Genomic DNA, 42,923 nt, shown 5'->3' with positions numbered 1-42,923 from the left:
GCTGGATCAGCGGCGTGTTTGATCGGGTGGTGGTCGAGCGCGACTCTGTGCGACTGATTGATTTCAAGACAGATGAGGTGGCGAATGAGGAGGCATTGGCCGAAAAAGTGGCGGGTTATCGCCCGCAGATCCTGCTGTACCGCGAGGCTTTGGTGCGGCTGACGGGCTTGAAACTGGAGCAGATCGAATCTGCCCTGCTGTTCACCCGCAATTGCCGTCTGGTGGACCTAAAGTGACTTTTTTTGAATCCAGAGCGCCTTTGATAACGCAAAAACTTGTGTGACCGCATTAGCTCTGGCATGGAATCCGCGCATCGTAGCCTTTTCGGTGCGATCCGTGCCCAAACCCCTCATGAGCCAGCCAGAACTTAGCGAAGATGACCTGCTCCAGCGTGCTGGACGTGGGGATTCGCGCGCTTTTGACCAGCTCTATGACCGGATGGCGCCTCGCCTCTTTGGTCTTCTGCGCCAGATGCTGCATGACGAGCGCGAGGCCGAAGACATCCTGCAGGATGGTTTTGTGCTGTTGTGGGAGCGTGCCTCGACTTTTGATCCTGAGCGCAGTAAAGCATTCACCTGGGCGGTGATGCTGTTTCGTCACAAGGCCATTGACCGCATGCGCATGCTGGGCCGTCGCAACCGCTTGGTGGACAGCGCAGCTTTGGAGCAATCCACTTTGGGGGCGTCCTTCCAAGCCGGCGCGGATGAAGAAGTACAGGCCCACGAGCGGCACCTGGTGGTGGGCCAGGCGCTGAACGAACTGCCTAAAGAGCAGCGTCAGTTGATCGAATTCGCGTTTTTGAAGGGCCTCACACACCATGTGATCGCCGAATCTCTGGGCATTCCGCTCGGCACCGTGAAGACCAACATCCGCCGCGGGCTGCTGCGCCTGCGTGATCTTTTGAAAGGAGGCGCGTGATGGACGACGAACGATTCGAAGAACTGGCCGCCATGAATGCGCTCGGCATGCTGGAGAACGATGAAAAGCGTGCTCTGGATGGTGCCGTCGCTCGCGACAAAGAGGTGCGCTCGCTGACCTTGGAGCTTGAGCAGGTGACTGCGGAGCTGGCCTATCTTGTCCAGCCGGTGGAACCGCCTGCGAACATGAAAAAACGCATCCGTGCCAAGATGCGTGCCAAAGGTGTCAAGGGGGCCGGTGTTTCACGCGGCGTCATCATTGGCGGCACCGGCTGGGCGCTTGCCGCCAGCTTTGCCCTGGCGTCGGTCTGGCTCTGGCAGCAACGTGCCAGCATGACCCAGCAGCTTGCTGCCGCCTCACGCGCCATCGCTCCTGTGAACAATCCTGCCACTCCTGTGGTGGATGATGGCAAGGCCCGCACGCTGGAGGAAGAACTAAAAAAGCGGCGTGATGAATTCGAGGCGCAAAAGCAGGCGCTGGCGAAGGAGATCGAAACACTGAACAAGCGTGAGACGGAAGCCAAGGCACAAAATGCCAGGCTCACCGCCGAAGTGGCTGCGCTCAAAGAGCAGGAGCAGCAGTCCCAGCTTCAGATCGCCACCCTGGAAAGCAAGGTCTGGGAATACCGCCGGAGCGAGATGCTCGTGGTCTGGGACCAGAAACGCAGCCAGGGCGTGGTGATGCTTGATAAGATGCCGAAGGTGGATTCTGACAAAGACTACCAGCTCTGGGTCGTGGATCCAAGCAAGCCCAATCCGGTGAGCGCTGGCGTGGTGACCGTCGATGCCAAAGGTTCTGTGAAGACCATCTTTAAGCCTGTTGAAGCTGTCTCAGGTGAAGCCAAGTTCGCGCTGAGCATCGAGAAAAAAGGCGGCGTGCCGAAGAGCGAAGGCCAGCTCCTGATGGTCGGGCCGTAAGGCAAGATCTGCACTCCCGCTAATCACAAGCCAAAGCTCCACGACCTGCGCCGGCTCAGGCTTTTGCCAGCCTGAGCAAACCTCAGCTCTTCCAGCCTCCGCCCATGGCCTTGTAAATGCGCACCCAAGCGGTTGCGACTCGGGTGCGGCTGAGGGCGATGTCGTTTTGCGCGTTAAGTGCGACGCGTTCCGCGTCAAGCACGGTGAGGAAATCAGCTATGCCATCCTGGTAGCGTTTGCGTGCCAAAGTGGCGGCTTCGCGGGCAGACGCTGCGGAGGCTTCGAGGTGGTGCAGGCGAATGCGTTCACGGTCATAGGACGTGAGAGCGTTTTCGGCCTCCTCGAGGGCGAGAAGTACGGTCTGCTCATACCGGGCGAGCGCGGCATCGGCGCGGCGTCCGGCGGCGGCGATCTGCTGACGAACCCGGCCGAGATTGAAGGCGGCCCAGGTAATGCGCGGGCCCAAGGTGAAGCCATCCGAATTGCGGCCAGTCAGGGAGCCCAGCGTGGAGGCCTCAAGGTCGATGCGGCCGCTGAAGGTGACCCGTGGAAACAAATCGGCGACCGCCACGCCAATCCGGGCGGTTTCAGCCGCCAGAATGTCTTCGGCGACCCGGATGTCTGGGCGACGGCGCAGCAGCTCCTCAGGTTTGACGATGCCAATCCGTGCCGGCACAGCGGGCTGCTTTTTGATGCTTTGCAGGCGGGGGCGGAGTTCGGAGGGGTTTTGTCCGCACAAGACAGCGATGCGATGGATGGACCTGGCGATGTTTTCCTGATGTGTGGGGATTTGCGCCAGGGTGGCGTTCCAGAGCGCGTTGGCCCGGGCGACATCAAGCTGCGTGCCACGGCCTCCTTTGAGCGAGGCCTCGGCGATGTGCATGGCATCGGACTGATTGCCTGCGTTTTCATTCGCCACCGTGAGCTGGGCCTGGGCACCGCGCAGTTCCAGGTAGTTGATGGCAATCTCGGACTGCAGGGAAATCAGCAGGTCATGCAGGTTGGCATCCATGGCACTCGAGTTTGCCTTGGCAGCTTTGACGGAGTTGCGGATGCGCCCAAAAAAATCAAGCTCCCAGTCGGCGTCAAAGCCGGTGCGGTACAACTCGAAATCACGAGTGCGCAAACCCGAGAATGAGGTGGCCCCGTTCCGGACGCTGTCGTAAGCCGAGCCGAAGGTGACGGTGGGTGCATAGTTGAAGCTGGACTCACGCCACAGGGCGCGGGCTTCGAGCAGGCGCGAGCGTGCGGCCGCGATGTCTTTGTTCTGGGCGTCTGCCTGGGCCACCAGTTCGTTCAGCGTGCTGTCATTGAGCTTGCGCCACCAGGTGGCATCCACCTCGGCAGCATGCGCCGCATTCGCCGCATTCGCCCGTGAGGCGAAGTCGGCAGGCATCTTGGGCTGCGGCTTGACGAAGCGCGGCCCCACATTGCAGCTGGAAACCACGCACGTGATGAGCAGCAAAGATTTAATGGGCTTCATGAAGCGTAGATGTGGTTGCAGCTGAGCGGCGTTGTTCACGGCGTTCGACGAAGGCGCGGAGGATGACATAAAACACAGGCGTGAAGAGCAGGCCGAAGATGGTGACACCGATCATGCCAAAGAACACCGCCGTGCCAAGCGCCTGACGCATTTCCGCACCCGCCCCCGTGGCGAGCACGAGCGGCAGCACGCCGAGAATGAAGGCAAAGCTGGTCATTAAGATGGGGCGCAGGCGCAGGCGGCAGGCCTCGACTGCGGCATGGACCCTGTCCATGCCCTGGTCCTGCAGCTGCTTGGCGAATTCGACGATGAGGATGGCGTTCTTGGCCGCGAGGCCCACGAGCACGACGAGCCCGATCTGCGTGAAGATGTTGTTGTCCTGCGCCCGCAGCCATACGCCGCCGATGGCGGAGAGCAGACACATGGGCACGATCAGGATGATGGCCATCGGCATGCTCCAGCTCTCATACTGCGCGGAGAGCACCAGGAACACAAAGATAACGCAGAGCGGGAAGATGTAGATGAGCGTGTCTCCGGCGAGGATCTGCTGATAGGTGAGGTCCGTCCACTCAATGGCAAACCCCACGGGCAGGTTGTCCCTGGCCAGACGCTCGATCTTTTCGATCATTTGGCCGGAACTCACACCCGGCAGCGTGTTGCCGTTGATGTCGGCGGAGTAGTAGAGGTTGTAGCGCTGCACACGGTCCGCACCCCCGGTCTTGATGACTTTGACGAGCGCGGCGAGCGGCACCATCTCACCGGCCTGGTTGCGAATCTTGATGCGGCCAACGTCCGTCGGGTCTTTGCGGTAGGCCGGTTCAGCCTGTGCGGTGACCTGATAGGTGCGGCCAAAGAGATTGAAATCATTCACATAGACTGAGCCAAGGTAGACCTGCAGCGCCTCGTTCAGATCGGCCAGGGAGACCCCCATGGTTTTCGCCTGCGCACGGTTGATTTCGAGTTTGAACTGCGGGCTCTTGGCGCGGAAGCCGGTGATGAGAGAAATCAATCCCGGCTCCTGCTGGGCTGCGGCCAGCAGTTTCTGGGTGGCAGCTTCGAGCGCTGGCAGACCGGCGTTGTTGAGATCCTGCACCTGGATTTTGAAGCCGCCGGCATTGCCCAGACCTCGCAAGGGTGGCGGGGGCAGCACCAGCACCCGGCCTTCTTGAATGGTGGAGAATTTTTTGCGGATGACGGCCAGCAACCCGTCACCCTTGACTTCGGGATCGTGACGATTGTCGAAAGCATCGAAGACGAGGAAGGCGGCCCCGACGTTGGGCTGATTGGCCTGCAGCACGGAGGAATAACCGGAGATCGCAAAGGTGTGCGCGATCCCGGGGATCTCACGTGCCATGGCATCCATCCGGCGCACCACGGCGTCGGTGCGCTCAAAGGCTGCGCCGTCCGGCAGCTGCACCAGCACGATGGCATAGCCCATGTCCTGGGAGGGAATGAACCCGGCCGGCACATCCTGGAACAGCTTGCCAGCAAGGCCGATCAAGGCGGCATATCCGATGAGCACCAGCACGGCCAGACGGATGAGTTTGCCCACCAGTCCGGCATACAGATCGGAGCCGAATTGGAACACGCGGTTGAAGCCCCGGAAGAACCAGCCAAACAGGAAGTTCAAGACACGGCTGAACCAATCCGGCGGCGCACCATGCGGCTGCAGCAGGATGGCACAGAGCGCGGGACTGAGGGTGAGCGAATTAAAGGCCGAGATGACGGTGGAAACCGCGATGGTAAGCGCAAACTGCCGGTAGAACTGGCCGGTGATGCCGCTGATGAATCCTGTCGGCACAAACACGGCGCAGAGCACCAGCGCCACGGCGATGACGGCACCGCTGACCTCGTTCATCGCACGCACGGCCGCCTCATGAGGGGCGAGTCCTTTGGCAATGTTGCGCTCGACGTTTTCAACCACGACGATGGCGTCATCAACGACAATGCCGATGGCGAGCACCAGGCCGAACAGGGAGAGATTATTCAGCGAGAAGCCCAGCCACTGCATCACCGCCAACGTGCCGATGAGTGAAACGGGAACCGCAAGCAGCGGGATCAAGGAGGCACGCCAGTTTTGCAGGAAGATGATTACGACGAGCACAACGAGAAGGACGGCCTCCATCAGCGTGTGCAGCACCGACGTGATCGAGGCGCGGACAAACTTGGTGGTGTCGTAGTTGATTTTGTAATCCACGCCCGGAGGAAAGCGCTCCTTGAGCTGTGCGAGCCGTTTGTAAACAGCATCGGCAGTTTCGATGGCATTGCTGCCAGGAAGCTGGAACACGCGGAGTGACACGGCATTGTAGCCATCCATGTAAGTGCGGCTGGAGTAGTCGCGCGAGCCGAGTTCGATGCGGGCCACATTGGCCAGCCGCACCACATCTCCCTGCTTGCCAGTTTTGAGCACGATGTCGCCAAACTCCGCCGCCTTCTTCAGTCGTCCGGGCGCAGTCAGGGTGTATTGAAATTCCGAACCTGTGGCTGCAGGCGGCTGGCCGAGTGATCCGGCGGCGACCTGCACGTTTTGCTCACGAATCGCGCGCACAATGTCACCTGCAGTCAGACCCAGGCCTGCGATCTTTTCAGGATCGAGCCAGACCCGCATCGAGTAATCGAGCCCACCGAGAGAAGATGCCTCCGCCACCCCGGGAATTCGGGCGATTTCGTTTTGAATCTGCAGCGTGACATAGTTGCTGAGATACGCGACTTCACGTGAGCCGTCAGGACTGAAAAACTGCACGGCCAGCGTGAGGTCAGGTGAGCGCTTGTTGACCATGACCCCCAGACGGCGCACCTCTTCGGGCAGGCGCGAGATAGTGGCGTTCACACGGTTTTGCACGAGCACCTGCGCCTGGTCGAGATCTGTGCCGAGCCGGAAAGTGACGGTGATCTGCACCTTGCCGTCACTCGTGGAGGAGGATGACACGTACAGCATGTTCTCGACGCCGTTGATTTCCTGTTCCAGTGGCGTGGAAACGGTCTCGGCCAGCGTGCGGGCATCCGCACCGGGATAAGCCGCCGAAACCACCACGGTGGGCGGAATGACCTCGGGATATTGAGCGATGGGCAGCGACACGTAGGCGAGGCCACCCAGCATTGTGATGACAATGCTCAGGACGGCCGCGAAGATGGGCCGATCCACGAAAAAGCGGGCGAAATTCATGATGTGTTACTTGGTGGCCGCCACTGGCAGCATGTCCGTCGGTGTCGCCTTCACTTTGCCGCCATTGCGCACGCTCATGAGGCCGAGCACGACCACGCGATCATCTGCCTTCAGGCCGCTGCGCACCACTCGCAGTCCATCGAGCAGGGGTCCAAGAGTGATGGGGCGATAGACGGCTTTGTCTTCCGCATCGAGCACCCAGACGAAGCTGCTGCCCTGATCATCGCCCACGGCGGAATCACGAATGAGCACGCCGTCATATTCACCGCTGCCGGGAATGCGCACCTTGGCGAAGAAGCCGGGCGCCATCAGACGGTCGGCATTCGGAAACACGGCGCGGGCACGAATGGTGCCGGTGGCGGGGTTGAGCTGGTTGTCCACGAAATCGACCTGGCCTTTGTGGGGCCAGCCTTCTTCGTTGATGAGTGACATCTCGGCGGGGATCCGTTCGAACATCGCGCTCACACGCTCGCCCTGCTTGTGCATCTGGCGGTATTTCAGCACCGAACGCTCGTCGGCTTCGATCTCACAGTAAATGGGGTCCAGTTCGACAATGGTGGTCAGCAGCGTGGTGTTTTGGGTGCCGCCGCTGACAAGATTGCCTTCAGTCACTCTGGCATCACTGATGCGCCCGCTGATGGGGGCGCGAATCTGGGTGAACTCGAGATCAAGCTTGGCGGCGCGCAAGGCAGCCTCCGCAGCACGCACGCCGGCCAGTTCTCCCGTGGCGCTTTTCAGGCGGCGTTCCGATTCCTCCACGGAGATCGCCTGTCCTTGACGCAAGGCCGTGGCGTTTTTGGCTTCGACGCCGGCGAGTTCAGCCGTCGTTTTTGCTTGGGCGAGCATGGCCTCGGCACGTTCGACAATGGCCTCATAAGGGCGTGGATCGATGGTAAACAGCAGGTCTCCCGCCTTGACCTCCGTGCCTTCTTTGAAGCTGACCTGGGTTATGTAGCCGGAGACGCGCGAGTGAATCTCCACGCGTTCACGCGCAGTCAGCCTCCCGGTGAATTCGTCCCAGTCCATGAGCCGTTTTGCGATGGGTTTGGCTACGGTGACCTCGGGAGTGGGGGCCTGCTGCGGTCCGCCTGGACCCAGGGCACCGCGTTTGCAGGAGCTCAGGCAGCCCATGACGAGCAGGCCTGCCATGGCATTCCGCCAGGTGAGAATATGGGGAATCAGGTAAAACGAAGCGCGTTGCATGGACAGAGTTACGTACGATGAGGCCTCTAAAATAGTGCATAAGTAACATATAGCTTATACACTAAATGAATGACCAACCTCAATGACCTCCAGCATGTCCGTGAATTTGTGCAGATCGCCGACACAGGCAGCATCTCCCGGGCCGCCAAGGTTCTCGGCATGGCCCAGCCCACGCTCAGCAGGCATCTGGCGGCTTTGGAGGCACAGATGGGGGCGCCTCTCATCCGCCGTGACACCCACACGATGAGCCTCACTACTGCCGGAATGATAGTGCTGTCGGACGCTCGTGAGCTGCTCACTCTGGCGGATCGCATGGGCAGCCGCCTGCGTTCTGAGCGTCTTTCCCTGCGCGGCCATCTGCGCATGGTTTCCGTGGTCGATGTGGGCCAGTGGATCGTCTCCCGCGTTCTATCACGGTTTAAAAAGCTGCATCCGGACGTCACCACCGAGCTTCATCTGATCAATCGCCCGACCAAATTCATCAAAGAGGGCTTTGATTGCGGCATCATGGTGGGTGCGCCCACCGACCGCCGGGTGACAATCCGAAAGATCGCCCAGCTCAATCGGCGTCTCATTGCGGCGCCGTCGTTATTGAAAGACCACCCTCTGCCCGCCCGTCCGGATGACCTGAACCATCTGCCTTGGCTGGGGATTTTGCAGCCGCATTTTTATTCACGAGACCGGGTCGATCTGGAGCGGGCCAAGCAGGTCAAAAAGCTCAAGCTCCTGCCCGCCATGCTGCTGGACACCGTCACCGCTTTGCGTGAGGCCGCCATTGAAGGCGCTGGGTTCACGATTCTGCCGGAGTGGATGGCGGCGCGTGACATCAATGCCGGGAGGCTGGTGCAGCTGCTGCCTGACTGGCATCTGGCCCCCCTTGATCTGCAAATCGCCCATGCCGCGTACGAACACCTGCCGCAGCGGGTGAAAAGCCTCATTGAGTATCTGGAGCAGGAGCTTCCCCTCGAAATCCATCGGCTGGATTTGAATGAGCGGTAGGTTCTGCCCCTATTTTTGGAAAACGCCCCCGGCCCTTCAAAAAAATCCATGCGCAACGAGCACGCTCTGTGCTAGGAATCCGGCCCCATGCCGCCTTGCGGCCCCGTTTACCCCCATCAAAAAACACCATGCCCAAGCAGACCATTCGTGACCTCGACCTCGCCGGAAAACGCGTTTTTGTGCGCGTCGATTTCAACGTGCCTCTCGAAGAGAAAGACGGCCAGATGGTCATCACTGACGCCACCCGCATTCAGGAGACACTGCCTACCATCAATTACCTTATCGAAAAAGGTGCTAAAATCATCCTCGCCAGCCACTTGGGCCGTCCGAAAGGCCAGCGCGATCCCAAGCAGAGCCTCGCCCCCGTGGCTCCAGCTCTGAGCGCCCTCATCGGCAAGCCGGTCGCTTTCGCCAGTGACTGCGTCGGTGAAGAGGCAAAGGCCAAGGCGCTCGCACTCGGCAACGGCGACGTGCTCCTTCTGGAAAACACCCGCTTCCACGCCGGTGAAGAAAAGAATGACCCTGAGCTGGCCAAAGGCATGGCGGACCTCGCGGAAATCTTCGTGAACGACGCCTTCGGCTCCGCTCACCGTGCGCACAGCTCCACCGCCGGCATCGCTGATTATCTGCCTGCCGTCTCCGGTCTCCTGATGGAGAAGGAACTGACCTGGCTGCACGACGAACTCGAAAACCCTGAGCGCCCGTTCGTGGTGATCCTCGGCGGCGCCAAGGTGAACGACAAGATCGGCGTCATCAACCGCCTGCTTGAAAAGGCTGACACCATCATCATCGGCGGCGGCATGGCCTACACCTTCCGCAAGATCGTCCAGGGCATCACCATTGGCAAAAGCCTCTACAAGCCCGAGTGGGAGCCGATCGCACAGGCCGCCCTCGACAAGGCCAAGGAGCGTGGTGTGAAAATCCTCATCCCTGTGGATGCGATGATCACCGATTCCTTCGACTTCGACACGAAGAAGCTCGGCAACATCAAATTCACTGGTGCAGGCGAAAGCATCCCTGACGGCTGGGAAGGTGTCGACATCGGCCCTGAATCCGTGAAGCTCTTCTCCGACGAAATCGCCAAGGCCAAAACCGTCATCTGGAACGGCCCGATGGGCGTGTTTGAGATCAAGGAAAGCTCCAAAGGCACCTTTGACGTCGCTGAGGCAGTCGCGGCCAATTCCAGCGCCAAGACCATCATCGGCGGTGGCGACAGCGTGAAGGCCGTCAAGAAAGCCAAGCTCGGCGACAAAATGACCTTCATCTCCACCGGCGGCGGTGCCTCCCTCGAACTCCTCGAAGGCAAAGTCCTTCCCGGCGTCGCCTGCTTGAAAGAAAAATAATCGCCCCCTCAGCTACCAACCCCATTTAATAAACACCCCATGGCTTTCGTTCCCTTCCGCAAACCCATCATCGCCGCCAACTGGAAAATGCACATGACACCGCAGGAGACGGATGACTTCCTCCGTGCCTTCGCCCGTCTGGTACCTGACAAAGTTCCTGTTCAGATCGTCGTGGCTCCTCCCTTCGTCAGCCTGGCCAAGGCCCAGGACGTGCTCGTCAACGCACGTGAGCAGAGCGTTGAACTGGCCGCTCAAAACATGAGCGCCCAGCCTGCAGGTGCCTTCACCGGTGAGATCAGCGCCCGCATGATCAAGGAATGCGGCTGCAAGCACGTCATCCTCGGCCACAGCGAGCGTCGCAGCCTCTACGGAGAAACCAACGCCATCGTGAACGCCAAGGTGCTCGCGGCTCTCGAAGCCCGAATCCACCCCATTCTTTGCATCGGCGAAACACTCGCTGAGCGTGACAACGGGCAGATCGAACAAGTGCTTGGCAGCCAGCTGCGTGAATCCCTTGCGGACGTGGGGCCGCGCCGCATCACCGACTGCGTCATCGCTTACGAACCCGTCTGGGCCATCGGCACCGGCCGCACCGCCAGCCCTGAGCAGGCTCAGGAGGCACACGCTTACACGCGTCAGGTTCTCGGCGAACTTTTTGGTGACGACGTGGCAGCAAAAATCCGCATTCAGTACGGCGGCAGTGTGAAGCCTAGCAACATGGCCGAGCTGATCAGCCAGAAAGATGTGGACGGTGCACTCGTCGGCGGAGCCAGCATGGAGCCCGGCAGCTTCTGGGAAATTTGCCGCGCCGCCATCGATTATGCGAATGCCAACGCGTAGCATTTTTTGCTACATTTAGGATTAGTCTTGTAAGCATTCGTCGCATTTGTCCATAATCGAACAAATGCGACGAATCATCCTCCCGGTATTCTTGCTCCTTCAGGCGCCGTTGCTGGCGCAAATGGCACCGCCTTGGAAAGCGGGTGCAGTGGATGTCGACATCACGCCTGACTATCCGGTGCGTCTGAGCGGTTATGGCAGCCGCACGACAGAGACTGCCAAGGTGGCGCAGCGGCTTCATGCCAATGCTCTCGCTCTGCAGTGGAAGGATGATGCGCCTGCGATCATTGTCAGCGTCGATAACTGCGGTGTGCCTGCGTCTGTCCGTGCCGAGGTGCTCAAACGGCTTGCAGCCGGCGGCAAGACCATTGCAGACGAGCGCTTCGCCCTGCATTCAACTCACACGCATTGTGCGCCGATGCTCAAAGGTGTGCTGCCTTTTCTTTTCGGCGAGGACCTGGCTGCAGATCAGGCAAAGCACATCGAGCGCTATACCGAGGATCTGACCTCTCACATCGTCAGCATCATTAGTCAGGCATTGGACAAGATGGTGCCCGCCAAGCTCGAATGGAGTGTGGGCAGGGCCTATTTCGCTTTCAACCGTCGGTTGAAAACAGAAGCTGGATTCCAGAATACCCAAAACTTCAGCGGGCCGAGCGATCGTGCCCTGCCAGTCCTGTGCGTCAGATCTGCCGATGGGAAAAAGCTCATCGCCACCCATGCCAGCTATGCCTGTCACTGCACGACGCTTGGTATTGACGAAATTCATGGCGATTGGGCGGGGCTGGCGCATGAGGAGTTCGAACTGCGCTTCCCTGACTCTGTCTGCCTGATCGCTATTGGCTGTGGTGCAGATCAGAACCCTTACCCGCGCAAGGAAAGCCGTTTCGCCGTGGATCACGGTGTCAGCATTGCCAAAGAAATCGTGCGTCTGATCAACGGCCCCATGCAACCTTTGAACGGCCCGCTCAACTGTGCCCACCGGGAGGTGATGCTGCCGTTCGACAAGCTGCCTACAGTGGAAGAATGGCGGGCCAAAGCCACTGACTCCAACAAATGGACGGCCTATCATGCCCGGCAGCATCTCGCCATGCTCGAACGTGGCGAGCAAATTCAACCCGCTCTCCCTTATACCATTCAGGTCTGGAATTATGGAAACGACCTGCTTACCATCAATCTCCCCGGCGAGGTGGTCGTGGATTACAGCCTGCGCTTCAAGAACGAATTCGATCCCGCCCGCACCTGGGTCAACAGCTACACCAATGACGTGCCGTGCTACATTCCCTCTCAGCGGGTCTGGGAGGAAGGCGGCTACGAGGGTGCCGGAGCCATGATCTACTATGGCCGTCCGACTCGTTTTGCCCCTGGCATTGAGAACATCATTGCAGGCACGGTGAAGCAGCTCGTCCCGCAGGATTTCATCTCCCGGCGCATGCAGAATCCTGCGGCGCCCTTGTCTGGGGAGATCAAGCCGAAGTAAGCCGCTGCACGCGGAGACATTCGCGACCTTCGCGCCCCGGATAGGCCGCAGCGGGTACAAGGCTTTCTACGACTTGAAAGCATTCCGCGAACAAGGCGGTGAGTTCATCGGGCGAAATGCCGAAGGGTGGTCCGGTTTCCCCAGGATCCATTTCAGGATTGATGAAGAACACCCCCACGAGCAGTCCGCCCGGCTTTAACAAGGAGGCTGCCGCATCTCGATACTTTGTGCGCCATTCCGGTGGCAGCGCACACAGGCAGGTGTGTTCCACGATGGCGTCATACTGGCCTTGAAACTCAAACAGATCCGCACACACAAAGCGCTCGGCCAGCTGCGGGTAGTGCTTCTTGGCGCGTGACACGGCCGCCGGCGCTATGTCGAGTCCGTAGGCGTCGATGCCGCGTGATACCAAGTGTGCCACATCGTGGCCCACACCGCATCCAGGCACGAGAACCCGGCCTGTGAGCGTGTTGCTGGCCACCCATTCCACCAGCGGTGGTGAGGGCAAACCTTTGTCCCACGGGGTAAAGTTCTCCTGATAGGCCTGATTCCAGTCGGTGATGTTCACTACGGTAGTTTTTCTTTCTGGTGCTTGATCACGCCTTGGAGGGTGGTCAGTCCGGTGTCTCCCGTGAAGGTGACTTGGTAACGGGCCAAAATCCAAGAGACACTTGGAACAGAAGGAAGAAAAGGGCTAGCGTCTAACGGCAGCGGCGCCGTTGGCGGCGTAGGCGGTCAGGGCTTCAGCGATGAGTTCGGCGGCGGCTTCGGGGTTGTGGTCGGCGTACCAGTGGCGGAGGCGGGCTTCGAGGTCGGCGGGGCTGGAGCTGGTGAGGATCAGTTGGCGGACGGGGGCATAGATGCCGCGAAAGGCGGCGGCCAGGGGCTCTGCGCCGGCGGCGGCGATGGAATCAAGTTCGGCGTCGGTTGGCAGGTAGTCGGGGAGTGCCGCGACGCCGGCGCTGAGGGGTTGCGGGGGTGTCGCGGGGCGGAGATGCCGCGTCCAGGCTGGCGTGGGCCAGAAGTCTGCACTCAGGCCGGAGGGCAAAGCGGGCGCGGTGGGCATGGGGGCGCGCTGGAAGGGCAGGCCTGCGATCTCGGAGAACTGCTGGACCCCGGCATCGGTGAGCTGCAGGCCGGATTCAGAGGCGCTTTTCACCACTTCGGCGGCAGCTTTGATTTCTTCAGGTCCGCTGCTGCCGGTGATGATCTTGACGCTGCCGGTCAGGCCGTTGATGGCGAGGAACTGCTTGCAGAGCTGGCCTTCGAGAGTCTTGCCCAAAGTGGTGGCGTCGAACTGCTTGATATCGCCACGCACCTGATTGTGTACCGTGGCCTGTGCCCCGCCAATGCCGGAAGACTGGGCTTCGCTGGTCATCGTCTGCCCGAGAATGAGCTTGCTGATCTCGCGGTTGGCGATCTCATGCATTTTCTGGAAGGCATCGCCGTGAGAGCTGCTGTCCACTTTATGGACCTCGATTTCGGTCTCTCTATTCGTGACCAGTGCAAAGAGCTGGCTGGCGGCGGAGAAGGCGTTCACCAGCGTGTTTTTGTCCTTCACGTTGGCGCTGTTGTATTTGCCGACGATGAAAGGGGTGCCAAAGCGGGCTAAAAAGCGAATCCACCAGTCGCGGTCCATCACGCTGAAAAGCCACCAGAAGAGGCAGGCGCGGAGCGGCCCCCCCCATGAATCGGGCAGCATGGTGAGAAGGTGCCCACGGTGAATAATGAACTGCTCAGGCTCAGGGGTGCTCTTGCAGGCCAGGCGCATGCCGGTGGCTTCGTCGAAGTCCCAGAGCTGCAGACGGGCGCGGTCTTGGAAGGTGATGGCCTGATATTTGACGGGCGAAAGCTCCGCAAGATCGTAGCGGAGTCCGAGTTCGTTGGGTTCGGCGGGCTTGAAGATCTTCTCGACGATGGCCAGCGGGTAGAGTGTGCCGTTCAGGAGATGGTTGCGGCCCAGATCCCAGGTGTCGCATTTCTTGAGGCGCTCGCAGGCTTTGGCAGCCAGCACGTCTTCGGGGCGGTTTTCGTCACGCGGGACAAAGGAGATCGGATCTCCCAGCACGGCCAGTTTGCGGGTGTTGAACTCGCTCTGCAGATGGCTATGACCGCCCAAAATATCGCGATAAAGGGCAAAAAGGCGGTCCACATTGCCCATTTCGGCCTCGCGGAGGATGGAATGGAGCTTGTCCACCGTCATCGAATTGGCGGTGAAAGCCTCTTCGTTGAAGCCCACGGCGCCGGTGGTCTTGGTCTGGTTCGGGCGGAAAAGCCTGAAGAGTTTGTCGAGATAGGGAATGTTCATGGTCGTGTGGAAAGGTTAGCAGCCGAGCATGCGGTTCAGCCAGGCTCCGAGGCCTTCGCGGGCGTCTTCGGCTTCGTCGTCATCATCGGCACGGCGTCCGAGGTCTGAGGTGGAGACGCCGGCGGCTTCGATGGGGCCATCGGTGTCGAAACCATCCAGAGCCAGACCGGTGGCACAGAAAAGGTCAGCGTGCGCGCCGTCTTCAGCCACGGCAGCGTTGAAGCCGCCTTTCTCACGAATGATCTGGCGGAAGTCCTTTTTGATCCATTCAGCGGGGGGCAGGATCAGCCGCCCGTCTTCCAAATGGGTGACAACGAGGCTGGAAATGTAGGTTTTGAGGCTGACTTTTTCGCCATAAACAATGCGCGTGGTGCTGAGCACGGCGGCACGCATGGAGACGCGTCCGCTCAGATCCTGGGCGATGTCCCCGGCGGTCAGACGCTCGTTGCTGGCGTCCATGATGATAACGCGGAGCTTTCGCTCGCGGCGATCGAGCAGGTCCAAAAGGCGGACGATCACGCCCTCAATCACGTCCCGCTGGCCCGTTTTAAAGCGGGCAGCCAGACGCATGTAGCGCTTCAGGCCGATCTTTTCGAGCAGGGCGAAGGCCGTGGGATTGCTCTTCTTGTTCTCCGTCGTGCCCAAGTCGATGCCAAGGGTCAGCTCTCCGTCCTGCAGGAAGTCGAGGACGGAGGCTGGAAAGGCATCGCGGATGGAGAGGAAGTCGTTCACGGTTTGCGTTTGGCACTCTGCAGGCGGCGGAGGCTCCGCTCTAGTTCATTAAGATTATCTTCAATGATGGATAGCCGCCGGTCAGTATCCTCAGGGTTTTGAACCGTGTAAGTGAGGAGGGCTTCATTGACTTCGACCCTGTTTAAAATTGTGCGTGCTGCTTTCATGACGGTATCGCGACAAGCCTTTCAGTGATGTCCAAAGCCACCCCGGCGCGGGGATCGGTCATGGCGCGGTTGATGTCGTTCAGGCTGACGGCCGCCTGACCGCCGGTGATGAATTTCAGGGCGAAGTTGCGGTCCCAGGCTTGTTTGTCGTAGGCTTTGGCGCGGTGCTCTTCGGGGCTCAAAGGCAGACGAGTGATGTCATCGTACATCGAGATCCCGGCGGCGGCGGCGTCCCAGGCGTCCACGCGGTGTACTTTGTATCCGGCCTGGCTGATGTAGTAGTTGCCGCGTTCGTTGGGGCGAAACTCCTGGCCTGCGGTCGGGGCGAAGAGTTCCCAGGAGTAATGATCATCCTCCGGAGGTGGCGTTGTGATGGCGAGAAGGCGGAAGATTTTGTTGCTGCTCATGAACGGCAGCACGGCTTCCAGCACCTCTTTAAACATGGGCATGCGCCCGACTTCATCGAGCCAGATGTCACCGGTCCAGCCAACGGCGGTGTCTGGGTTTGGGGCGATCACACGGCTACGGCTGTACGTCGTGCGGTCGTGATAGATGCGGGTTTCGAGCTTCTGGGCCTCAAAGATTTCGCTCAGGGTGTCGATGTCTGTGTGGTCAAATTCGAGCAGCTTGCCTTTGTCCTGGGCGTAGGTGTGCAGTTCCTGACCAGCCTCTTTGGCGCGGCGTTTCATTTCACTGAGGACTTTGGTCCAGACCTCGGATTCTTTGCGGACAAACTCGGTGCCCAGGGAGACGGAAGCGGAAACAAAGAAGCTGCTCAGGCCCGGGACTTCCATCATGCGGCGGAGGGCTTTGTTGGCGGCCGTAAACGATTTACCGGCCTGCCGGCGCCAGAGCCAGAACTGCATGCCATCCGTGTCATTCCAGAAGGGATCTTCCGCGTATTTGCGGAGGGCGATCAAAGGAGCTGGAATCTCGGCGGACATGTCAAAGATTAAGCAGCGCTGAGGTACACGACCAATGAAGAGCCACACACGACCCCGGGCGGGATCACTCCCGGCCCTACCTCAGCGCTGAAGTTTTAAGGTGGCGGTCCCTTGGAGTTCAGGGCGGCGGGTTGGTCGGGGCGTTTGCCCCAGATATGGAGAATGAGCTGATCCATCTTCACCGGCTGGCTTTCCTTGCTGGCGGCGATGCGCTGTACTTCGGCGTCGGCGATGTGCTGCAGGATCAAACCGGCGGTCTCAAGGCGGAATTTGTCTTCAGCCAAAACGAGCTGGCGCTCTGCCTGCCCCACTTTGGTGCGTTCAAGGCCGATTTTCTGGGCGTCGATGTCGCCTTTGTGCAGATCCTTGATGGCCTTCACGGTGTCGAGCAGGGCTTCGAGATCCGTGCCCTCTCCCATGCTTTGCAGCCGCTGCATGATGCGCCCGGTGGCGATGGCTTTGGCACCGGCACTCATGTTGCCGCCTGCGGCTTCAGCGAGGCCTTCGGAGAACTCCGCGAGTTCTTTGGTGGCGGCGATTTCCTTGCGCTCAACGATCCAGATTTGATACTGGCCGGTGCGCCAGGCGCTGAGGTTCATGCTGCTGATGGGCTCGCCATTGAAGCGGGCTTTCATGCGCTCCTGGACCACGGGCATTTCATTGAGCCATGGCAGGATTTCAGAATCGACCTGGCCGTCGAGAAGGCGGTGGTTTACCTGCTCGCGAAGGCGGTGCGGCAATGCGCCGATTTTGGAGCGCGAGGGGGTGGTGTCAGTCATGATGATTGAAGGGAATTTCGAGGCCGACTTCAATGTTGAGCCATGAAAGCAAAAGGCAGATCCCTGCCACTTTGCCGCACCCTTGGCAGCGCCCGAGCTGCACGATGACCGTGGGGATCAGGACGAAGTTGTCTTCATTATCTCCGAAGAAAAAGCGCATGAGTGGGGAGAAAGGAAAGAGATCGTGGGCGGCGCATAGCGAGGGAAACCATAAAAACCTCCCCGAGCCTTGCGGCGGCGGGACACCGCCCACGAAAGTTGTTTAGGAGGGCAAAAGGAGTTTCATGAGGGCCGCACATCCGGCCTGCTGGCTGATGGCTTTGGGATCGTATTTGCCATCGGCGGTGTATTTCCCGGCCTTGTACTGATCGGTGAAGGACCACAGATAAGGCGAGGGCACGCCACGGCGGCGATACCCGGGGCCGTTATAGAGTTCCAAGGCGATCAAGGCACTGCCAGGGCTCCAGTCGGTGACAAGATCCAAGCCATCGGTGATGATGGCATCCCGGGCGCTGGCTTCCCAGGTGAAGGGGGCTTTGCCTTTTTTGGGGTGGCCTGCAGGTACGTTTACGGTGCGGGCGGTGAGAGGGTCGCCGTTGTGAAGGTGCTGATCAAAGCGGCCATTGCACTCCAAAGAATGCAGGATGCCGACTACCCACCACGGCAGGCGTGTGAAGGTCTGGGCCAGAGCTTCGTAGCGGGCGCGATTGGCAAGGATGCGGGCGGCGGCTTTCTGCACCACGGCTTTTTTGCCGGGGAGGATGACGCAGGCCTTGAACTGCTTTTCGTATTGATCGGCCAAAGGGTTCATGGCGTGATGCGTTGGGGGTTTTTGCTGCTGTGATTGCGGATGGCTTGAGTGCCGCCTGCGATGACTGCGCCAGCCGTGCCGCCGGTCGCATAACCCGCACCGGCCGCCAGCAGGGTTTTGAAGCCGTTGGTCTCGGCGGTGATGAGCTGCTCTTGCTGGGCTGGTGTCAGGTTTGGCGGGGCGCAGCTTGTGAGGGCCAGCGAGAGCGCGAGGACGAAGAGGATACCGGTCCGAATGATGAAGAAGGCTTTCATGCGCTGCGGGTGATGAATTGAAGGGTGTGGTCGAGTTGATCGGCGGCAAACCAGTCGCCATGGCCAAAGGCGGCGCGGCGGACGTTCACGGGACGGCGGGCATTGATGGGGCCGCGTCTGCCAAGGGTGCCGTAACCGAGGAGCTTTCCGGGGAGGGTATTGGCCAGAGCCAAAGCCCAGTCGTTCTCCGCAATCCAGACGTTCAGATCGGCGATGCGATCGAGGGATTGATTGAGTCCGTTTTTGTTGAAGTCGGCTTCGTTGGCGGCGCTGATGAGGTGCAGGGCTTTGATCTTGGGCCAGGCGCGGGACTTCAAGGCATCAAGCGCCACATCGGCCCCGTTGCTGTGGGCGGCGATGGTGACTTCGAAACCAGCTTTGAGGTAGTAATCCAAGGTGGTGGCGAGCTTTTCGGCACGGGCTGCGTTGTTGAGCGGGCGCTGCAGCACAGTGGTGAAGTATTCGATCTTCTCGGCTTTGTGCGGCGTGTTGATGTGGGTCCACGTCACAGCACGCGCTGTCCAGTTTTTGGACTCTCCGGGGCGGGTCAGAATGCCGTTGATGAAGAGGAAGACTTGCATGGTCTTATTCCCCGCGTTCATCGGCCACGATGCCGGCGGTGCTGATCTGGTAGCTTTCGATTGAGCTATGCTTGCGCTTGTGGCCCATGACCTGGGCTGGCGTGTCATTCATCCAAAAAGTCAGCGCTGCACTAAGATCCGCTTCCTCCACGTTGATACCTTTCAGACGCAGGCCGTGCCTGATCATATCGAGGGTCAATGCCGCTTGTGGGCGCGCCGCGAGGTAACGGCGGACGGCATAACGGAGTTCTTCGCGGGCTTCTTGGTCTGTGAGAGGCATACGCGGACTCTCCGCGTGGCAGCCGCGCCATCACGGCGGCGTGGGCGCGAAAGGTCAGCGGCGAGGTTTGGCGCGGGCTTCAGCATCGTCCCTGCCTTCCACCACTCCGACTGCATGATGCAGGCTGGGCATGTCTCCGCGCACCTGCCGGAGATCTTTGTCGAGGTTGTCCATGGTCTTGCTGACGTGGTCGATCTTGATCGTGAGCAGCTCAAAGGTGGTCTTGATTTGCAGGTCTCGATCGCTCTTCATCGCCGCGAGCTGGGCTTGCGTGACGAACTGGGAGAGGTCGAAGCTTTTGCCCTTCCAGTATTCGAGGACTTTGATCCAGGCATGCAGGCCCATGCCCAGCAGAAAGAAGAGCAGGAAACAGCCCAGCAAAAGCAGGGCGAGAATGAGCCAGGGGGAGTCAAACATATCAGAGCAGAGAGATGAGATTGATGGGCACCCAGCGTATGAGGGGATAGCGCCAGAGCTGAGTGCCATCGGTGTCAAAAACGGGCAGCTCTCCGGTGTCCCAGGAACCGGTGGTCAGGTCGAAGTCTTGGAGGTTGTCGGGGTCGGCATCATCACCGTTGTCATTGTGGTAACTGGCCACGGTGAGCTTGCCCGGGATTTTGCCTGGCTCTGCGGAGATGCTCCAAAACTTGATGCCGTATTCATGCCCGCCGCCATCGGTGAGGAGCTGGTTGCCAAAGCCAAGGGCGTCCGGAAATGGAAAGGTGAAAGCCCCTTGCGGCCAGTCCATGTCTGCCGCTGATCCTTTGAGCGTGTGATAGGCGGTCTGGGGGCGTCCGAGATTGTACCAGGCTTCGAGGTCCACATCGTCCGCCGGATAATTGGCCACGGTGTAGCTGATCTTCAGGCATGAGACGCGGGAGAAGAGCATGTCATCCGTTTTTGTTGAAGTGGCCGGCAGCGGCGCCGGTCAGGCCTGCGTCTGCCCAGGTTCCAAAGATGTTCCCTTTGGCGATCTGAACGATCACATCGTCTTCGAGAATGTACGCGATCAATGCCCGGGCCTGATTACCAGCGGATGTGATGCCGCTGTCCACATCGCTAAAAATAGAGGTGCTGGTCTCCAGCACGGGGGCATACGATCCTGATCTGACCGCCATGGTGTTGACGAAAACGCCCGAATCAATGCCGAGGGTGTACTGCGGGTAAGCGAGAATGGAACAGGGCCGCGTTGAACCCACGTCGATTTCTTCCGTAGCGATGGTAATGCCTTCACAGGTGCCCGACTGCACGGTGAAAAGATCGGTGCCGGTTTTGGTGACCTTGAAGGGATGGGTGCTGTCACCACCGCCGCTGCCCTCTGGCAGGTACCAGATGTCTCCATCACTGCCGTAATGCCTGCCAAGGCTGACACCGGGTGAAGGGATCAAACGCACCACGCGGGCCAGCATGGCGCGCAGGGTGCCCATTTTGACAATGCTTAAATCGTCAGCGGCATCCAGCCGGGTGCTGTTCGTGCCGCTAAAGCGGGAGAGCCATGCGGGAAGCCTCATAGATAAATGATGTGGCCCGGCACACCGTCGCGGTCTTCATTGCCCGGGTCATAGATCCAGGTGTCAGTGACCAGGCAGGCTTTGGAACCGGGGAGCTGCTGGGGCACACGGCTTTCCCCCATCCAGCCACTGGCGGTCCAGTTGGTGGCATCCACCCAAGTCATGTACCACGAATGGTTGCTGATGCCGAAAGTTTCAGGTGGGGCGTAAGCGATTCCCACATGCCCGTAAATGGAGGGCGTTGTCAGACTGACCCACAGCTTCGTGACACGCGGATAGGCCTTGCGCCAAATCGTGGGGAATCCCGCATCCCCACTGGCCAGGCTCAAGTCTTCGCTGATGCTGGCGCTGCCTTCCAGTTTGTAATCTTTGCCGTCCTGCAGGGCGATGCCGATGGAGCTTACTTCCACAATGGGCCTGCCTGCTTTGTAGCCCGTCACGCGGCTTTCCTGCACAATGAAGGTACCGCCTTCTGGCGCCGGGCCTTCGCGGATGTCGCCACGCTTGAACCAGTAAGGATGCGGCACCCAAAACTTTTCCTGCAGCATGTCCCAGCCTGTGGCGGGCTGTTCGAGCAGCGGGCATTCGATCTGAATGGCCTGATCGGTCGGGGGCTGTTTGCCAATGACGCGGGTGAAACTCATGCGGTGCGGATGCGGGTCAGTTCAGAGTGGATTTTTCCCAGCATGGTCAGGTTTGGATCCGTTGCGGCGCGGTCGTTTTCGGTGGTCTTGTTTGGGTTGGAGCCCAGGGCGCGGTTGAAGCTGGGGCCGACTGGGATGGCGCCACGATTGGAAAGGCCATCCATGAATTTAGGGATGGGCCTTTTTTTGCTGTAGCCGTCCGGGATTTGATCCGCGCTGGTGGGCTCCCAGATTTTTTCCTGCAGGCGGTCAAAGCCTGCGAGCCCGCCGCCTTTGGTCAGTGATCCGCCTTTGGAAAGGGAGCCCGTTTCCCCGCCCATCATGCGCCTCTCACTCACGCCGCCGATGCGGGAAATTTTGCCATTGAGGCGGTCTTCGAGTCCGGCTTTCTTCTTGGCCAGCTCCAGGGCTTTCTCTTCACTGGCGCCGGTCTGGCGCATGATTTCGAGCTGGTATTTCTGAATGCGTACGGCGCGGTCGATGGCGTCGGCTTTGGCATTGTTGCCGGTGACAAGGGACTGGAGCATGGCGATCTCTCCCATGATGCCATTGCGGTTTTGCGCCATGTCCTGAGCGCGCTTTTTGCGGTCGTCATCGCCTTTGGCGGAAGACTTCGCTTTGCTCTCTTCTTTGGAGTCGAGCTGTTTGGCCCAGTCCGCGCCGGCGGCGGGTTTATCCGCTGTGGATTTGGCTGACTTTCCAGTGATGGATTCAATGCTTTTGTTCGCCTGATCGGCAGCTTTCGCGCCATTGATCAGACCTTGGAAAAAATCCTTCTGCTCCGTGGTGTCGAACTGCATTTTCGACATGTCGAAACTGCCGAAGAGTGTCTTGGCCAGGTCAAACTTGCCGCTGAAGGCCGCCTGAATCGCCTGGCTGATCTTTTGCAGCACCCCTTTGATCTTGCCTGGAATGGAGGCCACGAACTCGATCAGCGCATTGATGCCCAGTTTGGCACCGAGAATGAGGGCGTTTTCCAGCGCCTCGCCGCCTTTGTTATTGGCCATCGCGTATTCGATGACTTGCGCTGCCTGAGTGGCCACACTGACGGCTGTACTAAGCCAGGCTTTGATCGGCCCGTCATTGATGGGCTGGGCCAGCAGGCGGGTGATTTTATTGACGGAATCCCACAGGGAGGAAAGCAGGCCGATGGTGGTGCGGCTTTGCTCTCCCATGGCTTCACCCCATTTGCCGCCCGCGCCCGCGAGTGATTGAATGGCCTGCTGAAGATCGGAGAAGCCGACTTTGCCTTCGCTCATGAGGTCCATGAGTTTGGCGGTGGTCACCCCCATGGATTGAGCCACGGCCTGGCGGAGCTCGCCCGCGCCCTGCTCCACAAACTGCTGCAGCTCTTCGGCGTAGAGTTTTCCTTTGCCCGCCACCTGAGCATAGACTGAAGAAAGCCGCTCAATATCACCCCCGGTGGCACTGGCGATGTTGCCCATGGCGAGGAGTTCGCCTTTGAGCTGCTCTGCCGGCACACGGGCTGCGAGCATGGCTTTGGCCGCGCCTTGAAGCTGCCCTTCCTTCATGGGCGTGTCGATGGCCATCCTGCTAATCTCCTCCATGACCTTCTTCGCCGTTTCGGCGCTGCCGGTCAGGGTTTTAAAAGCGATGGATGTCTGCTCAAATTTGGCCGCGCCTGAAAGACCATTCACTGCGGCCAAGGTGGCTGAGGCCAAAGCAGCAAAGCCAGCGGCCAGAGCTGCCGATGCGGCCAAAGCAACGCCCGCCGCCGTGGCCCAGCGGGACATGCCTCCACTGGCTACGCCCGCGCCTTTGCCCATGTTGCCCATGTGGATGTTCACATTCTGGGCGGTGATCTGAAAACGCTCCATCGCCGCCACGGCTTGGGTGGAGTCGAGTTTGATGGCGTATTCCAGAGCGTTCATGGGTCAGGGCAGAAAGGACCACTGTGTCAAACCGGAGCGCGTATGCGTGGCGGGGTGGGGATGATTTCAAAGCGCTCTTCATACCAAACACGCACCGCAGCACGGGCGTGCATGATGGCTCTTTCCACATACCCGATGCTGTGATCCGGGGCGATACGGGCCGCGCGCGCTTCCAGCAGATGCAGACCGGCGGCGAGGCGCAGTTTGAGCATCACGTCTGGCAGCGTGAAATGGTGCTCATGGATCAGGTTTTCGACATAGGCCAAAACCCAGCCACAACCGGGACTGCCCGCACTGGGCAGGCCGCTGATCAGCGCCGCGAGTTCACCGGCTTCGCCCTCGCCCTTTTTTTTTCAGCGGCTTTGGGCAGCGGTGGATTGGCGGCTTCGAGCAGGCCCATCTCTTTTTCGATGTGCCGGGTCAGAAGATCGATCTCTTCCGCGCTCTGGAAATGCCGCGCCAGAGCGAAGCTCTCACGGTCAAAGAAGCGGCGTTTGTCGTCGGCTTCATCGGGCTGGGTCAGAGTCTCAAAAGCTGCCTCGGGGTCCGAGAAGCAGTAAGCCAGGCGGGTGAGCTGTTTGAGGCCGTAGAGCGTGTCGAACTGAGTCTGCGGAGCGTCCGCAGACTGATAAAGCTTCGTGTGCTCCATGAGGCAGAGCTGCACCTGCAGGGAAAGCGGGAGCAGTTCCAGCTCATCATTGATGCGCGTGGTTTTACCGTAGCCGCCCAGGGCGCGCATGGCCTCGGGGTGATAGCCCGTGGCTCTGGCTTCCTGGCCGGCGTGGAAACCTGCGACGGCTTCCATTTGCTCGACTTCAGCAGCTCTGACGGTGGGTCGTGAAGGTGTGGTCATGTGTGTGTGCAGGGTCTGGGGTCAGAGATTACGAACCGCAATCAATGGTGCCCACGGCGGGCTCGCTGCCGAGGCTCTTCCAATGGAAGGCTTTGAGGTCCATCTTGACGACGCCGCCCGCTTCCCATTTGCGTCCGCGTTCGGTGATCTGGCCCGTGATGCCGGCGGTGGGGAAGCTGATGTCATCAGCCAGTTCTGGCATCACCGCTGTACTGCTGAGGATGACGGTCATGGACAGCTCAAAGCGCTCATTGAGCAGGAGCACCGTCTGGTTGCCGCCGCAGCAGTCTTTGATGTATTCGAGATCCGCGAGGAGCTGCTCGTTGGCGCTTTCGATCTGGCCGAAGGTTTCGCCCAGGGCGCAGGTGCCGAGGAGGATGTTTTGATTGCCAATGGCTTTGATGGGTACGGACATAAGAGGTGGGTGGGGGCGGGGTTGGGATGAGTGGAAAGGGAAAAAGCGGGGCGGTTATTCGATGGCAAGAATGCTGTCCCAGACTTGATCAAGATCGAGATTAAGGGCGGCAGCGACGGCGGTCACCAGCGGGTGTTCTTTGGGAAAAGTGGGCACCTCAAACCAGCGCATAAGGGCCTCTTCACGTTCAGGGCCTTCAGCCGTGACCGAAGCAATACGCCCGGGGATGCTTTCCAAGGGGATGCCGCTGCGAATAAGAAAGCCTTTCACCTTGTAGCGCTCCGCTTCAGGCACTGGCAGTGGGGTGTTTTCAACCACGTTCCAGCCGCGCTTAATGGTACGGGTTTCGTGGTTGATTTCCTCCGTGGCTTCCAGGTGGTGGCCTTCTGGGACCGCTGAAGGAGGATCACTTTGGGCAAGTTCGTAAACGCGATAGATGGGATCGAGTCCGACGATTTCCTCTCCCAAGCGATTCGTGTAGGGCTTAAAAAGCTGCGTGCTGGTATCGTAGAGCAGTTTCATGAGTCGGGGAAAGCGGCAGTGGGTGGTGTAAAGTTGGACGTGTAACGGCCCACGCCTTTGGTGATGCGGATGTCATCCAGCCAGCCGTTAATGTTTTGCCCAAGGGCTCGAAGCTCGCCAATAGTCAACGAGTTAGTTGAGTTGTAATTGGTGCTGTCCGTTGCTGTTGCCCCGCTTTGACCTCCATCGACAAAAATGCGCAGGCTGGAGCCACTTCGGCAGACTGCAAAGTGATACCATATTCCGGTAGATAGTGAGAGCGAGGCTGAATAAAGCGAGCTGCCGTTATACCAATTGATCTTGTTGGACGTGTCAGGCCGGTATTGCAGCGCCCACGTTCCAGGGTAGTTACCTATAATGGTGCCTGAAGCGGCTGGAAACGCATTCCATTTGATCCAAAATTCAACAGTGAAATCGCCGTTACCAAAGTTCCAGTCAGTGGAAGAGGGGGCGGTGATGTAGTCGCCGGTGCCGTCAAATTTGATGCTGGCGGTGCCATATTTATACTCGGCGGTGTCGAGTTCAGAATTGCCAAATTGCGAGATGGGGCGAGCGCCCGTACTGCTGTCCGTAAAGGTGGTGCTCTGATCCGCTCCTTCACCATGAAGGAGTAAAACGACGCTGGCGAAAGAGGGATCTGTGCCACCGCCGCCGCCAGCGGTCACAAAGCGGTAACTATTGATGATCACACCGCCATGGAGCGTGGACGCCATGCCCATGGCAAGCCAGAGGCAGGCGATGGATTGGAGAAGGCAGGACAGTGTTTTCATGGACGCGTGCCGATGAGGGTGACTTTCAAACCTTTACCGGCAATGGTGCTGCCGATTTGATCGAGGTTGATGGTGATCTCGGCATCGTCTGCCAGAGTCGTATCAGATATCACACCAGGGACTGCACCGCCGACACTGGTGAATGCTGAGGTGGCAATCTGCGGCTTGGTGCTGAAGATGGTCGTTCCCGCTTCTTTTACATCCACGATGATCACAGAGCCTGTAGGGGCGGTATTGACCTGCAAACGAACACTCGTTAAAGTCATCGCATGCGGCATGCGGAAGGTGACTTTGGCTGTGCCGGTGGTGAGGGCGGTGGCTTCGTCAGAGCAAGCGACGACGATTTCAGCTTTGTTGTATTGCCAGTCCCCAGCGGTGGAGCTGGTGGCAGTGAGGCGCATTCCTGCAGAGGGAGCCGTGGCGGAGGATACTGCAACGGTTGTGCTGGAAGTCTGCAATCCACGGGCGGCGGTGGCGTAGCCCGCAACAAGGCTTGAAGCAGTGCCACTGGCATTGGTGAGTGTGATGGAACTTGGAGTGCCTCCCGCTCCATTGAACAAAACGGGACCGCCTGCAGATCCCACATTGATGGCCAAGGCATCTTTCACTCCGGTGCCGAAACCTGACAAGCTGCCAACGGTGAGATCACTTGTGAGTGCGAGCGTTCCGCTACCCTGAGGCAATGTAATACCGTAACTGGTAGTTGAATCGGGAACCGTGATTGATGTGGTGCCCCCCCCGACCGCATAAAATGTAAGGTCGGCAGAAGTATTCAAACCACCATATCCATTAAACTTCACAACCTTGCCTCCATCGGCTCCGCCGTTTCCGCCGATGCTCGTTGATCCGGTGATGTAGGTATTTGTATCTATGACCAAAGTGCCATCACTGCCGCTGGTTTTCACGAAGCCGTTGCCGGTCAGATTGACCAACCTGCTAATGTTCTGCGCGGTGTTGACTGTGATTGTGTTCGTGCTCCGGGTCAGCCCGGTGGAAAACGTGAGGGCCGATTCTTTGGCATCCAGCGCGGCTTGCAAGCCATTGGTGCGGGCGATGGTAAGCGAGCCATCGGTGATGATGGTTTGGTAGGTGCTGGCAGCAAGAGCAGCGGTGATGGAATCGGTGATGCCATAGCCTGCCAAAGTCGTGGGGGTGCCTGTGATGGTTGACCAGGCCTGGGTGCCGGTGTGATTGGCGCGGGCCAGAGGATCCGTGGCGAGCTTGGAAAGCGCCAAAGTGCCGGTGCCAATCAGAGGCTGGTAGGTGCTGGCAGCCAGTGCGGCGGTGATGGAATCGGTGATGCCATAGCCTGCCAGGGTCGTGGGCGTGTTGGTGATGTCGGGCCAGTCGGAAGAGCCAGAGCCGCCGGAGATGGAAATCGGCCCAAAGACACCGCTGCTATTCCAGCCCAGGGCGCGGCTGTTGGTTTTGGTGATGGTCACGGGCACCAAGGCCCCCTTTTCTCCAATGACGCCAAGTTTGACATCTCCCACACCTGCGAGGGCAGGCAGGCAGAGGCCGAGGGTTAGAGTCAGGAGGGCAAACGCGAAACGCATGCCGGGAGAGTGCCAGAGCCTGGCCGCGAGAAGCGGCGGGGTGGTTCACTCTGCTTCGAAGCGCTCAATGCGGCCATCGGGCACACCCGAGAGATGCACGACGTAGAAGGTGGGGTCTACGGCCACAGCGCCAATGCGCCAGCCGGTGCCGACGCCGGCGGGGTCGGCTTCATCGGTTTCAAAGCGGGGCACGCGGCCCACGGGAGTGCCCTGCAGGCAGACGATGTAGAAGCTGCCGTCATCACTTACTCCGGTGATCTGGAAGGCGTCGGGAATGGCGATGTTTTCGCCGTCTGGATCTGCATCGCTGGCGGGATCATCGAGGGCGTAAATCAACTTGAAGTCCATCCGGCGGACGCGCCAGGGCTTGTCTTTTTGATCGGTGCCGTCCACCCAGCTCGCGCCGGTAAAGGCAAAGTGGCTGTGGTCGTCTTTGGCGATGTCGTCATTGTCGGGAAACTGGATGTTGCGCATCCATTGCCGGATCTGGCCAGTCATTTTCGTGAGGCTGACACGGCCTGCGGGGGTCGTTTTATAAATGGTCTCGCCTCGATTGCTGGCAAAGCCTTTGTGCATCTGCACGTAGAGCGTGAAGAGTCCCGATGTCCAGCCGCCGCGATTGAACTGCTCAACGCTTTCCTCGTCCTCAAAGGAGAGGATCAGCCGCCACTTTTCGGGGGTGACTTTGAGGAGGTCCACGACTTCCCAGGGGTTGTCACAGATCTGCAATGATCCGCCGGCCGCTGTGACTTTGGGTCCAAGATAAGCCTCAAGCGCGAGAAGGATGCGGTCGGCTTCCATGGTTTGTGTGTGCGGGGAGCTGGCGGGGGCTTAGCAGCTCATGTTGGAGCTGTGGGCGCGGTTTGGCATAGTGATGGCCACGGCGTCAGTATTGGTCGTTTGCAGCGTGGGAAAGAGGGCGATGTCTCCTTTGGCGATGGCTTGAAGGTCATCACGTATCCGCTTGAGCTGATCGGTCCAGGGGAACTCCGCCTGCATGCCACGGCGGCCGTAAGCGATGGCAGCGGCGAGATAACGGGTGATGTGCCGCAAGGTGGGCACGGCATTGGCCAGAGCGGTGGTGAGATCCAGCGGCAGCGGGTATTTGCGGGAGACGTAGTTGTTGACTTCGTCTTCAGCGGTCTGGATCACATCGGCGATGGCGTCAGAAGTGCCCGCGTCTGAAGTCGCGGCAATGAGCCATTCTTCGGGGATCAGGCCTTTGAGATCGTCGGCGACGGCGTACATGGTTTGGCCTTACTGAGTGAGGGCCAGGGTGGATTCGATACCGGCGCGGAATTGGGCGATGCGTTCGAGGTCGATGCCTTCGGCTTTGAGAAGCTCTGCGTCCACACCTTGAAAGAGAGCGGTGGCGGAGCTGATGACCTTCAGCGTGGCTTCGCCTTGATTCACGGCGTTGATGAGCTGGCTGCGCAATTGGGCGGCCATGGTACGCACGGCGTTCTGTTGGCTGGTCAGCGGGGCAAAGCTGGGATGACGGATGACGACCGGAGCTGGGAGTGTCTGCGGGGTGTTGATGAGATCCTCCATGCCCGCTGGAATGCCGGGGGGCAAACTGCGGCGGGTCGTGGTGATGGGAGTGCCTGCCAAAGGCCCCGAGGGCGAAGGCTGAGGCCTGACCGGCACGCGCCGGGAAGGTGGCCGTCCAGGCTTTGGGGCGGGGGCGGGTGTCGGCAAAACGGGAGCGGGTGGAGAATCTTCAGGCATGGCGTGCGGTCAGTTTGGAAACGTGAAACTTGAGACTCAGGCAGGATCAGAGCGCGGTGGCACTGCGGATAGGCCGGGCCTTGAAGGCGATCTTGGTGCTCGACTTCCCCACGGCAATGACGGTGGGATACCAGCCGGTGGTCAAATCGGCTACCGGGGCAATGCCGCCCGCAGTGGCGCTCAGGACGTAAACGGTGCCATTGGCGACGGTGGCTCCGATGGTCAGATCATCGTCTTCGATGACGTAGGCGATCTTGGAGCCAATGGCGCCGGTGACAATGGCGATGCCCACGGCATCACGCACGGTGGCGGTGGCACTGTCGCCATCGGCCAGGTAGAGCTTGCCATCCGTGGAGCTTTTGTACACCACTTTGCCCGCCGTGATGGCCGCGCCTGCAAAGGCTTCGCGGATGACCGCATTGGCTCCGGGCGTGACGCTGGTTGAAGTGATCGTCAGATCCGTGGCAAAGCACGGCGGTGTCAGGCTCAAAGCCAGCAGGCAGACGGCGAACAGCAGACGGGAGATCGAGGGGAATTTCATGGGTGGGTGAGGAAGAGGTGAAAGGCTTGGCCTGTACTGCCAAAGGCCGTGTCTTTCGACACAGCCGATGGCATTGGAATGATTCAGACGATTCCGGCTTATGCTGCAGCGTCAGCACCGGTGGAACCGAATGCGTACTCTGGCAGTCCATAACCGAGGGCCATGCGGCCACGGGCTTTCCACTGGAACACGTCTTCATTGAAGACACGGTCTCCGGTGAGCTGGAAGCTTGGGGTCAGCTCAAAGGCAGTGCGGGGCTGATAGATCAGCGGCTTCACCGGCTGCGAGCAGTCGAGCAGGAACCATGGCAGGGCATCGGCATCATTGATGACGGCGCTGGTCTGCGCGAGGGTCTTCAAACCTGGCAGCACGACGAGCTTGGCCTTGTTGTAGTTCGTGTTGTTGGCACCGCCCGCGAGGAACTGGGCTGCCACGATGCTTTCAGCGAGGGACTGATCGTCCGAGGTGACCACGAGGTAAAGCTGCTGCGAGTTCTGCCCGAGGAAGAGCGGCACGCCTTCGGCATCCTTGCGTTCCACCAGGGCAGCCAAAGCCGTCTGGAAGTTCGCGGCCGAAAGCTTCTTGGTGTCCAAGTTGGTGAAGGCCGTGGCTTTGCTGTGGGCTTTCTTGCCGGCGGCGAAGAAGGCGCTGCCGGTGTAGTCCTTGCCCTTGGTGGCACTGAAGGCGTTCACGAAAAGCTGGAGAAGCTCAAGGTCAGGCACCTGGGCGGCACGGGCACCCCACTGGGAGGCCACATTGCCAAACATGCCGTACTGATCGTCCTCGATGCTTTCACGCTTCACTTCGAGGATGCCGCCGAACTTCTCATTGGTCAGGCGGTAGCCCAGCGTTTGCAGGCGCTTGCGGATGTATTCACTGGTGACTTTGCTGATCTGCGGGAGATCGGCCAGGTAGCCATAAACGTTTTCGCCGGCGGTGCTGGGGCACTCCATGCAAAAGAGCTTGTAGAAGGCCGTGACAGCGGCCCGTGCGGTGTTGAACTTGGCCTGGAATGACTTGTTGATTCCAGCGAGATTGGCGGCGGTGACTTCCATAGGAGTGGGGTGGCGTTAAAGTTAAAGGGTGGACGTTTCGGAATGTGGAGAGGGTTTACTTGAGGAGGCCTTTGGCCTTCAGGCGGGTGATGACATCCGTGAGGGTGGCGTGAACGGCGCGCACATCGTCGCCGATCTTCTCGCCTTCGACTTTCACCGCTGCATCGTCAGCAGCAGCGGCCATGACGCCATTCGTGCTGGTGAGCGCGGCCAGAGCGGTGATCGCGGCACCGGGTTCGATGACGTTTTCAGCGCCCACAGCGACCCAGACGCCGTCCGAATCCACTTTGACCACACTACCTGCCACGACACTGTAGGTGCCCGCGACGGAAGCGACGGTTTGATTGTCTTCCACGAAGCAGGCGAGGCCGATGTGGGCATCGGTCACGGCATTGCTTCCGCTGTTCGCCAGTTTGAAGATGCCGGTTTCGACGACGCAATCGAGAGCACCGCTGGCGCCATCGGTGTTGTCGGTTTCTTCGGCCCCGATGCCGACGACCTTCAGGCCGGTGGCATCTGTGGCATGGGTGATGTATCCCGCCGCTGTGCGTGCCCAAAGGACGCCTGCGAGCAGTTTGACGGCGGTGAGAGAGGCGGCAAGAAAGGCGATCTTCTTGCCCTGGCGGGAATCAATGGTCTGGGAGACGGTGGCGGCGGACATGGCGGAGGAGGTGAGTTAAGGGATGGGGACTGGCTTCTGAGAGGGCTCGCGGGGCCTCGCGGGGGCGTTTTGGCGCGTTGAGGCGTGCGGGAAAGGTGAGGACAGCGGAAGAGGGGTTTTTAGGCGGCGGTGGCAGTCGGTTTGGATTTGGCTTTTTCAGCCTCGATCTCGGCTTCGCTCAGGCCGCAATTGCGCATGATCTTGATCTCGTCCGCGCTCAGGGCTTCCGGCTGGCCGGCGTCTTCGGTGATCTCTTGGCCGTCCACGGTCTTCTTTTTGAGAGGCACCGCACCGGGCTTGAGGTTGCCGACGAGTTCGGTCAGGGCGGAGAGCGGCGTCGCTTCGATGCCCGCAGCGGAAAGTGGGATCACTTTGCCTTCCTGCGTGGCCTTGGTGATCAGCAGATCTTTGCGTCCCTGCTCCAGTTCTTTTTTGCCCTGGGCGATCTCGGTGCGGAAACCTTTCATCTCCGCGCTCATGCCTTCGGCTTCACCGGCAGGCGTTTCTTCTTTCTTGAGCTTGCCCATGGCGGAGTCGAGAGCGGCAGAGGTGGTGGCTTCGTCGGCGTTCGGATCAAGAGTGACACCGAGGGCGGCGAGTAGTGCGATGAGCTTCAGTTTCATGGGTGGAGTGAGGGGCGTGGATGTTGGAAGGGTGATGTCGGCTGAGAGGGCATCAAAGTAAGCGGCCAGGGCTTTCGGCGCGGCGGCGTGGTCGATGGTTAAGCCTTCAAGCTCGCCATGGCGGCAGAGCGCGGTGGAATGCAGGGCGATGACGGTTTTGCCATCCTTGCCACGCACTGGTGCGGGGCTGAGGTCTTGGTAGAGCTTGCGCTCCCAGGCGCTCAAGCCATCGGGCGTCCATTCGATGTCTTCATAGACGATGCCTTCGCCTTCAATGACACTGCACAGCGCCCAGGCGGCAATAGGCCTTGGCTCGCTGCTCGATTCATAAGCCGGAGTGCCCGGCAAAGTGTTGTGCTCAAAGTCGAGCGCGACTTTGCCGTCGATGCGGTTGCGGTTCTGATTCTCCGCGAAAACTTGGGCCGTGAGGGCATCGACAATGAAATCGCCCCGGCGGGATTTGTTCACCCCCCAGGGCAGCACGACCAGCCGCGAAGGCGGAGCCTCACCACCGGCATAAAGCGGAGTAGCGGAAACGCGGAAGGTGTGGAGCGTGAGTTTGGACACGCCGCGAAAGTGCCGCGACCCTCACGCGACGCGCGGCGGCGTGGGGTGAAGGATTACTTCACGCTCACTTCAGCCACTTTCCCATTCTCAAACCGGGCGCGAAAGGTCTGGAACTCTGCCCAGCCCGTTTCCTTGCTCTTCGTGATCGCCGCTCCGTGCGTACCTTCGATCTCTGCGAAGGTTTTGCCTTTCATCGCCACCAGCGCGGCGGCATCTTTGTCTTGTTGTTTTTGGATCGTTTCAGCCATCACCCTGGCCAGATAAATTTCTGGAACTGGCCCACTATCCGCCCCTTTGGCGTAGATCTCGTTTCCCCAGTAGATGGCGCATTCTGCTTCTGTGAGACCGCTGCGTAGGCGCCAAGCATGAGCCAAAGATTCCGCCTTCACCCTGGCCTCATCTTTGGAAGCCCACGCCTGGGTAAATTTTACTTCGAGAACGTCCCCATTAAAGCGCGCTGTTTCTGCACCTGCGTTGCGTTGCAGCCATGTGATGAACTCAGGTTTCAAAGCGTTGACGCGCTCCTGATCGTCCTTGTTTTTCTCTGCCTTGACTGCCAACTGGGCCTCTGCCGTTTTGGCTGCGTCTTCCGCTGCGAGAGTCTCTTCTTTTCCCACCAGCGCAGCGTGCTCCCTTTCAGCCTGCCTCTGCGTGGGAGTCAGCATCAAGTGGTACCGGGCAAAACTTGCGCCGATGATCAGCACGGCAAGAATGACGACGAATTTAAAGCAGCCTTTCATAACGATGGAGGGAGAAGTATTTTATAAAACTCGGGTCACACTGGCGACGGGATAGATCCACAGGAAAGCGTCGCGTGGGAAAGTCATGGGTGGGTACGCGGGATTGTAGCTGGAGAGGGTCACGGAGTTTCCGGCTTTTTGGTAGAGCTTCAACATCACGTCTCCGCCATTGTCTTCATTCAACCGGGCGATGACCACGGTGCCATTGCGGGGCTCAGTGGAAGGGTAAATGATGGCGGTATCCCCTGGGCGGAAGTCGGGCACCATGGAATCTCCGGCCAGCGTGACGGCGAAAGCTTTGCTGTCTTTGGGGTTTTGCGCAATGAAGCCGCTGTGATCGTAGGCGTCATCATTGTAGGCCATCATGCTCCCACACTGCGCCATGGAGAGCAGCGGCACAAAGCGCGCTTTCTGCCCGGGCGGCATATTGAGGTCTGGCGTCTCGCCCACCGTGCCATGATGTGTGCCGTTGGCGGGCGGGTGATCACTGCCATTGAGCAGACCGTCCACCTCACAGCCGAGAGCTTGGGCCACTTTCTCCGCCATCTTGCGGGACATGTTGGAGTGGCCCTCTTCGATGTTCTGGTACACGCCCAAAGAATAGCCCACCAACTCCGCGAGCTGCTTTGGGGTCAGGCCCTTGGCCTCCCGTAGCTGCTTCAGTTTGGCTCTTCCGCCGGTATTGTAGGAAGCCAGGGTTTCCCAGGTCCGAAAATCCGATTCAGTCGGATTATCCGAAAACTCCGATTCAGTCGGAGTTTTCGCTCCGTGCCCAAAAGCGGACTGCCAAAGCTGATCAAAAAGCAGCTTCACCGCCCGGGACGGAGGCCGGTTTTGCCCCGGGTCTTCGTTCTCCATCATGCTCACGAGGTTACGTGAAACGCCAAGACGCTGCCCCATTTGTGACTGATTCAGCCCTAAATGTTCACGAAGCGTGCTTAATTTTTGAGGAAAGTTCACAAATGAGTCATTTTCTTCTTGCATGCTTTGCACGATTTGTTACACATAGCGACCGAACATGGCAACCGCTAAGTCACAAACCAAACATTTGCAAGGCAATTTCACATTGTGGGCCAAGACACGCCTGCTGAGGAAGAAGCTGAGCGTCACAAAGCTGGCATCCCAGTTGGAGCTTGCTCGTAACACGGTGAGCATTGCCATCAATCATCCCACGATGATGCCAGCCGTCCAAAAACGCATTCGGGAGGCACTGGCATGAAGCTGCTCACTCCTTTGATCGCCGCTGCCATCCGTGGTGCTGAATCCCTGCCGCCTGTCGAGCGTGCGGATGTCTTCGAAGGCATTGCCCAGATTACGGCTGAGCAAGATCCCGAGACCAGCCGCAACGCTCAGGATCTAGCCAAGGCCATCCGCGATGCCGAGGGCCTGCAACTCCACTTCCGCAATCTCTTCGCCAACGCCGCCTGATCCCTTTCCCCGCTGACCCCGGGGAGAACGCAACGACCCACACACGAAACATGAGAACGAACACGATCACCCTGAGAAGCCCTCTGCGCTCCACGCGCTCCCAACTGCCCGCTGCGTCTCTGACTCTGCGCCGCATGCGGACTCCGGCCCCTGCTGTGCTCCCTGACCTTGCGGTTGAGGACGCGCAAGCGGCCCGGATCAAGCAACTGGAAGCCGAAGTCGAAGCCGCCAACCTGAAGCTTCACAACCATGCCTCCCAGGTATGGCTTGAAGCTGAAGCACGGCTGGCGGTGGAATCCAAGCAACGCCTGGCTGAACGCCAGCACTGCAAAGAGACCAAGACGGCCCACATCCGCGACCACACCACAGGCTTTCAAACGCCTGCCGTCGTGGCCACGACCGATGCCGTGCATCTGCGCCTGCCGCTGGACCCACGCAAAGCCATCCCCATGAAGCTGCCGGTCATGAGCCAGATTCGCAACTGGCTGCACCTCAAATGGTAAACCCCAGCTCCGGGCCGCAAGGCCCGGAGCCCCTTTCCCCACTGATGACCATGAACGTTCCCCAAGTCACCCCGGGCCGCATCGCTTTTCTGAAGCGGGGTCTGAACTTTCTCGGCTGCAAAGACTGCGCCCTGACCGCCCTCAAGCGTGGCGACCGTGAAGGTGCCCGCTTCTGGGCGTCTCAAGCCCGCGTTGACTGGGCTCTCCTGGCCAATCCGCCCACCACCCGTTTATCCTAATACCATGTCCTACCACTCTATCTTATGCGCCTTGCTGGCGGCGAACCCTGCCACGGGTGAGCAGACTGCCGTCTGGTTTATCAGCCTGCTCATGCTGGCCGCGCTTTTCATCCTTCTCCCCAACCGCTGAACGCCATGTATTACCTCGCCCTTTTCCTCACCTTCGCGCCGCCTGCTGCGCTGCTCATCTGGTTCTGTTTCTGCACTCATGAAGCTGACTGGCACCGCAAAGTGGCCACGCCGAAAAACCACCTGCGTGACCGCAGCGGGTTCATCACGCCAGAGCTGCTTCAAGCCATTCTCGGCATCGGCCTCATGATCGCCCTGGCTCTGGTCATGGCTTCTGGCTTTGCAGACGAACCCCGCTGGTAAATCGCTTTCCCCCTCACGACCATGCCCAAATCTGACACCGCTTTTCCTCCGACTGCACGCATTCTGCAGGTCGATCCCAACCTTCTGGTTTTCTCTTCTGCACTCACTGCTGTGCCGATGATGAATGACGTTGCCTCCCGGTTCCTGGAGTCTGCCAAAGCAGATCTCCGCCAGGAAGGCAAGACTCTGGCCGATGAAATTGACGCCCTGCATTTGCACCTTGATGACATTGGCATTCAAGAACCCATCCCGGTCACCTTCACCAATGGCAATGATGCCACTGAGGGGGTTACCGCCTGGGATGGCCGCCACCGCACCGCCTGGGCTATTGAGCGATGCCTTGACACCGTGCCGGTTCGTGTGGTTTCACGCAAGGAAGGCCATGCGCTGCTGGAAGGCACCGTCATTGGCCGCCGGCATTGGACCAAAGGCCAGCGCGCCTGGCTGGCGGTCACTCTTCATCCCCAGGTAGTTGGCAATACCAAAGGCAGGCCCGGAAAATCCGATTCAGTCGGAATTACCGCCCAAAGCCTCGCTGATCGTTTCGGTGTCTCCGCCGATCTCATTGACCAAGCCGTCAAGATCCACCGCGTCTTTGAGCAACTCCCCACGCTCCGTGAAAAGCATGAGCCGGGGATCTGGATTGGCCATGGTCTGGGCGCGGTGCTGGCGGGAATCCCCGGCGCCACGACCACGGAAGACAAGCCGAAGAAGCAGATCTCCTGGACCACGATGCAGGGGCCGCTTTCCACCCTGAGCAATGTGGCGAAGAGCTTTGGCAAATGGAGCACCGAGGAGCGCGACTGCGCCCGGGATGCCTTGGGCATGTGGCTCAAGCAACTGCCTGCCGACTTCAGGCTGACCCTGACCGAAGCCGTGGCCCAAAGCGCCGAAGGCGAAGACGACGAATAATTCACGACCCACGAACTAATTTTATGACCGCCCAAGAAATCGCAGAAAACGAACGGCTGGAAAAAAAGTGGAAGGACCAAAAAGGCACGCCACCTGCCAAAACCTTCACCGCAGCCGAGCTGCAAACGGCTGCGAACGTCTTCATCCAGAAGAACGGGCGCAATCAGGAATCCGACTGGCGCTGGGAGCGCACGGAGATGCTGAACCAATTCATCGCGGGGCTTTTCGCTGAAACGGCCTCTTCGGGGATCGCCATGCCGGAAGTGCTTCCACCCACCACGCCGCGCTGAACTGACCGCCCACTTCTAACCTTCATCCCTCTTCATGCCTGACCTTGAACTGACCGATTATAGCCTCCTGCTCCCTGCGGATCTAGGGTGTGCTGGAAAGCGTGTGTCGCAGCGTATTCACACGTTGCTGGGTGCCAATTATGGGACTGCCAGCAAGTCACCGCCCGGGCCTTTGAACAGTCTGGTTCTGGCGGGTCTGGCCGAAGTCCGCCCCACGGATAACGGCTACAAGGTCGAGATCACTGACAAGGGCTTGATCGTGCAAAGCACGCTGATGCTGGCCCTGCGCGACGCTGTGAAAACCCACGCCTAAAACTGCCATGCCAAAGCCTGCCTCCATGCCTGCCAAACGTCTCGCTGTTGCCAGCGTAGACGCGTTTGTTGCGGGCGGTATGCAGGTCGGGGCGGCCTGTCTGCGGGCGGGGGTTTCCCGGGCAAATTATTACAAGTGGAAAGACGCTGGGAGCGAAGAGCCCCGTGCCGAAAAGCAGCGTGGACGGCCGACGCTGGTGGAACTGACGCAGGAAGAAATCCGCAGGCTGCGCTACTGGCGCCTGGTGCGTGATTCGGTGCCGCTGGCGCTGCAGGAGTTTCTCCGAGATGAACTCTGCCGCCCGGAGATCGCAGAAGCGGTGCGGGGTATCTGGGAGCGTGCGCTGGCCCGGCATAAGCGCCCGAGCTGGCCGATGTCCATCCGCCGTGCTTTGCATGTGACGGATGCGGAGCGTGCGGTTTTCCGTGGCGAGAAAGCCATTCGTGAAATCGAAGTCACGGAGCGCCGTGGCAATTTCATTGTGCTGGAAGACGGGAGCCAATGGCCGAATACGCCGGGCACGATTTACAGCAGCGATGACGAAAGCGAGAACCAGCCTTTCCGCTACTTTGACCCGAGCACGGGCACGGAGCGTCTGGGACGCCAGAGCCTCAAAACCATTGAAAACGCCAGTCACAAATGGCTGGGCTTCACCCATGTGGGCCGCGAGCGTGATGCGTACCGCGTGGAAGACATTGCCGATCATTTCCGCGATGTGGTCACGGAATTTGGCCTGCCTTTGATGTGGCGCGTGGAGCGCGGCGTGTGGGACAACAACTGGCTCTTCGGCGTGGAGTGCGACAACGGCAAACGCTGGGGCAGCATGGAAGAACTCTTCCACATTCGGCAGAAGTTTTCCTCCCGTGGCAAAGCGGACATTGAAGGCGCTTTCAATCATTCGCAGGATCGCAGAGCCCACGGCCCGGATGGTGGAGTGACCAGTATTGGCCGGTATCGCGGTGAGTTCCAGATGGGGACGAAAGAATACCTGCGTGCCCAGGACGGGGATGTGGCGGATCTGCGCAAGTTCTGGAGCATTCACGAAAGCGCGGAGGCTGTGGCGAAAGCCTTGGCGGAAGAGAACCAGACGCCGAAGCAGAGCTATCAGGCAGGGAACAAGTTCATCACGCCGGACGCTGCTTATGGCACTCCGGTGAAGCGTGAGGTTCCGGCGGACAAGTGGTGGCTTTTTGCCCCGGTGAAAAAGCAGGCGATGGTACGTCAGGGCGCGATTGAAATCAAAGTCCCGCATTACGCCACGTCCTTTCGTTTCCGTGTCAATGGTGCTGAAGGTTTGAGCCATCACCTGGACCACGGGCACCGCGTGCTGGTGGCGTTCCACCCGGGGCATCCGGAGCAGGGCTGTCATGTCTTCAACAATGACGAGTCCGCTTTGAATCGTGAAGGCTTTGGCTGGGCCGAATTGATCGGCCTGGCTGAATGGCTGCCGGATCGCCCGCAAGAAGATTTGAGCGGCCAGGGGAACTTTGAAGGCCGGAAAAATGAGCGTGCGGCCGTCCGCCGAGAGTTCCGCGCCATCGTCGCGGGGACAGCGCGGGCGGTGCGCAAGAGTCACGCGCAAGACGGTCTGGGCAATACCTTGCGCACGGCCAGCGGCAGCTCTGGCACCCCGGCCAAACCGGCCCGCAGCACACGCGGCGGCATGCTGCTGCCTGATGATTTTAAGACCACGCGTCGCGCCAGCACGGAGCCCGTGATGGACCGCCGCACGCCTGATCCCGAGCCCTTTGATCCTGCCGAAGAACGGCGGAAGGCCGGAGCCATGATTTTCTGACTTCCTGACCCGAAGACAGAGACAACGAAACGACCAAAACACACACGACAATGAGCATACCCAAAAAGAAAACATCGACTGCACTGGCTCTCCCCACGATGGCCCCTCCAGTTAAAAAATCTGAAGTGATCGAAGCCCTTTATCTTCTCGCTTTCGAAAAATTCACGGCTGAGGAAAAAGAAAAAGCCACCCGGCGGGCAGAGCTTATCGCTCAGTGGGAGGATGCTTTGAAACCTCTCCTGGCCAAACCCCGCAGCATTGCTTGGGGCCGCCCAAATTGTTGGGATAAACACGACATCAAAGTCGAAGTTACTTTGACCCTCCCTCTCAAAGAAATCGGCAAGCAGTTTTATAAATGCGCTGCTGTTGCGTGGAATGAAAAAGAGGAACGGAAGCGCATCGCTGAAAGCATGTCCGCTGCTGGTGGAAGGGCAAAAGACCTTCTTACGGACCCAACGAGCAGAGCGGCTTTGGAGCAAATGCTCGCGCAAATCAACGGCTAAAACTCGATCCACGACCACTACCCACACACACGCTTATGACCACGACCAAACCCACACCGACCGAAGCGCAAAACGAGCTTCACACCCTGGCTCTGATGATTCAGGAGATTCAAAATGCCAAAGGCTGGAGCACGGGCGAACTGATGCGCCGGCATGCGGCGGCGGGCCTCGGCTCTGACAAGACTTTCGGTAAGATTCTGAACCGCGACTTTACCGAAATGAAGGTCGAGGACCGCGTGGAGAGTTATCGCTGCGTTTTGAACGTGCTGAATGATGCCGGCGCGGAGGAAGGGCCGGAGCCTGTGTTTCCGGATCTGGTCGGGCCGTCCGCTGTGCGTCGGGGTTTGACCCGGGCGATGATGACGAAGACGATTGCCCGCGTGGGTGTGATCGAAGGGGAAAGCGGCAGCGGTAAATCGTCCTGCCTGGCTGTGGTGCGCAACATCTACGGCAAGCGCATTGTGGAGACTGAAGTCCGCGCGGCGTGGAAGGACAGCCCTTGTGCTTTTCTGGGGCAGGTGCTGCGGGATCTCGGGGAAGAAGAAGGCCCGCGCAATGCGGAGCGTCGCCAGCGCAAAGTGGAAGAGACGCTGCGCACGACACGCCGCTGCCTGATTCTGGAAGAAGCCCACCACCTGGGCCCGCGCTGCCTGGATGTGGTGAAGTCTCTGATCAACCAGACCCAGACGGAAGCGATCCTCGCCGCCATTCCCACGCTGCTGAAGCGGGTGGAGCGTGAAGCGTTTGAAGAAACGCTGCAGCTCTTCCGCAATCGGCTGGCTTTCCGCGTGAAGCTGAAGCTGCACAGCGCTGACATCACGATGCTGCTGGAACGCCGACTGCCTGCGCCGATGTCCAAAACGGATCTGGCCAGCGCGGCGGAGCTGCTGCGCCTCAATGGTCCCAAGCACGGCTTCTATGCCCTGACCCGCGAAGTCTGCCGCCGCCTGCGGGATCAGTGGACGGAGGAGAAGTTTACGCGGGCGGTGACGCTCGAAGATTTGACCTCGGCGACTCAGACGGAAATCGAAGGGAGGACAGCAGCGTGAGACCTGCCCCTTTCCAATGGGTGCCTGGTATGCACCCAATTTATTCCAGCCGCTTTGACGACATCGAACAGGAGTGCCGCGAGAGCGTTATCCGTGCGGTGAAAAAATGGCGGGCTCTGGGCTGGGTTTATAGCCGCCAGATCTACAACACACGCATTCCTGACGAGATGGTCGCTGCCATCGACGCCAACCGTTTTCATTCCGGCTACTCCCTTACGTGCTGCATGCATCACGCGCTTCTGATCATCCGCCATGGCTGGCGCTCCTACGTGGCCATGTCCAGAGCGCAATACAAACGCAGTCAGAAACTCCGCCGCTAAATCACATCCCTACTCTCTTTTTATTTATGTCCGACTCAAATACCAAACGTACTGCCGCCACCAAGCGCGCCAAGAATGCCCGCCTCCATGAACTGCTTCGCGATGAAAAGGCTTTTGCTGAAGCGATCTCCCGCTTTGGCACGGCGGAAATGATCCTTGCGGGGCAGACGCTGGAAGCGGAGGCTGAAATCAAGGCGGTGATGGAACGCCACGCGGCGAAGATGGAGCGCACGCGGCTGGAAAAGGAGGAACTCTTCGATGCCATCGAAGACTATGCCCGCCGCCACCGCAAGATGCTCTTCAAGAGCGATGCCAAAGCGACGACGATCAACGGCCATGAGATCGCTTTCCGCACGGGGAATCCCACGGTGACGACGGCCAAAGGCACGACGCAAAAGGCGGTGCTCATTGCGCTGCTGGAGCACGATAACGCGGACTGGGCTGATCAGTTCGTGCGCTGGAAAGAGAGCCTGGATAAGGAGTCGATCCTTGGCCAGTGGAACGCCGAAACGGGCACCTGGAAAACCGAGGGCGAAGGCCTGGCAGATCTGGGTGTCGAGATCGAGCAGGTGGAACGCTTTCACCTCAAGACCGCCCGGGCTCTGGGCGATGCGGTGACCACCAGCGGGGGGGCGTCCGCTGTCGCTTAAACTACGAACTGGAGATTTGTTTTATGTATTCCTACACTCTCACTTTATCGGTCTTTCAGATCGTGTTTGTGCTGGCCTGGCTGGCGGTGCTGCTTTGGTTGACTCACAAGGGCAGTTACTATTCGGGGCGCAATTCCGGCCTCGACCTGGCCCGGGAAGGTTTCCTGCAAAGCTGTGACGCTGTGCTGGAGCAGATGCGTGCGGAAGAAGCCAAGCAATCCGCTGCAGACGAACCCACGACTACGGAGGCCCGGCTATGATCTTCACTTTCACCCACACGCGCGGCAGCATCATTTTGCAGGCCATCCTTTGCCTGATTTTCATCATCAACGTGGGCGTCATTTCATACGCTCGCGGCTTTTTGAACGGGGCCAAGGAGATGCACCAAGAATGGAAGAAACAGATCAACGCTTTGGAGGCCAAGCCATGAGCCCCGCGACTCTCCGCGCCATTCGCGCCAGCGTTCGACGCTCGCGGCTGCTGCTGAAATCTCCGGTGGCGAAAAAGCGCCGCTGATTTGGAACCTGACCTCTCGCCCTCACACACACGCTTATGAAAAAGAAATTTCCTTTCCCCAGTTATCGCGGTTCCCAGCGGCCGTTGACGGGTCAGGGCTCCAAAGGCCCGGGCCAGAAGGGCTACCTTGCGCAACTGGCGAAGGAAGCGTTTGTTTTTCTGACGGCCAAAGGTGCGATCGAGGGCGAGACGGAGAAGGAGTTTCGGCAGCGGGAAAGCATCGAGGCCTGCGGGCGGCGGATCAGTGAAGCGGTGAATGGTGACTTTGAGCTGATCGAGGCGCGGTTCCTGATGCTGATGGGACGCACCAAGAGGGCTTTGGAGAGTGCCATCAAAGCGGACACCAACCCGGAGCGGCAGGCACGCTTTAAACTGGCTGAGCTTTGCAAAGAACGCGGTCTGGATGTGCCTGCGCTGGAAGGGGCGAGCGTGAAGCGGATCTGGGCGGTGTTTTTCAACATCAAGAACGCGCCCAAACGCAAGGCCTCTGCGGCGGATACTTCGAAGCTGACGGCGGAGATGGCCAAAGCGGTGAAGGAAGAGCGCTATGAGGACGCGGCGGGGCTGAAGAAGAAGATCGAGGCGCTGCTGAAACCGGACGCGGCTGATGATGACGACATTCCTTTTTGACTTATGACTACACTGGACCTCCGCAATGCTACTTGGGATCAAATTCGCGCCACGCTGCGGGGTCGGCGTGTGGCGGCTTATGAAGCGTGGAAGCTTTGGGGCCCAGGCACGACGCATGAG

The 42,923-nt window shown here is 59.5% G+C and carries 57 protein-coding genes; 24 read left to right on the top strand and 33 right to left on the bottom strand.

The window, feature by feature from the left end; all coding sequences use genetic code 11:
• From ACIREA_RS01285 to ACIREA_RS01275, 3 genes are all read left to right on the top strand, one after another.
• Positions 1 to 236, top strand: a 236-nt coding sequence (locus ACIREA_RS01285; protein ID WP_397379766.1) for a PD-(D/E)XK nuclease family protein, incomplete at its 5' end; no start/stop codon positions are given.
• 100 nt (positions 237 to 336) lie between these two features.
• Complete coding sequence (locus ACIREA_RS01280; protein WP_397379764.1) at positions 337 to 918, top strand: RNA polymerase sigma factor; 582 nt, start codon at positions 337 to 339, stop codon at positions 916 to 918.
• Positions 918 to 1,835 (top strand): anti-sigma factor domain-containing protein, encoded by a 918-nt coding sequence (locus ACIREA_RS01275; protein WP_397379762.1) that lies wholly within the window; start codon positions 918 to 920, stop codon positions 1,833 to 1,835. The genes ACIREA_RS01280 and ACIREA_RS01275 overlap by 1 nt, the downstream gene beginning before the upstream one ends.
• Positions 1,836 to 1,917: 82 nt before the next feature.
• Here the strand turns inward: ACIREA_RS01275 and ACIREA_RS01270 are convergent, their stop codons facing one another.
• Genes ACIREA_RS01270 through ACIREA_RS01260 form a run of 3 tightly spaced genes read right to left on the bottom strand, consistent with a single transcriptional unit; the run spans position 1,918 to position 7,687 of the window.
• The gene (locus tag ACIREA_RS01270) at positions 1,918 to 3,318 is read right to left on the bottom strand and encodes an efflux transporter outer membrane subunit (RefSeq protein ID WP_397379760.1); all 1,401 of its coding nucleotides are present in this window, start codon (positions 3,316 to 3,318) and stop codon (positions 1,918 to 1,920) included.
• Positions 3,305 to 6,484, bottom strand: a complete 3,180-nt coding sequence (locus ACIREA_RS01265) for an efflux RND transporter permease subunit (protein ID WP_397379758.1) — start codon at positions 6,482 to 6,484, stop codon at positions 3,305 to 3,307. The genes ACIREA_RS01270 and ACIREA_RS01265 overlap by 14 nt, the downstream gene beginning before the upstream one ends.
• A gap of 6 nt (positions 6,485 to 6,490) precedes the next feature.
• Positions 6,491 to 7,687 (bottom strand): efflux RND transporter periplasmic adaptor subunit, encoded by a 1,197-nt coding sequence (locus tag ACIREA_RS01260; protein ID WP_397379756.1) that lies wholly within the window; start codon positions 7,685 to 7,687, stop codon positions 6,491 to 6,493.
• A 69-nt stretch (positions 7,688 to 7,756) separates the two neighbouring features.
• Here ACIREA_RS01260 and ACIREA_RS01255 point away from each other — a divergent pair, with 69 nt between their 5' ends.
• The 4 genes from ACIREA_RS01255 (at position 7,757) to ACIREA_RS01240 (ending at position 12,349) form a co-directional block, all read left to right on the top strand.
• Positions 7,757 to 8,686 carry a LysR family transcriptional regulator gene (locus ACIREA_RS01255; RefSeq protein ID WP_397379754.1) on the top strand — a complete coding sequence of 310 codons (930 nt, stop codon included), beginning with the start codon at positions 7,757 to 7,759 and terminating at the stop codon, positions 8,684 to 8,686.
• 128 nt (positions 8,687 to 8,814) lie between these two features.
• The gene (locus tag ACIREA_RS01250) at positions 8,815 to 10,029 is read left to right on the top strand and encodes a phosphoglycerate kinase (protein ID WP_397379752.1); all 1,215 of its coding nucleotides are present in this window, start codon (positions 8,815 to 8,817) and stop codon (positions 10,027 to 10,029) included.
• A 39-nt stretch (positions 10,030 to 10,068) separates the two neighbouring features.
• Positions 10,069 to 10,869 (top strand): triose-phosphate isomerase, encoded by an 801-nt coding sequence (gene tpiA, locus ACIREA_RS01245; RefSeq protein ID WP_397379750.1) that lies wholly within the window; start codon positions 10,069 to 10,071, stop codon positions 10,867 to 10,869.
• 121 nt (positions 10,870 to 10,990) lie between these two features.
• Positions 10,991 to 12,349 (top strand): neutral/alkaline non-lysosomal ceramidase N-terminal domain-containing protein, encoded by a 1,359-nt coding sequence (locus ACIREA_RS01240; protein ID WP_397379748.1) that lies wholly within the window; start codon positions 10,991 to 10,993, stop codon positions 12,347 to 12,349.
• Here ACIREA_RS01240 and ACIREA_RS01235 read toward each other — a convergent pair.
• The 30 genes from ACIREA_RS01235 to ACIREA_RS01090 all read right to left on the bottom strand — a co-directional run bounded on the left by ACIREA_RS01235 (position 12,336) and on the right by ACIREA_RS01090 (position 34,144).
• Complete coding sequence (locus tag ACIREA_RS01235) at positions 12,336 to 12,917, bottom strand: methyltransferase domain-containing protein (protein ID WP_397379746.1); 582 nt, start codon at positions 12,915 to 12,917, stop codon at positions 12,336 to 12,338. The two genes, ACIREA_RS01240 and ACIREA_RS01235, sit on opposite strands and share 14 nt — an antisense overlap.
• A 126-nt stretch (positions 12,918 to 13,043) precedes the next feature.
• Positions 13,044 to 14,657: a DUF935 family protein gene (locus ACIREA_RS01230; RefSeq protein WP_397379744.1), complete on the bottom strand. Its 1,614-nt coding sequence runs from the start codon at positions 14,655 to 14,657 to the stop codon at positions 13,044 to 13,046.
• 15 nt (positions 14,658 to 14,672) lie between these two features.
• Positions 14,673 to 15,389, bottom strand: coding sequence for a hypothetical protein (locus ACIREA_RS01225; protein ID WP_397379742.1), 717 nt, complete (start codon positions 15,387 to 15,389; stop codon positions 14,673 to 14,675).
• 163 nt (positions 15,390 to 15,552) lie between these two features.
• Positions 15,553 to 16,500 carry a hypothetical protein gene (locus ACIREA_RS01220; protein ID WP_397379740.1) on the bottom strand — a complete coding sequence of 316 codons (948 nt, stop codon included), beginning with the start codon at positions 16,498 to 16,500 and terminating at the stop codon, positions 15,553 to 15,555.
• A 95-nt stretch (positions 16,501 to 16,595) separates the two neighbouring features.
• A complete protein-coding gene (locus ACIREA_RS01215; RefSeq protein ID WP_397379738.1) occupies positions 16,596 to 17,279 on the bottom strand; it encodes a hypothetical protein in 684 nt (227 codons plus the stop codon).
• Positions 17,272 to 17,439, bottom strand: coding sequence for a hypothetical protein (locus tag ACIREA_RS01210; protein WP_397379736.1), 168 nt, complete (start codon positions 17,437 to 17,439; stop codon positions 17,272 to 17,274). The genes ACIREA_RS01215 and ACIREA_RS01210 overlap by 8 nt, the downstream gene beginning before the upstream one ends.
• Before the next feature lie 102 nt (positions 17,440 to 17,541).
• On the bottom strand, positions 17,542 to 18,090 hold the full coding sequence (locus ACIREA_RS01205) for a peptidoglycan-binding protein (protein ID WP_397379734.1): 549 nt from the start codon (positions 18,088 to 18,090) through the stop codon (positions 17,542 to 17,544).
• On the bottom strand, positions 18,087 to 18,344 hold the full coding sequence (locus tag ACIREA_RS01200; RefSeq protein WP_397379732.1) for a hypothetical protein: 258 nt from the start codon (positions 18,342 to 18,344) through the stop codon (positions 18,087 to 18,089). The genes ACIREA_RS01205 and ACIREA_RS01200 overlap by 4 nt, the downstream gene beginning before the upstream one ends.
• The gene (locus tag ACIREA_RS01195; RefSeq protein ID WP_397379730.1) at positions 18,341 to 18,925 is read right to left on the bottom strand and encodes a hypothetical protein; all 585 of its coding nucleotides are present in this window, start codon (positions 18,923 to 18,925) and stop codon (positions 18,341 to 18,343) included. The genes ACIREA_RS01200 and ACIREA_RS01195 overlap by 4 nt, the downstream gene beginning before the upstream one ends.
• Positions 18,926 to 18,929: 4 nt before the next feature.
• The gene (locus ACIREA_RS01190) at positions 18,930 to 19,205 is read right to left on the bottom strand and encodes a hypothetical protein (protein ID WP_397379728.1); all 276 of its coding nucleotides are present in this window, start codon (positions 19,203 to 19,205) and stop codon (positions 18,930 to 18,932) included.
• Positions 19,206 to 19,259: 54 nt separating this feature from the next.
• A complete protein-coding gene (locus ACIREA_RS01185; protein WP_397379726.1) occupies positions 19,260 to 19,622 on the bottom strand; it encodes a hypothetical protein in 363 nt (120 codons plus the stop codon).
• Between the two features lies 1 nt (position 19,623).
• On the bottom strand, positions 19,624 to 20,094 hold the full coding sequence (locus tag ACIREA_RS01180; RefSeq protein ID WP_397379724.1) for a hypothetical protein: 471 nt from the start codon (positions 20,092 to 20,094) through the stop codon (positions 19,624 to 19,626).
• Between the two features lies 1 nt (position 20,095).
• Positions 20,096 to 20,716 carry a hypothetical protein gene (locus ACIREA_RS01175; RefSeq protein WP_397379722.1) on the bottom strand — a complete coding sequence of 207 codons (621 nt, stop codon included), beginning with the start codon at positions 20,714 to 20,716 and terminating at the stop codon, positions 20,096 to 20,098.
• Positions 20,713 to 21,360 carry a hypothetical protein gene (locus tag ACIREA_RS01170; RefSeq protein WP_397379720.1) on the bottom strand — a complete coding sequence of 216 codons (648 nt, stop codon included), beginning with the start codon at positions 21,358 to 21,360 and terminating at the stop codon, positions 20,713 to 20,715. The genes ACIREA_RS01175 and ACIREA_RS01170 overlap by 4 nt, the downstream gene beginning before the upstream one ends.
• Positions 21,357 to 23,252 carry a tape measure protein gene (locus ACIREA_RS01165; RefSeq protein WP_397379718.1) on the bottom strand — a complete coding sequence of 632 codons (1,896 nt, stop codon included), beginning with the start codon at positions 23,250 to 23,252 and terminating at the stop codon, positions 21,357 to 21,359. The genes ACIREA_RS01170 and ACIREA_RS01165 overlap by 4 nt, the downstream gene beginning before the upstream one ends.
• A 26-nt stretch (positions 23,253 to 23,278) precedes the next feature.
• Complete coding sequence (locus tag ACIREA_RS01160; protein WP_397379716.1) at positions 23,279 to 23,518, bottom strand: hypothetical protein; 240 nt, start codon at positions 23,516 to 23,518, stop codon at positions 23,279 to 23,281.
• A gap of 44 nt (positions 23,519 to 23,562) precedes the next feature.
• Complete coding sequence (locus tag ACIREA_RS01155) at positions 23,563 to 24,105, bottom strand: hypothetical protein (RefSeq protein ID WP_397379714.1); 543 nt, start codon at positions 24,103 to 24,105, stop codon at positions 23,563 to 23,565.
• 28 nt (positions 24,106 to 24,133) lie between these two features.
• On the bottom strand, positions 24,134 to 24,520 hold the full coding sequence (locus ACIREA_RS01150) for a hypothetical protein (RefSeq protein ID WP_397379713.1): 387 nt from the start codon (positions 24,518 to 24,520) through the stop codon (positions 24,134 to 24,136).
• Between the two features lie 54 nt (positions 24,521 to 24,574).
• Positions 24,575 to 25,042 carry a hypothetical protein gene (locus ACIREA_RS01145; protein WP_397379711.1) on the bottom strand — a complete coding sequence of 156 codons (468 nt, stop codon included), beginning with the start codon at positions 25,040 to 25,042 and terminating at the stop codon, positions 24,575 to 24,577.
• Positions 25,039 to 25,812, bottom strand: coding sequence for a LamG domain-containing protein (locus ACIREA_RS01140; RefSeq protein WP_397379709.1), 774 nt, complete (start codon positions 25,810 to 25,812; stop codon positions 25,039 to 25,041). Before ACIREA_RS01140 ends, ACIREA_RS01145 begins: the two co-directional genes overlap by 4 nt.
• On the bottom strand, positions 25,809 to 27,368 hold the full coding sequence (locus ACIREA_RS01135) for a beta strand repeat-containing protein (RefSeq protein ID WP_397379707.1): 1,560 nt from the start codon (positions 27,366 to 27,368) through the stop codon (positions 25,809 to 25,811). The genes ACIREA_RS01140 and ACIREA_RS01135 overlap by 4 nt, the downstream gene beginning before the upstream one ends.
• Before the next feature lie 45 nt (positions 27,369 to 27,413).
• Positions 27,414 to 28,169, bottom strand: a complete 756-nt coding sequence (locus ACIREA_RS01130; protein WP_397379705.1) for a hypothetical protein — start codon at positions 28,167 to 28,169, stop codon at positions 27,414 to 27,416.
• 30 nt (positions 28,170 to 28,199) lie between these two features.
• Positions 28,200 to 28,616 carry a phage protein Gp36 family protein gene (locus tag ACIREA_RS01125; protein WP_397379704.1) on the bottom strand — a complete coding sequence of 139 codons (417 nt, stop codon included), beginning with the start codon at positions 28,614 to 28,616 and terminating at the stop codon, positions 28,200 to 28,202.
• A gap of 9 nt (positions 28,617 to 28,625) precedes the next feature.
• Positions 28,626 to 28,979: a hypothetical protein gene (locus tag ACIREA_RS01120; RefSeq protein ID WP_397379702.1), complete on the bottom strand. Its 354-nt coding sequence runs from the start codon at positions 28,977 to 28,979 to the stop codon at positions 28,626 to 28,628.
• Between the two features lie 163 nt (positions 28,980 to 29,142).
• Positions 29,143 to 29,637 (bottom strand): hypothetical protein, encoded by a 495-nt coding sequence (locus ACIREA_RS01115; RefSeq protein WP_397379700.1) that lies wholly within the window; start codon positions 29,635 to 29,637, stop codon positions 29,143 to 29,145.
• Positions 29,638 to 29,735: 98 nt separating this feature from the next.
• Positions 29,736 to 30,692, bottom strand: coding sequence for a Mu-like prophage major head subunit gpT family protein (locus tag ACIREA_RS01110; protein ID WP_397379698.1), 957 nt, complete (start codon positions 30,690 to 30,692; stop codon positions 29,736 to 29,738).
• Between the two features lie 55 nt (positions 30,693 to 30,747).
• Positions 30,748 to 31,353 (bottom strand): hypothetical protein, encoded by a 606-nt coding sequence (locus ACIREA_RS01105; RefSeq protein WP_397379696.1) that lies wholly within the window; start codon positions 31,351 to 31,353, stop codon positions 30,748 to 30,750.
• Positions 31,354 to 31,472: 119 nt separating this feature from the next.
• Entirely contained in the window at positions 31,473 to 32,543 is a 1,071-nt protein-coding gene (locus tag ACIREA_RS01100; RefSeq protein ID WP_397379694.1) for a phage protease, read from the bottom strand.
• Positions 32,544 to 32,596: 53 nt separating this feature from the next.
• Positions 32,597 to 33,283, bottom strand: a complete 687-nt coding sequence (locus tag ACIREA_RS01095; RefSeq protein WP_397379692.1) for a hypothetical protein — start codon at positions 33,281 to 33,283, stop codon at positions 32,597 to 32,599.
• 21 nt (positions 33,284 to 33,304) lie between these two features.
• The gene (locus ACIREA_RS01090) at positions 33,305 to 34,144 is read right to left on the bottom strand and encodes a helix-turn-helix domain-containing protein (protein WP_397379690.1); all 840 of its coding nucleotides are present in this window, start codon (positions 34,142 to 34,144) and stop codon (positions 33,305 to 33,307) included.
• Between the two features lie 157 nt (positions 34,145 to 34,301).
• On the opposite strand from ACIREA_RS01090, the gene ACIREA_RS01085 reads away from it, so the two are divergent.
• The 17 genes from ACIREA_RS01085 (at position 34,302) to ACIREA_RS01005 (ending at position 42,803) form a co-directional block, all read left to right on the top strand.
• A complete protein-coding gene (locus tag ACIREA_RS01085) occupies positions 34,302 to 34,502 on the top strand; it encodes a hypothetical protein (RefSeq protein ID WP_397379688.1) in 201 nt (66 codons plus the stop codon).
• Complete coding sequence (locus tag ACIREA_RS01080) at positions 34,499 to 34,711, top strand: hypothetical protein (protein WP_397379686.1); 213 nt, start codon at positions 34,499 to 34,501, stop codon at positions 34,709 to 34,711. The genes ACIREA_RS01085 and ACIREA_RS01080 overlap by 4 nt, the downstream gene beginning before the upstream one ends.
• A gap of 50 nt (positions 34,712 to 34,761) precedes the next feature.
• Positions 34,762 to 35,214, top strand: coding sequence for a hypothetical protein (locus tag ACIREA_RS01075; protein ID WP_397379684.1), 453 nt, complete (start codon positions 34,762 to 34,764; stop codon positions 35,212 to 35,214).
• Between the two features lie 50 nt (positions 35,215 to 35,264).
• Positions 35,265 to 35,453, top strand: coding sequence for a hypothetical protein (locus ACIREA_RS01070; RefSeq protein WP_397379682.1), 189 nt, complete (start codon positions 35,265 to 35,267; stop codon positions 35,451 to 35,453).
• A 4-nt stretch (positions 35,454 to 35,457) separates the two neighbouring features.
• Positions 35,458 to 35,583, top strand: coding sequence for a hypothetical protein (locus ACIREA_RS01065; protein WP_397379680.1), 126 nt, complete (start codon positions 35,458 to 35,460; stop codon positions 35,581 to 35,583).
• Positions 35,584 to 35,588: 5 nt separating this feature from the next.
• A complete protein-coding gene (locus ACIREA_RS01060; protein ID WP_397379678.1) occupies positions 35,589 to 35,825 on the top strand; it encodes a hypothetical protein in 237 nt (78 codons plus the stop codon).
• A 21-nt stretch (positions 35,826 to 35,846) separates the two neighbouring features.
• Positions 35,847 to 36,737 carry a hypothetical protein gene (locus tag ACIREA_RS01055; protein WP_397379676.1) on the top strand — a complete coding sequence of 297 codons (891 nt, stop codon included), beginning with the start codon at positions 35,847 to 35,849 and terminating at the stop codon, positions 36,735 to 36,737.
• A 23-nt stretch (positions 36,738 to 36,760) separates the two neighbouring features.
• Positions 36,761 to 37,027, top strand: a complete 267-nt coding sequence (locus tag ACIREA_RS01050) for a hypothetical protein (RefSeq protein WP_397379674.1) — start codon at positions 36,761 to 36,763, stop codon at positions 37,025 to 37,027.
• A gap of 34 nt (positions 37,028 to 37,061) precedes the next feature.
• Positions 37,062 to 37,340, top strand: a complete 279-nt coding sequence (locus tag ACIREA_RS01045; protein WP_397379672.1) for a hypothetical protein — start codon at positions 37,062 to 37,064, stop codon at positions 37,338 to 37,340.
• 7 nt (positions 37,341 to 37,347) lie between these two features.
• On the top strand, positions 37,348 to 39,135 hold the full coding sequence (locus tag ACIREA_RS01040) for a hypothetical protein (RefSeq protein ID WP_397379670.1): 1,788 nt from the start codon (positions 37,348 to 37,350) through the stop codon (positions 39,133 to 39,135).
• Between the two features lie 50 nt (positions 39,136 to 39,185).
• Entirely contained in the window at positions 39,186 to 39,638 is a 453-nt protein-coding gene (locus ACIREA_RS01035) for a hypothetical protein (protein ID WP_397379669.1), read from the top strand.
• Positions 39,639 to 39,673: 35 nt separating this feature from the next.
• Complete coding sequence (locus tag ACIREA_RS01030) at positions 39,674 to 40,687, top strand: AAA family ATPase (protein ID WP_397379667.1); 1,014 nt, start codon at positions 39,674 to 39,676, stop codon at positions 40,685 to 40,687.
• Between the two features lie 29 nt (positions 40,688 to 40,716).
• Positions 40,717 to 41,007: a hypothetical protein gene (locus tag ACIREA_RS01025; RefSeq protein ID WP_397379665.1), complete on the top strand. Its 291-nt coding sequence runs from the start codon at positions 40,717 to 40,719 to the stop codon at positions 41,005 to 41,007.
• A gap of 26 nt (positions 41,008 to 41,033) precedes the next feature.
• Positions 41,034 to 41,657: a host-nuclease inhibitor Gam family protein gene (locus ACIREA_RS01020; RefSeq protein ID WP_397379663.1), complete on the top strand. Its 624-nt coding sequence runs from the start codon at positions 41,034 to 41,036 to the stop codon at positions 41,655 to 41,657.
• A gap of 23 nt (positions 41,658 to 41,680) precedes the next feature.
• Positions 41,681 to 41,917 carry a hypothetical protein gene (locus tag ACIREA_RS01015; protein ID WP_397379661.1) on the top strand — a complete coding sequence of 79 codons (237 nt, stop codon included), beginning with the start codon at positions 41,681 to 41,683 and terminating at the stop codon, positions 41,915 to 41,917.
• Positions 41,914 to 42,087: a hypothetical protein gene (locus tag ACIREA_RS01010; protein ID WP_397379659.1), complete on the top strand. Its 174-nt coding sequence runs from the start codon at positions 41,914 to 41,916 to the stop codon at positions 42,085 to 42,087. The genes ACIREA_RS01015 and ACIREA_RS01010 overlap by 4 nt, the downstream gene beginning before the upstream one ends.
• Positions 42,088 to 42,209: 122 nt before the next feature.
• Positions 42,210 to 42,803, top strand: coding sequence for a UvrB/UvrC motif-containing protein (locus ACIREA_RS01005; RefSeq protein ID WP_397379657.1), 594 nt, complete (start codon positions 42,210 to 42,212; stop codon positions 42,801 to 42,803).
• Positions 42,804 to 42,923: the final 120 nt, after the last annotated feature.

The sequence above is a fragment of the Prosthecobacter sp. genome (assembly GCF_044373815.1).
Taxonomy (GTDB): Bacteria; Verrucomicrobiota; Verrucomicrobiia; order Verrucomicrobiales; family Verrucomicrobiaceae; genus Prosthecobacter.
The sequence above is the reverse complement of the archived record's forward strand: the minus strand, read 5'-3'. Positions and strand labels throughout refer to the sequence as shown.

Bases quoted from the DNA above. Each gene is read 5' to 3' on its own strand.
- ACIREA_RS01080 (WP_397379686.1), top strand. From the start codon at position 34,499: ATGAAGCTGCTCACTCCTTTGATCGCCGCTGCCATCCGTGGTGCTGAA.
- ACIREA_RS01165 (WP_397379718.1), bottom strand. From the start codon at position 23,252: ATGAACGCTCTGGAATACGCCATCAAACTCGACTCCACCCAAGCCGTG.
- ACIREA_RS01150 (WP_397379713.1), bottom strand. From the start codon at position 24,520: ATGTCCGTACCCATCAAAGCCATTGGCAATCAAAACATCCTCCTCGGC.
- ACIREA_RS01110 (WP_397379698.1), bottom strand. From the start codon at position 30,692: ATGGAAGTCACCGCCGCCAATCTCGCTGGAATCAACAAGTCATTCCAG.
- ACIREA_RS01250 (WP_397379752.1), top strand. From the start codon at position 8,815: ATGCCCAAGCAGACCATTCGTGACCTCGACCTCGCCGGAAAACGCGTT.
- ACIREA_RS01095 (WP_397379692.1), bottom strand. From the start codon at position 33,283: ATGAAAGGCTGCTTTAAATTCGTCGTCATTCTTGCCGTGCTGATCATC.
- ACIREA_RS01195 (WP_397379730.1), bottom strand. From the start codon at position 18,925: ATGCAAGTCTTCCTCTTCATCAACGGCATTCTGACCCGCCCCGGAGAG.
- ACIREA_RS01140 (WP_397379709.1), bottom strand. From the start codon at position 25,812: ATGAAAACACTGTCCTGCCTTCTCCAATCCATCGCCTGCCTCTGGCTT.
- ACIREA_RS01090 (WP_397379690.1), bottom strand. From the start codon at position 34,144: ATGATGGAGAACGAAGACCCGGGGCAAAACCGGCCTCCGTCCCGGGCG.
- ACIREA_RS01240 (WP_397379748.1), top strand. From the start codon at position 10,991: ATGGCACCGCCTTGGAAAGCGGGTGCAGTGGATGTCGACATCACGCCT.
- ACIREA_RS01125 (WP_397379704.1), bottom strand. From the start codon at position 28,616: ATGTACGCCGTCGCCGACGATCTCAAAGGCCTGATCCCCGAAGAATGG.
- ACIREA_RS01145 (WP_397379711.1), bottom strand. From the start codon at position 25,042: ATGAAACTGCTCTACGATACCAGCACGCAGCTTTTTAAGCCCTACACG.
- ACIREA_RS01275 (WP_397379762.1), top strand. From the start codon at position 918: ATGGACGACGAACGATTCGAAGAACTGGCCGCCATGAATGCGCTCGGC.
- ACIREA_RS01115 (WP_397379700.1), bottom strand. From the start codon at position 29,637: ATGAAATTCCCCTCGATCTCCCGTCTGCTGTTCGCCGTCTGCCTGCTG.
- ACIREA_RS01265 (WP_397379758.1), bottom strand. From the start codon at position 6,484: ATGAATTTCGCCCGCTTTTTCGTGGATCGGCCCATCTTCGCGGCCGTC.
- ACIREA_RS01060 (WP_397379678.1), top strand. From the start codon at position 35,589: ATGTATTACCTCGCCCTTTTCCTCACCTTCGCGCCGCCTGCTGCGCTG.
- ACIREA_RS01085 (WP_397379688.1), top strand. From the start codon at position 34,302: ATGGCAACCGCTAAGTCACAAACCAAACATTTGCAAGGCAATTTCACA.
- ACIREA_RS01075 (WP_397379684.1), top strand. From the start codon at position 34,762: ATGAGAACGAACACGATCACCCTGAGAAGCCCTCTGCGCTCCACGCGC.
- ACIREA_RS01185 (WP_397379726.1), bottom strand. From the start codon at position 19,622: ATGTTTGACTCCCCCTGGCTCATTCTCGCCCTGCTTTTGCTGGGCTGT.
- ACIREA_RS01020 (WP_397379663.1), top strand. From the start codon at position 41,034: ATGTCCGACTCAAATACCAAACGTACTGCCGCCACCAAGCGCGCCAAG.
- ACIREA_RS01270 (WP_397379760.1), bottom strand. From the start codon at position 3,318: ATGAAGCCCATTAAATCTTTGCTGCTCATCACGTGCGTGGTTTCCAGC.
- ACIREA_RS01030 (WP_397379667.1), top strand. From the start codon at position 39,674: ATGACCACGACCAAACCCACACCGACCGAAGCGCAAAACGAGCTTCAC.
- ACIREA_RS01205 (WP_397379734.1), bottom strand. From the start codon at position 18,090: ATGAACCCTTTGGCCGATCAATACGAAAAGCAGTTCAAGGCCTGCGTC.
- ACIREA_RS01010 (WP_397379659.1), top strand. From the start codon at position 41,914: ATGATCTTCACTTTCACCCACACGCGCGGCAGCATCATTTTGCAGGCC.
- ACIREA_RS01215 (WP_397379738.1), bottom strand. From the start codon at position 17,279: ATGACTGACACCACCCCCTCGCGCTCCAAAATCGGCGCATTGCCGCAC.
- ACIREA_RS01190 (WP_397379728.1), bottom strand. From the start codon at position 19,205: ATGCCTCTCACAGACCAAGAAGCCCGCGAAGAACTCCGTTATGCCGTC.
- ACIREA_RS01200 (WP_397379732.1), bottom strand. From the start codon at position 18,344: ATGAAAGCCTTCTTCATCATTCGGACCGGTATCCTCTTCGTCCTCGCG.
- ACIREA_RS01050 (WP_397379674.1), top strand. From the start codon at position 36,761: ATGACCGCCCAAGAAATCGCAGAAAACGAACGGCTGGAAAAAAAGTGG.
- ACIREA_RS01065 (WP_397379680.1), top strand. From the start codon at position 35,458: ATGTCCTACCACTCTATCTTATGCGCCTTGCTGGCGGCGAACCCTGCC.
- ACIREA_RS01180 (WP_397379724.1), bottom strand. From the start codon at position 20,094: ATGCTCTTCTCCCGCGTCTCATGCCTGAAGATCAGCTACACCGTGGCC.
- ACIREA_RS01045 (WP_397379672.1), top strand. From the start codon at position 37,062: ATGCCTGACCTTGAACTGACCGATTATAGCCTCCTGCTCCCTGCGGAT.
- ACIREA_RS01130 (WP_397379705.1), bottom strand. From the start codon at position 28,169: ATGGAAGCCGACCGCATCCTTCTCGCGCTTGAGGCTTATCTTGGACCC.
- ACIREA_RS01255 (WP_397379754.1), top strand. From the start codon at position 7,757: ATGACCAACCTCAATGACCTCCAGCATGTCCGTGAATTTGTGCAGATC.
- ACIREA_RS01015 (WP_397379661.1), top strand. From the start codon at position 41,681: ATGTATTCCTACACTCTCACTTTATCGGTCTTTCAGATCGTGTTTGTG.
- ACIREA_RS01135 (WP_397379707.1), bottom strand. From the start codon at position 27,368: ATGCGTTTCGCGTTTGCCCTCCTGACTCTAACCCTCGGCCTCTGCCTG.
- ACIREA_RS01220 (WP_397379740.1), bottom strand. From the start codon at position 16,500: ATGTCCGCCGAGATTCCAGCTCCTTTGATCGCCCTCCGCAAATACGCG.
- ACIREA_RS01105 (WP_397379696.1), bottom strand. From the start codon at position 31,353: ATGTCCGCCGCCACCGTCTCCCAGACCATTGATTCCCGCCAGGGCAAG.
- tpiA (WP_397379750.1), top strand. From the start codon at position 10,069: ATGGCTTTCGTTCCCTTCCGCAAACCCATCATCGCCGCCAACTGGAAA.
- ACIREA_RS01005 (WP_397379657.1), top strand. From the start codon at position 42,210: ATGAAAAAGAAATTTCCTTTCCCCAGTTATCGCGGTTCCCAGCGGCCG.
- ACIREA_RS01260 (WP_397379756.1), bottom strand. From the start codon at position 7,687: ATGCAACGCGCTTCGTTTTACCTGATTCCCCATATTCTCACCTGGCGG.
- ACIREA_RS01210 (WP_397379736.1), bottom strand. From the start codon at position 17,439: ATGCGCTTTTTCTTCGGAGATAATGAAGACAACTTCGTCCTGATCCCC.
- ACIREA_RS01070 (WP_397379682.1), top strand. From the start codon at position 35,265: ATGAACGTTCCCCAAGTCACCCCGGGCCGCATCGCTTTTCTGAAGCGG.
- ACIREA_RS01035 (WP_397379669.1), top strand. From the start codon at position 39,186: ATGAGCATACCCAAAAAGAAAACATCGACTGCACTGGCTCTCCCCACG.
- ACIREA_RS01175 (WP_397379722.1), bottom strand. From the start codon at position 20,716: ATGAGGCTTCCCGCATGGCTCTCCCGCTTTAGCGGCACGAACAGCACC.
- ACIREA_RS01170 (WP_397379720.1), bottom strand. From the start codon at position 21,360: ATGAGTTTCACCCGCGTCATTGGCAAACAGCCCCCGACCGATCAGGCC.
- ACIREA_RS01025 (WP_397379665.1), top strand. From the start codon at position 40,717: ATGCACCCAATTTATTCCAGCCGCTTTGACGACATCGAACAGGAGTGC.
- ACIREA_RS01040 (WP_397379670.1), top strand. From the start codon at position 37,348: ATGCCAAAGCCTGCCTCCATGCCTGCCAAACGTCTCGCTGTTGCCAGC.
- ACIREA_RS01230 (WP_397379744.1), bottom strand. From the start codon at position 14,657: ATGAACATTCCCTATCTCGACAAACTCTTCAGGCTTTTCCGCCCGAAC.
- ACIREA_RS01055 (WP_397379676.1), top strand. From the start codon at position 35,847: ATGCCCAAATCTGACACCGCTTTTCCTCCGACTGCACGCATTCTGCAG.
- ACIREA_RS01155 (WP_397379714.1), bottom strand. From the start codon at position 24,105: ATGACCACACCTTCACGACCCACCGTCAGAGCTGCTGAAGTCGAGCAA.